Source organism: Pontiella agarivorans, from assembly GCF_034531395.1.
In the GTDB taxonomy this organism is placed as follows: Bacteria; Verrucomicrobiota; Kiritimatiellia; order Kiritimatiellales; family Pontiellaceae; genus Pontiella; species Pontiella agarivorans.
The window spans coordinates 114352-171484 of sequence record NZ_JARVCO010000012.1 but is presented as its reverse complement, the minus strand read 5'-3'; the positions used below and the strand labels follow the sequence as shown (position 1 = coordinate 171484).

General features: G+C 52.8%; 58 protein-coding genes, 1 tRNA gene and 1 pseudogene (1 of these 60 cut by a window edge). 38 read left to right on the top strand and 22 right to left on the bottom strand.

Translation table 11 applies throughout. The features are described from left to right. From trpD to P9H32_RS13765, 8 genes are all read left to right on the top strand, one after another. On the top strand, positions 1–352 hold the 3' portion of the coding sequence (trpD, locus tag P9H32_RS13800; RefSeq protein WP_348534498.1) for an anthranilate phosphoribosyltransferase. The gene continues 659 nt to the left of window position 1, outside the view; 352 of the gene's 1011 nt are visible here — the last part of the coding sequence; the start codon falls outside the window, past its left edge; the stop codon is at positions 350–352. A gap of 44 nt (positions 353–396) precedes the next feature. Continuing rightward, positions 397–4881: a WD40/YVTN/BNR-like repeat-containing protein gene (locus P9H32_RS13795; RefSeq protein ID WP_322609489.1), complete on the top strand. Its 4485-nt coding sequence runs from the start codon at positions 397–399 to the stop codon at positions 4879–4881. 15 nt (positions 4882–4896) lie between these two features. Further along, entirely contained in the window at positions 4897–5343 is a 447-nt protein-coding gene (locus tag P9H32_RS13790) for a DUF3592 domain-containing protein (RefSeq protein ID WP_322609488.1), read from the top strand. Beyond that, positions 5336–6043 (top strand): hypothetical protein, encoded by a 708-nt coding sequence (locus tag P9H32_RS13785; protein ID WP_322609487.1) that lies wholly within the window; start codon positions 5336–5338, stop codon positions 6041–6043. The genes P9H32_RS13790 and P9H32_RS13785 overlap by 8 nt, the downstream gene beginning before the upstream one ends. 1 nt (position 6044) lies before the next feature. Further along, entirely contained in the window at positions 6045–7442 is a 1398-nt protein-coding gene (locus tag P9H32_RS13780) for an MltF family protein (RefSeq protein WP_322609486.1), read from the top strand. A 324-nt stretch (positions 7443–7766) separates the two neighbouring features. Next, positions 7767–8222 (top strand): MarR family winged helix-turn-helix transcriptional regulator, encoded by a 456-nt coding sequence (locus tag P9H32_RS13775; protein ID WP_322609485.1) that lies wholly within the window; start codon positions 7767–7769, stop codon positions 8220–8222. A gap of 3 nt (positions 8223–8225) precedes the next feature. Further along, complete coding sequence (locus P9H32_RS13770) at positions 8226–10898, top strand: Lcl domain-containing protein (RefSeq protein WP_322609484.1); 2673 nt, start codon at positions 8226–8228, stop codon at positions 10896–10898. Positions 10899–10961: 63 nt separating this feature from the next. Next, positions 10962–12332, top strand: coding sequence for a sulfatase (locus tag P9H32_RS13765; protein ID WP_322609483.1), 1371 nt, complete (start codon positions 10962–10964; stop codon positions 12330–12332). Positions 12333–12459: 127 nt separating this feature from the next. Here the strand turns inward: P9H32_RS13765 and obgE are convergent, their stop codons facing one another. The 3 genes from obgE to rplU all read right to left on the bottom strand — a co-directional run bounded on the left by obgE (position 12460) and on the right by rplU (position 14288). Beyond that, on the bottom strand, positions 12460–13521 hold the full coding sequence (obgE, locus tag P9H32_RS13760; protein WP_322609482.1) for a GTPase ObgE: 1062 nt from the start codon (positions 13519–13521) through the stop codon (positions 12460–12462). A gap of 179 nt (positions 13522–13700) precedes the next feature. Further along, complete coding sequence (rpmA, locus tag P9H32_RS13755) at positions 13701–13955, bottom strand: 50S ribosomal protein L27 (RefSeq protein WP_130595640.1); 255 nt, start codon at positions 13953–13955, stop codon at positions 13701–13703. A gap of 18 nt (positions 13956–13973) precedes the next feature. Beyond that, positions 13974–14288 carry a 50S ribosomal protein L21 gene (rplU, locus tag P9H32_RS13750; protein WP_322609481.1) on the bottom strand — a complete coding sequence of 105 codons (315 nt, stop codon included), beginning with the start codon at positions 14286–14288 and terminating at the stop codon, positions 13974–13976. 302 nt (positions 14289–14590) lie between these two features. Here rplU and P9H32_RS13745 point away from each other — a divergent pair, with 302 nt between their 5' ends. The 3 genes from P9H32_RS13745 to P9H32_RS13735 all read left to right on the top strand — a co-directional run bounded on the left by P9H32_RS13745 (position 14591) and on the right by P9H32_RS13735 (position 16020). Next, positions 14591–15355, top strand: coding sequence for a thioredoxin-like domain-containing protein (locus P9H32_RS13745; protein WP_322609480.1), 765 nt, complete (start codon positions 14591–14593; stop codon positions 15353–15355). Positions 15356–15443: 88 nt separating this feature from the next. Beyond that, complete coding sequence (locus P9H32_RS13740; protein WP_322609479.1) at positions 15444–15878, top strand: hypothetical protein; 435 nt, start codon at positions 15444–15446, stop codon at positions 15876–15878. 66 nt (positions 15879–15944) lie between these two features. Beyond that, positions 15945–16020 (top strand) — tRNA-Ala (locus tag P9H32_RS13735). A gap of 161 nt (positions 16021–16181) precedes the next feature. Here the strand turns inward: P9H32_RS13735 and P9H32_RS13730 are convergent. Both P9H32_RS13730 and P9H32_RS13725 read right to left on the bottom strand, forming a co-directional pair. Further along, positions 16182–17051 carry a 3-keto-disaccharide hydrolase gene (locus P9H32_RS13730; protein ID WP_322609478.1) on the bottom strand — a complete coding sequence of 290 codons (870 nt, stop codon included), beginning with the start codon at positions 17049–17051 and terminating at the stop codon, positions 16182–16184. A gap of 432 nt (positions 17052–17483) precedes the next feature. Next, positions 17484–17687 (bottom strand): cold-shock protein, encoded by a 204-nt coding sequence (locus tag P9H32_RS13725; protein WP_322609477.1) that lies wholly within the window; start codon positions 17685–17687, stop codon positions 17484–17486. A 715-nt stretch (positions 17688–18402) separates the two neighbouring features. Here P9H32_RS13725 and P9H32_RS13720 point away from each other — a divergent pair. The 7 genes and pseudogenes from P9H32_RS13720 to P9H32_RS13695 all read left to right on the top strand — a co-directional run bounded on the left by P9H32_RS13720 (position 18403) and on the right by P9H32_RS13695 (position 22199). Next, positions 18403–18543, top strand: a complete 141-nt coding sequence (locus P9H32_RS13720; protein WP_322609476.1) for a hypothetical protein — start codon at positions 18403–18405, stop codon at positions 18541–18543. A gap of 207 nt (positions 18544–18750) precedes the next feature. Next, on the top strand, positions 18751–19356 hold the full coding sequence (locus tag P9H32_RS13715) for a C10 family peptidase (protein ID WP_322609475.1): 606 nt from the start codon (positions 18751–18753) through the stop codon (positions 19354–19356). 11 nt (positions 19357–19367) lie between these two features. Further along, positions 19368–19946 (top strand): hypothetical protein, encoded by a 579-nt coding sequence (locus P9H32_RS13710; RefSeq protein ID WP_322609474.1) that lies wholly within the window; start codon positions 19368–19370, stop codon positions 19944–19946. Between the two features lie 42 nt (positions 19947–19988). Continuing rightward, the gene (locus P9H32_RS13705; protein WP_322609473.1) at positions 19989–20612 is read left to right on the top strand and encodes a hypothetical protein; all 624 of its coding nucleotides are present in this window, start codon (positions 19989–19991) and stop codon (positions 20610–20612) included. 301 nt (positions 20613–20913) lie between these two features. Next, positions 20914–21334 (top strand): annotated as a pseudogene (locus P9H32_RS18180) (transposase); the annotation flags it as partial. 26 nt (positions 21335–21360) lie between these two features. Beyond that, a complete protein-coding gene (locus P9H32_RS13700) occupies positions 21361–21759 on the top strand; it encodes a transposase (protein WP_322609472.1) in 399 nt (132 codons plus the stop codon). Positions 21760–21992: 233 nt separating this feature from the next. Beyond that, positions 21993–22199: a hypothetical protein gene (locus P9H32_RS13695; RefSeq protein ID WP_322609471.1), complete on the top strand. Its 207-nt coding sequence runs from the start codon at positions 21993–21995 to the stop codon at positions 22197–22199. Positions 22200–22323: 124 nt separating this feature from the next. On the opposite strand, the gene P9H32_RS13690 is transcribed toward P9H32_RS13695, so the two are convergent. From P9H32_RS13690 to P9H32_RS13670, 5 genes are all read right to left on the bottom strand, one after another. After that, positions 22324–22551 (bottom strand): hypothetical protein, encoded by a 228-nt coding sequence (locus tag P9H32_RS13690; protein ID WP_322609470.1) that lies wholly within the window; start codon positions 22549–22551, stop codon positions 22324–22326. 393 nt (positions 22552–22944) lie between these two features. Continuing rightward, on the bottom strand, positions 22945–23286 hold the full coding sequence (locus P9H32_RS13685) for an STAS domain-containing protein (protein WP_322609469.1): 342 nt from the start codon (positions 23284–23286) through the stop codon (positions 22945–22947). 191 nt (positions 23287–23477) lie between these two features. Then, on the bottom strand, positions 23478–23618 hold the full coding sequence (locus tag P9H32_RS13680) for a hypothetical protein (RefSeq protein WP_322609468.1): 141 nt from the start codon (positions 23616–23618) through the stop codon (positions 23478–23480). 94 nt (positions 23619–23712) lie between these two features. After that, a complete protein-coding gene (locus tag P9H32_RS13675; RefSeq protein WP_322609467.1) occupies positions 23713–24135 on the bottom strand; it encodes an FKBP-type peptidyl-prolyl cis-trans isomerase in 423 nt (140 codons plus the stop codon). Between the two features lie 189 nt (positions 24136–24324). Continuing rightward, positions 24325–25461: an aminoacetone oxidase family FAD-binding enzyme gene (locus P9H32_RS13670; RefSeq protein WP_322609466.1), complete on the bottom strand. Its 1137-nt coding sequence runs from the start codon at positions 25459–25461 to the stop codon at positions 24325–24327. 50 nt (positions 25462–25511) lie between these two features. Between P9H32_RS13670 and P9H32_RS13665 the strand changes: the two genes are divergently transcribed. The 4 genes from P9H32_RS13665 to lepB all read left to right on the top strand — a co-directional run bounded on the left by P9H32_RS13665 (position 25512) and on the right by lepB (position 28594). After that, positions 25512–26084: a DUF4136 domain-containing protein gene (locus P9H32_RS13665; protein ID WP_322609465.1), complete on the top strand. Its 573-nt coding sequence runs from the start codon at positions 25512–25514 to the stop codon at positions 26082–26084. A 294-nt stretch (positions 26085–26378) separates the two neighbouring features. Continuing rightward, entirely contained in the window at positions 26379–26753 is a 375-nt protein-coding gene (locus P9H32_RS13660) for a hypothetical protein (RefSeq protein WP_322609464.1), read from the top strand. Between the two features lie 3 nt (positions 26754–26756). Continuing rightward, positions 26757–27536 (top strand): M90 family metallopeptidase, encoded by a 780-nt coding sequence (locus P9H32_RS13655; protein ID WP_322609463.1) that lies wholly within the window; start codon positions 26757–26759, stop codon positions 27534–27536. Beyond that, the gene (gene lepB / locus P9H32_RS13650) at positions 27527–28594 is read left to right on the top strand and encodes a signal peptidase I (RefSeq protein WP_322609462.1); all 1068 of its coding nucleotides are present in this window, start codon (positions 27527–27529) and stop codon (positions 28592–28594) included. Before P9H32_RS13655 ends, lepB begins: the two co-directional genes overlap by 10 nt. 13 nt (positions 28595–28607) lie before the next feature. Here the strand turns inward: lepB and P9H32_RS13645 are convergent, their stop codons facing one another. Beyond that, positions 28608–30107 (bottom strand): SDR family oxidoreductase, encoded by a 1500-nt coding sequence (locus P9H32_RS13645; RefSeq protein ID WP_322609461.1) that lies wholly within the window; start codon positions 30105–30107, stop codon positions 28608–28610. Between the two features lie 150 nt (positions 30108–30257). On the opposite strand from P9H32_RS13645, the gene P9H32_RS13640 reads away from it, so the two are divergent. Both P9H32_RS13640 and P9H32_RS13635 read left to right on the top strand, forming a co-directional pair. Beyond that, on the top strand, positions 30258–30734 hold the full coding sequence (locus P9H32_RS13640; protein WP_322609460.1) for a ferritin family protein: 477 nt from the start codon (positions 30258–30260) through the stop codon (positions 30732–30734). Between the two features lie 15 nt (positions 30735–30749). Further along, positions 30750–31691 carry a DMT family transporter gene (locus P9H32_RS13635; protein WP_322609459.1) on the top strand — a complete coding sequence of 314 codons (942 nt, stop codon included), beginning with the start codon at positions 30750–30752 and terminating at the stop codon, positions 31689–31691. Here P9H32_RS13635 and tsaB read toward each other — a convergent pair. From tsaB to P9H32_RS13620, 3 genes are read right to left on the bottom strand one after another with little or no spacing between them, the layout of a single operon-like run. After that, the gene (tsaB, locus tag P9H32_RS13630) at positions 31666–32298 is read right to left on the bottom strand and encodes a tRNA (adenosine(37)-N6)-threonylcarbamoyltransferase complex dimerization subunit type 1 TsaB (RefSeq protein WP_322609458.1); all 633 of its coding nucleotides are present in this window, start codon (positions 32296–32298) and stop codon (positions 31666–31668) included. The genes P9H32_RS13635 and tsaB overlap by 26 nt on opposite strands. Further along, the gene (gene tsaE / locus P9H32_RS13625) at positions 32295–32726 is read right to left on the bottom strand and encodes a tRNA (adenosine(37)-N6)-threonylcarbamoyltransferase complex ATPase subunit type 1 TsaE (RefSeq protein WP_322609457.1); all 432 of its coding nucleotides are present in this window, start codon (positions 32724–32726) and stop codon (positions 32295–32297) included. The genes tsaB and tsaE overlap by 4 nt, the downstream gene beginning before the upstream one ends. After that, positions 32714–33253, bottom strand: a complete 540-nt coding sequence (locus P9H32_RS13620) for a D-glycero-alpha-D-manno-heptose-1,7-bisphosphate 7-phosphatase (RefSeq protein ID WP_322609456.1) — start codon at positions 33251–33253, stop codon at positions 32714–32716. The genes tsaE and P9H32_RS13620 overlap by 13 nt, the downstream gene beginning before the upstream one ends. A 299-nt stretch (positions 33254–33552) precedes the next feature. Between P9H32_RS13620 and P9H32_RS13615 the strand changes: the two genes are divergently transcribed. The 8 genes from P9H32_RS13615 to P9H32_RS13580 all read left to right on the top strand — a co-directional run bounded on the left by P9H32_RS13615 (position 33553) and on the right by P9H32_RS13580 (position 41944). Next, complete coding sequence (locus tag P9H32_RS13615; protein ID WP_322609455.1) at positions 33553–34653, top strand: homocitrate synthase/isopropylmalate synthase family protein; 1101 nt, start codon at positions 33553–33555, stop codon at positions 34651–34653. A 110-nt stretch (positions 34654–34763) separates the two neighbouring features. Continuing rightward, positions 34764–36359: a sigma 54-interacting transcriptional regulator gene (locus P9H32_RS13610; RefSeq protein WP_322609454.1), complete on the top strand. Its 1596-nt coding sequence runs from the start codon at positions 34764–34766 to the stop codon at positions 36357–36359. Further along, complete coding sequence (locus P9H32_RS13605; protein ID WP_322609453.1) at positions 36356–36796, top strand: GNAT family N-acetyltransferase; 441 nt, start codon at positions 36356–36358, stop codon at positions 36794–36796. The genes P9H32_RS13610 and P9H32_RS13605 overlap by 4 nt, the downstream gene beginning before the upstream one ends. Before the next feature lie 192 nt (positions 36797–36988). Beyond that, positions 36989–37357: a DUF4186 family protein gene (locus P9H32_RS13600; protein WP_322609452.1), complete on the top strand. Its 369-nt coding sequence runs from the start codon at positions 36989–36991 to the stop codon at positions 37355–37357. Positions 37358–37446: 89 nt separating this feature from the next. Continuing rightward, the gene (gene pcnB, locus P9H32_RS13595; RefSeq protein WP_322609451.1) at positions 37447–38730 is read left to right on the top strand and encodes a polynucleotide adenylyltransferase PcnB; all 1284 of its coding nucleotides are present in this window, start codon (positions 37447–37449) and stop codon (positions 38728–38730) included. A 104-nt stretch (positions 38731–38834) separates the two neighbouring features. Then, a complete protein-coding gene (locus P9H32_RS13590) occupies positions 38835–40367 on the top strand; it encodes a sigma 54-interacting transcriptional regulator (RefSeq protein ID WP_322609450.1) in 1533 nt (510 codons plus the stop codon). Between the two features lie 84 nt (positions 40368–40451). Continuing rightward, positions 40452–41318 (top strand): peptide chain release factor N(5)-glutamine methyltransferase, encoded by an 867-nt coding sequence (prmC, locus tag P9H32_RS13585; RefSeq protein ID WP_322609449.1) that lies wholly within the window; start codon positions 40452–40454, stop codon positions 41316–41318. 203 nt (positions 41319–41521) lie between these two features. Further along, positions 41522–41944: a SprT-like domain-containing protein gene (locus P9H32_RS13580; RefSeq protein WP_322609448.1), complete on the top strand. Its 423-nt coding sequence runs from the start codon at positions 41522–41524 to the stop codon at positions 41942–41944. A gap of 2 nt (positions 41945–41946) precedes the next feature. Here P9H32_RS13580 and P9H32_RS13575 read toward each other — a convergent pair whose 3' ends face one another. The 4 genes from P9H32_RS13575 to P9H32_RS13560 form a co-directional block, all read right to left on the bottom strand. Then, a complete protein-coding gene (locus tag P9H32_RS13575; RefSeq protein ID WP_322609447.1) occupies positions 41947–43731 on the bottom strand; it encodes a HEAT repeat domain-containing protein in 1785 nt (594 codons plus the stop codon). 15 nt (positions 43732–43746) lie between these two features. Next, positions 43747–45027, bottom strand: a complete 1281-nt coding sequence (locus P9H32_RS13570; RefSeq protein ID WP_322609446.1) for a Gfo/Idh/MocA family protein — start codon at positions 45025–45027, stop codon at positions 43747–43749. 90 nt (positions 45028–45117) lie between these two features. Beyond that, a complete protein-coding gene (locus P9H32_RS13565; RefSeq protein ID WP_322609445.1) occupies positions 45118–46227 on the bottom strand; it encodes a glycerate kinase in 1110 nt (369 codons plus the stop codon). After that, positions 46224–47168 carry a LacI family DNA-binding transcriptional regulator gene (locus tag P9H32_RS13560; protein ID WP_322609444.1) on the bottom strand — a complete coding sequence of 315 codons (945 nt, stop codon included), beginning with the start codon at positions 47166–47168 and terminating at the stop codon, positions 46224–46226. Before P9H32_RS13560 ends, P9H32_RS13565 begins: the two co-directional genes overlap by 4 nt. Positions 47169–47455: 287 nt before the next feature. On the opposite strand from P9H32_RS13560, the gene P9H32_RS13555 reads away from it, so the two are divergent. From P9H32_RS13555 to P9H32_RS13530, 6 genes are all read left to right on the top strand, one after another. Then, on the top strand, positions 47456–48301 hold the full coding sequence (locus P9H32_RS13555; protein ID WP_322609443.1) for an ABC transporter substrate-binding protein: 846 nt from the start codon (positions 47456–47458) through the stop codon (positions 48299–48301). Then, the gene (locus tag P9H32_RS13550) at positions 48294–49079 is read left to right on the top strand and encodes an ABC transporter ATP-binding protein (RefSeq protein ID WP_322609442.1); all 786 of its coding nucleotides are present in this window, start codon (positions 48294–48296) and stop codon (positions 49077–49079) included. The genes P9H32_RS13555 and P9H32_RS13550 overlap by 8 nt, the downstream gene beginning before the upstream one ends. Continuing rightward, positions 49076–50059, top strand: coding sequence for a FecCD family ABC transporter permease (locus P9H32_RS13545; RefSeq protein ID WP_322609441.1), 984 nt, complete (start codon positions 49076–49078; stop codon positions 50057–50059). The genes P9H32_RS13550 and P9H32_RS13545 overlap by 4 nt, the downstream gene beginning before the upstream one ends. Further along, the gene (locus P9H32_RS13540; RefSeq protein ID WP_322609440.1) at positions 50056–51534 is read left to right on the top strand and encodes a cobyric acid synthase; all 1479 of its coding nucleotides are present in this window, start codon (positions 50056–50058) and stop codon (positions 51532–51534) included. Before P9H32_RS13545 ends, P9H32_RS13540 begins: the two co-directional genes overlap by 4 nt. Positions 51535–51551: 17 nt before the next feature. Continuing rightward, on the top strand, positions 51552–52343 hold the full coding sequence (larE, locus tag P9H32_RS13535; RefSeq protein WP_322609439.1) for an ATP-dependent sacrificial sulfur transferase LarE: 792 nt from the start codon (positions 51552–51554) through the stop codon (positions 52341–52343). 105 nt (positions 52344–52448) lie between these two features. Then, positions 52449–52790, top strand: a complete 342-nt coding sequence (locus tag P9H32_RS13530; protein ID WP_322609438.1) for a zinc ribbon domain-containing protein YjdM — start codon at positions 52449–52451, stop codon at positions 52788–52790. A gap of 7 nt (positions 52791–52797) precedes the next feature. On the opposite strand, the gene P9H32_RS13525 is transcribed toward P9H32_RS13530, so the two are convergent. Genes P9H32_RS13525 through P9H32_RS13510 form a run of 4 tightly spaced genes read right to left on the bottom strand, consistent with a single transcriptional unit; the run spans position 52798 to position 57073 of the window. Next, positions 52798–53406 (bottom strand): hypothetical protein, encoded by a 609-nt coding sequence (locus tag P9H32_RS13525; protein ID WP_322609437.1) that lies wholly within the window; start codon positions 53404–53406, stop codon positions 52798–52800. Between the two features lie 6 nt (positions 53407–53412). Then, a complete protein-coding gene (gene pgsA, locus P9H32_RS13520) occupies positions 53413–53979 on the bottom strand; it encodes a CDP-diacylglycerol--glycerol-3-phosphate 3-phosphatidyltransferase (RefSeq protein WP_322609436.1) in 567 nt (188 codons plus the stop codon). A 51-nt stretch (positions 53980–54030) separates the two neighbouring features. Then, positions 54031–54666: a helix-turn-helix domain-containing protein gene (locus tag P9H32_RS13515; RefSeq protein WP_322609435.1), complete on the bottom strand. Its 636-nt coding sequence runs from the start codon at positions 54664–54666 to the stop codon at positions 54031–54033. Next, positions 54647–57073, bottom strand: coding sequence for a DNA translocase FtsK (locus tag P9H32_RS13510; protein ID WP_322609434.1), 2427 nt, complete (start codon positions 57071–57073; stop codon positions 54647–54649). The genes P9H32_RS13515 and P9H32_RS13510 overlap by 20 nt, the downstream gene beginning before the upstream one ends. Between the last annotated feature and the right edge of the window lie 60 nt (positions 57074–57133).

Below are 57133 nucleotides of genomic sequence, written 5' to 3'. Positions count from 1 at the left end.
CAACGACGGCCTCGACGAATTCACCACCACAACCACCACCATGGTCACCGAAATCCGCCGCGGTAAAGTGGAATCCTACGAAGTCCAGCCCACCGGCCTCGGCCTCGCCACTGCAAAACCGGAGGATCTGATCGGCGGTGAACCCGCGGAGAATGCGGAAATCACCCGCGCCCTGCTCAACGGCGAAAAAGGGCCGAAGCGCGATATCGTCCTGCTCAACGCCGCCTTCGCCATCATGGCCGGCGGAAAAGCCGACAGCCCGAAAGACGCCCTCGCCCTGGCGGCAGAATCGATCGATTCCGGTGCGGCACTGAAAAAACTCGAAGCGCTCGCCGAAATGTCGAAAATGTAGAAAGCCGAAAAACCTATTTTACCTATGCACTTGGAGACCCATTGATGAGCAAAACCATCATTGCATGCATATTATTCAACCTTTTTAATCTAGTCTCCGTTGTCAGGGCGAATGAGACGCAAGTTTTCATACAGGATTATGACGGCAAACTATTCTACGGATCCTTGGATAATGATTTTTATGTGGGTGAGCATCCAGACAGCATGGAACTTAATCACCATTTTGATGAACCTGTAGGGAAAATTGTATCCGGCACTAGTGCCGTGGTGATATCGACTGGAAAATCAGATCGGCCTCAAACCGTCTGGCAGTTCAGCAAACAAACCGAGACGGTTGAAGCGAGTGATCTAGAAGAACAAAAAAACGTGGCGCACCTGAGCTTCTTAAATGACCGTTTTTTCGCTCAAGTTGATCCAACAACCTGGTATTCATCTGCTGGTGGCCTCCATTGGAACCAATTTAAAACCGATACTGAAGGAATCTATACACAGGGCATAGCTTACCGTAATGGAACCTATGTTATCCTCAGTCAGGAGTATCCGACTGGACAGGCAGAACCGGAAAAACCCTTTGCTGTATACTCTACCGATGGAAAAACCTGGACTACCGTCCGAAATATCATCGACACCAAATCTCATCCAATTCAATGGCTGGGAAAACCCGTTGTTATTCCCGAAGGTTTTATCGCTCTAACAGACCGGGGATATCTATTGTCAGAAAATGGCGTGGACTGGACGTTCCAGCCCGGCGATTCAATCGCTGTTCGTCACGATGCTGAATTTGCAGGATACCACGGAGGAGCGTTCTACACCTTTGATGGCGGTAGCCTTTTTAAAAAAACAGCTCTGAACGGAGATTTTGAGCAAGTCCAGACGCAGCAAAAAATATTGAGCCCGTGGGATATCCGATTGTTTATGATACCCGGGCATTCAGACCCGCTTCTGATATATAAGAATCCGGAGAAGCAATTCGTTGTCGAAGGGGCTGGCATCCAGTCACTCCAAATTGCCGGCAAGAAGGATTCCCCTCTACCTTCTGCGTCGCTGGCAGAGAACAATGCAGTCTTCATCCAAGACTATGATGGATCACTGTTTTATGGCTCGTTGGAAAAGGGTTTTTATACCGGTAACCATTATCGATCACCTGTACTAAAGCATACCTTTGACAGAAACATTGTTCGCATTGTTTCCGGTCCCGATCATGTTGTGATTACAACCGGCCACCAATCCGGCTACGGTAATGAGATCTGGGTTTTAGACAAATCATCAGACACGATTGAACGGGGTGATTCCAGTTACACACCTAATATTAGCGATCTCACATGCCTTAACGGAACATTCTTTTTTATGACTGGCACACATCAATGGTTCGCCTCTAAAACCGGCCTACAGTGGAAAACACTTACCTTTCCCATCGAGCCAAGTCAAATGATGGGGATGGCCTATAACAACGGAACCTATGTTATTCTATGCAAAACCCACGTAGTAAGCAGCGACAAATCTCGCACACATCTGCCTCCTCGGATTTTCGCCATGTATTCCACCAATGGCGAAACCTGGCAGGTTTCCCGTGAAATGGGTTGCCCTGAAGAAACTGCCTATAAATGGGTGCATAAGCCCTTTGCAACAAGAAACGGCTTCATCGCCAAGGTAGATAAGGGATATATTCTCTCCGAGGACGGCATTAGCTGGACTTTCCATGCAGACCATACAGAAGGAACCCTTAAAGCCAGTCTTAATGGGCTGTGCTATCTCTACCGAGAAAATTCGATCTACTCTCAACCCGATGCGATGACGGGTAAATGGGAGAAACATGAGTACCTAGATCCGATGGAAGCGCCTCATTTTATGCGATTCCTTCCGGTAGATGGGAAAACATTCCCGATCATCACCTATCGCACTAAAAACGGATCCGTCATCACGTCAGCACCGGTCGGATGGGACCAGAAGCCTGTGCCTGAGCCCGTTGAGAAAGAAAAGGTTGCATCAAAACCGGAAACACATTCAAAAAACTGGATCACAGCAAGCTATCTCTCCAAAAACAACACCCCCATCTCCCAGTTGCAAACGGCTCTTGTGGCCGCGGAGCTCGACATGCCGATCACAGCACTCCGGATCTGCAATACCGTGTTAAAAAGTGACGAAGTCGAGCTAAAGGAAAAATTCCATGCCCTGGCAGCACGAATTCATGCAAGCCTCGACGAACCGGCATGGGCATATCACCATGAGCAACAGCTTAAAAATTCACCAAAGGGAGTGGAATCAACCTATTGGCTTGGTGCCGTTATGCATTTCTATCAATGTGTAATGACTGAATCAATTACCGATCGACTGGCCAACCCTGCACTATGGCCAGAGGAATTGATTAAGAGTGACCAACGCCTTTCTCGGGGGAAATTAGATGCTGAATTCTGGAAAGCGCGCTTTGATCTGACTCAAAAAATGAACCTTGACCAAGATGCCGCGATGGCAGCTGCCAATGTAATATTATCCTCGTCTGATAAAATGGATCCATGCATTGATTACCTTCACGCCAGACAGGTAAAGGCATCGGATTTAGCACAACAGGCGATGAATGCATTGCAGGAAGAAAAGACGGATGAAGCTCTAATCCTTGCGCTCTCCGCCATGAACTACGACCCCGTTTCGCACTCAATTCTTAAATCCGCCTACAAGATTGCCGCAGCCACGCATAATGATGCGCTTGCAGTCTCGATTCTTTCGCTTCGCTGGCAGGCGGGTGATGAAACTATCGATCTTGCCTCCTGCCTACCGAAGATTGCAAAGCAGGGCGACTTTTCCCTTTTGTTATCCATCTGTGCATCTAAAAGCAGCGACAGCACAGATTGGGTCTGTCCCTATTACCTCACATTAGCTGCATTTGCATGGGATTTGCCCTACCTTGAATCGCAGGCCTTACGCGCACTGGCAGATAACCGGTTTGAGGGACAAATCTTTAGCATCCCTCTTCTCCACACCGCGATTTCACCCTTTAAGATGGGTAAGGATAAAAGGTTGAGTCAGAACATCACTAAATGGGACCTGCGTGAATTTGGTTCACTCACGTTTAGACAAATGCAAATGCGAGAAGCCACGCTCCCCCCCCTGGAAAACGCATTGACATGGAATTTAAATCAGTCCTATGTAAAGACTCAGGAGGAAAAAGATTTACAGGAAGCTATTCTCAAGGAACAAAGTACACGCTTCGATGCCAATCTTCCACATGCCGCATATTTGCTGGGCCAACTGGATGCCAGCACCTACGAAACCAAATGTACCGGACCTCACGATAGCGCAACCCGAAACGCTCTTCTTGCACTAATCAAAGATAGGAATAATACCACGCAGGGAGGCTCGTCAGCCGTCGACTTCCAGCCCTTTCTGGAAGACCCCATCCTCAACGTAAACCTCAAAGCCGCAATTCATTGCTGGATCAGCAAGACAAAAGAACTGTATCCATCGACCGTTCGTTCCTCTGATCCAATATTCATACGCTTTCCCTTCTCCTCAAACCCCCAAGTAGAAAAAAGAGCTCGTCAGGGAGCCATCGTATACGCCGAAGTTCCCTATCCTAAGAGACTAATATCAGATGCGAATCTCCACTATTCCACTTTCATTAGTAACCAGACCAACCTCCTGAAAAATTCTTCCATCTGGCCCGAAGCAGATGATCCTGTCTTATGGCTGGGCTGGGATCCCCGCCTCAGGCCCAATAGTGCGACGTCCTCCACAGATATCTATGAAGGGAACTGGAGTGCCTTTTATGCATTTGAATATAATCTCTGGTTGGCACAAAATATCGATATCAGCAGCCCTGAATTATCGGTATATGAGCGAACAATGCGTCAGGAACAATTTCTTGATTCAATACAAGATGATGCAACATCTTTCCGAGTTGATCAGCGCACTCCTGCCCGGCTCAAAACAGCATCACATCGACTCAAGACCATTCAAAGCCTTAAAACAAAGCTCACTGACAGAGAAGGCGATGTGCTGCTTTTTGAATTTCTTCACACAGCCAAAGTCCTCGACAATGATGAAAAAGATCAAGTGCTGAATACCGCAAGTATGCAACAATTGAAAAACGAAACCTTAGCCCGCATTAAGGCTGGAAAAAAACTGGATATGGGCTCGGAATTGGTCTTTCGGCGACATGCGGAAAAACTATTTCCGCCTGAATCCGGCTATTCAGATCTCGCTTTTTCACTGGTAAGCAAAGGTAAGACCGATGCCGAAGTCAGGCAGGCTGTCTCGGATGCCCAAAGTGCGGCATTTAAAGCCGCTCTTGCCCGAAACGCAGAAATCCAACGTAAAAAAGAAGAACAGGAGCAGGCGATAGCAAACATGCAGCGCGTATGGGCCGGGCAAGATGCAAAAATGGACTTCCAACAACCTGAATATGCCAAGGATGCCGGCGATCGGTGGGCTGACGCCATATATCGTGCTGCCCTACGCCAGCAGCAATACAAGCCAGAGATAATAAAAAATTATAATTCAAACGGCACAGTCGACATTATTATCAGGCGCTAACTGAAAATTTATCCCATGAAACGAAATTTTAAATACGCCATCATCTGGTTTTTGATCGGCTTCGCGCTGATTAAATTCATGGGTTGGGATCAATTGGCGGATCAGCGCGAAACGGCCAAGTGGTTCAAGACGGAGGCGACCGTACTTTCGAGCGATGTCTCGCTCGACAGCGCGAAAAACGAATATCATCTGGGACTTCACTTCAGCACCAAGGTCGGCGGGAATATCTATTCCTATACCTGCTTCCGCAATGCCGGGGCGAAAGGCCACATGGATACACTGGCTGAAACCACCTATGCCCCCGGCGCAACCATCGCCGTATTCATCAACCCGAACAATCCATCGCAATATCGTTTTCCACAACGCGCCATCGGACCTTGGATCGTGGGTTTTATTCCCGGCGTTTTTCTTATCCTGATTGGTCTGAGCGTGCTTCGTGCAAAGGAGAGCGAACATGATTAACGCACCCTACACGCACCGGCTAAATTTATTCAAGAAAAGCCGAACCTGGCGCACCGGACAAGACGACTCAGGAATGATTCGTTATGAAGATATGCAGCGCGTGCACCGAAATATGTTCCAACCCGCACGGACAAAAATCGCATCGCCCTCAAAAAATGAACTGGCCGAGGTCATCGGCATCGACGGCGACTTTACCGGACAGATTGTTTCCTGTATCGGCGCATCGGCCTGCCCCATCGGCCTGCTGCAGACCGAATCAGCTGCGACGCAAATTGCCGATGCCCTCAACGAACTGCTCAGCGAATACCCCGATCTCCCGCCGACAGCGTATGAATCAATTATCAGCGGTATCGGCATCTCCGGATGCGCTAGCGCCTGCGGCCTGAATCTGATTGCCGGCATCGGCTTCCACGGACATAAAAAACGGATCGATGGGGAAGCTGTTGAATTTTATCAACTGCATCTGAGCGGACAGATTAATGAAACGCAGCACACTCTGGCCGTCACTAACGCGCAATGGCTCGTAAAAGCAGATGAGGTTGGATCGGTTGTTTCCGCCCTAGTGCGACCTTATCTGGAGCAGATCCGGAAAACGGATGATGATAAAACCCTGAAGGATTTTATGGCCTCGAAACGCCCCCTTCTCCAGAACGAGATCGATTCCGATCTCTCGAACATCATAGAATACATTAAGGACTAACATGTTCAAAAGCCTACTGATAGCGGGCCTCGTCACACTCCTGACCTGGAATGGATTTGCAGAACAGGATGCCCTGCCGCGGAACCTGGAGCAGCTGAATCAATCCGGTCTGCAGCTCGATCTGGATCGAATCATGGACCGGGGCTTCATCCGCGTGCTGACGCGCAATAATCCGGCATGCTATTTCATGCATCGCGGGCAACTGATGGGGTTTGAATATGAAATGGTTCAACGCTTTGCCCAGCAGCACGGCCTCGAAGTGGTCGTCATTGTTCCGGATAACTGGGCGGATATGGGCAGCTGGCTCAAGGAAGGACGGGCCGATGTAATCGCCGCCACGGTTACCATGACGCCCCAACGCATTAAAAACTCAAACGATCTGGCATTCTGCAGACGCTATGGCGAGTTCCGGGAACAGATTATCACGCGGGCCGATGATCACTCCATCCGATCCCTGGAAGACCTGAAAGACCGCACCATCCATGTGCGCAAATCCAGCTCGTATTATGAGTCTCTTGTTGAGCTGAAAAAAATTAAGAAGCTGCAGTTCAAGTTCAGTATTGTTCCGGAAAATATGGAAACCGTTGAGATCCTCGACCGGGTGGCCAAAGGCGAATTTGATCTCACCTGTGCCGATCGGACACTTCTGAATCAGAGCGTCCGACTGGGAGACCAACTGAAACCCGTAATCAAACTGCCGCGCGTGCGCGGCTATGGTTGGGTGGTCCGCAGCAATCAGCCCCGCCTCCGAGCAGCCATCAACCGGTTCTTCGAAGCAGAGACCGAAAGCGCTTCTCTCTCCACAATTTACGACCGCTACTTCAACCTCGCCCACAACACAGAGCTTGAAGATACATTCACCGAACAGCGTTCCGGGCAGATTTCCCCCTATGACGCCATTGTGAAAAAACATGCGGCCACCTACATGCTTCCGTGGACCCTGATCTGCTCCCAGATGTATCAGGAAAGCCGGTTTGATAAAGATGCGGTTTCATGGTCCGGAGCACAGGGCCTGATGCAATTGATGCCGGCCACCTCTATAGAACTGGGCGTAGAAAATCCCTTTGACCCGGATGACAATATCCGAGGCGGAATCAACTACCTGAGAAAGCAGTATCGTCGAATTCCCGGCGACCTTAGCACAGTCGACCGGATGTGCTTTGCCCTCGCCTCATATAATGGCGGCTATGGACATCTTATCGATGCGCGCAAGCTGGCAGAGGAAACAGGGAAAAATCCCGATGTCTGGATGAATAACGTCGAAAAAGCTTATGCGCTGCTGTCGGAGCCCCAATATGCCCGGCAGGCCGGATATGGCTACTGCCGGAGTGAACACATCATCAGCTACGTGCGGAAAATCATGAGTCGCTACGTCGCCTACAACCAGTCGACCCGGTAGAACACTCGGCTTCACGGGGAATTCCGACAAAACACGCCGCTGTACCCCGTCAATATAGCCACGCGAATCAACGAATAAATTGGATTCGCATACACCTATGCAAAGATCATCCCCGCCCGATCACGGGCCCCAAGCGTTGGAAACAGTGCGTTAATAGCAAACGCACCCCCTACGCTTATTGCCTGCAAATGCATGCTTCATTCGCCCTCCTTCGGGTAATGTTGCCAGCCGTACTCACGGCGGCAAAATCATAACGTTTAACTTTCGGTACAATTTTTCTGTTGTCCACCCCGTTGATCTTACCTGCCTAACATCGGAGTGATCATGCAGAAAACGCTGCTGCACATTTTAAGTCATAATGGACGCCTGCTGGAAAAGATGCTGGAACAGGAACTGGCCGACAACGGGCTTCATCATGGGCAGGGGCGCATCCTCGTAAACGTGAAGCGGGCAGGCGAAATCACCCAGGCCGACCTGGCGCGCCACATGGAGATCAAACCTTCCACGATCACCAACATGCTCAAACCGCTCGAACAGCGGAAACTGATCACACGCAAAGTTGATCCCGGCACCAACCGCGCCCTGCGGATCTCCCTCACTCCCGCCGGAAAAAGCGCCTGCAAAACAGTCGAAGCCGCGTGGGAGCGCATCGAAATACGCCTGCGCGAAAATCTCCCGGAAAGCGGAATGGATGAACTTTTCCAGGCATTGGAAATCATTCGCGGCACACTGGGCGGAAAAGACCCGAAGGAACACCCCCTGTCAAAAGAAAAGGAATAAGCCATGAAAACAACAGCACGTATCGGAACGGCCCTTATCAGTCTCGCGGCCTTGAGCTCCCCGGCCGGGCTCACCTACCCCGTTGTCGACACCGGCCAAACGACCGCCTTCGGAAAAGACAAGGGACAGGACGCCCACTACCTCGCCAATCCACCGTCTTATAAAGACAACGGCGACGGCACCGTCACCGACAACGTAACCGGCCTGATGTGGATCAAAGACCCCGGCGAAAAAATAACCTGGGAGCAGGCCATGCAGAACGCCTCAAAATGCCGAACCGGCGGTTACGATGACTGGCGTCTGCCCTCGATCAAAGAGCTCTACTCCCTGATTCAGTTTACCGGCCTCGACCCCGATCCCATGAGCACAGACACCGGCAGCCTGATTCCGTTTATCGACACCGACGTCTTCGATTTCAAATACGGAGATCCGGCCAAAAACGAACGCATCATCGATTCGCAGTTTGCCACAACCTCCATCTACACCTCCACCACCATGCGCGGCGCTAAAACCATGTTCGGCGTCAACTTTGCTGACGGCCGCATCAAGGGCTACGGTCTGGAGGACCCGCGCGGTCGCGGCGCAAAAACCTTCCACGTGCTCTATGTGCGCGGCAATCCCGAATACGGCAAAAACAAGTTCAAGAACAACGGCGACGGCACCGTCACCGACGAGGCCACCGGCCTGACCTGGATGAAAGCCGACAGCGGAAAAGGTATGGACTGGCCCTCGGCGCTGGAATATGCCGAAGGCATGGAGTTCGCCGGTCACGACGACTGGCGCCTGCCGACCGCCAAAGAACTGCAGAGCCTCGTCGATTATTCCCGCGCTCCGGACTCCACCGGGTCCGCTGCCATTGATCCTGTTTTCCAATGTACGGAAATCACCAATCCCGGCGGAAAAAAAGATTATGCCGCCTATTGGTCCAGCACCACCCATCTCAGCACACGGAGCAATACATCTGCGGCTTACGTCAACTTCGGCCGCGCCCTCGGCTGGATGGAGGATCGCCGCAGCGGTGAAAAACAGCTGCTGGATGTCCACGGCGCCGGCGCCCAGCGCTCCGACCCGAAAACCGGCGACGCTTCCGAATTCCCCTACGGCCGCGGCCCGCAGGGCGACGTGATCAGCATCGACAACATGGTGCGGCTCGTCCGCGGCGGCAACGTGGAGCAGGTCGACCCGCCCGTCGCCCGCGAAACCCGCATGCGCGAAAGCAGCGGCGATCAGTCGCGGCAGCAGCGCCCGAATCGGCAGCAGGGTCAGCAGCAGAACGCGCGGCGCGGACAAAGACAGAACCCGGGCATGAACGTCGGACAACGAACCGCCCGTAGCGGTCAGGGCAGCCGCCCGCGCGATAAAGTTCGTTCGCGCGACACGGAATTCAACGAGAAGTTCCCGATGGGCTCGAAACTGCCGAATTCCCTGAAACTGTATAATACGGACCGCAAACTCGTCGCAGCCAACAGCATCTTTAAAGCAAAGTACACCGTGATTGTAGGTGGTTGTCTAACGTGTCCCGAATACCGGAATTCCTATCCGGAGATCGAAGCCGTCGCCGCGGACTACCGCGACAAAGGCGTGCAGTTTTACTTTCTCTATCAATCGCTCACGCATCCGGAAAACTGGGGTTTCGTACAGCCGACGTCCATTCAGGAACGCTTTGCTCAGGTGGACCACGCGAAAGAACTGCTGCAGACCTCCATCCCGTGGCTGACCGATACGATGGACAACGAGATGAAACTGCATTTCGCGCTCACGCCGAATTCACAGTTTGTCTTCGACCGCGACGGAAAAATTGTTCATCGCTCCTCCTGGGGCCGCGGTTCCAGCTTGCGGGAATCGCTTGAAAAACTCGTCGGACCTTCCGACAAAATCACCGATATCGCCGAGCTGAACCTTCCAACGTTCGGCCCCCGCAAAACATCGGCCGCAAACAGTCTGCTTGAACCCCAGCGCCTCGACGGCGTGGCCGTTCCGCTGCGGGTCGCGGCAGGGGGCGACGAAGCGGACCTCGAATACATGCATTCCCGCAATTTCGGCAAATCCAATCGCTACGTCAAACTGCGCCCGGAAGCGGATCAGCAGCTGATTCGGACCGGGACCGGCCAGCTCTATCTCGGCTTCAGGCAGGATCCGGTACTTGGAGCCGCCTGGAACAATCTCGCCACACCGCCGAAGTACCGCATCACCGCCCGGGGCGCAAAGGTGACGCCGGCCATGGCTGCGGCACCGGAACTCAGCGTTGAACATGATACTGAACCGCGTGAGTTTCTCGTGGACGTAAAAAACTGGAAAACCGGCACGCCGATCAAAGTCGAGATTCAATATTTTGCCTGCAACGAAGAAAAAGGCTGGTGCGAAGCGGTTCAACAGGAATTCACCGTATGGCTCGAAAAAGATGAAACCGGCGGCATGGTCGCCGGGCGCACACACTTCCCCGGCAATAACGGGCAGGCCGGACGCAACGCCCAGGGGCAGCAGCGCTCAGGGCAGGACCAAAGACGCGGACAAAATCAGGGCGGCTCCATCTTGGAGCGCTTCGATACCGACAACGACGGTAAAATTTCCGAAGATGAGTTCCGTGGTCCGATTGAGCGCTTTATCCTTCTCGACGAGGACAATGACGGATATATCACCGAAGACGAAGTCCGCACCGCTCGCCGAAACCGATAGGTGCGATTCCCGAACGCGTCTAGATCAGCCCTCAAGGATGACCCGGCCCGTATGGAGAACAACATGAAAAATCTACTGCTCACAACGTCTATTTCCCTTGCGGCCATCTGTTTTTCCGATCAGCCCAACATCGTATTCATCTATGCCGACGACATGGGCTGGACCGGCTCATCCGTCGAAATGATCGAGGGCGATGCCGCAACCAGAAGCGACTTTTACCAGACACCCAACCTCGAAAAACTCGCGGCGCACGGCATGGTCTTTTCGCAGGCCTATTCGCCGGGCCCGATGTGCACCCCCAGCCGCGCGGCGGTGCTGACCGGAAAAACGCCGGCCGAACTTCATATCACGACGCCGGGCGGCGGACGCATCGACACCTCGCATCAAATGCTCACCCCGCGGACGACGACCCGTCTGCCGGAGGATCTTCCGACGCTTGGAACCGTGCTGAAAGAACAGGGCTATGCCACCGCCCTGCTCGGAAAATGGCATATCGGGCGGCGCGATGATGCCGGGATGTACGGCTTCGATGTCCATGACGGTCCCACCGAAAATGCCAGCAACGGCACCGACGACGACCCTAAGGAAATCTTCAGCCTGACGCAGCGCGGCATCGAGTTCATGGAACAGAATGTAAAGGCCGGTAAACCGTTCTATCTCCAGCTTTCGCATTATGCCGTCCACATCCCGATCCAAAGCCGGCCTGAAAGCATCAGAAAATTCGAAAAGGCGGAATCCGGTGAAGTGCATACCCACGCTTCTTATGCCGGCATGACCTGGGATCTCGATGACAGCCTCGCGGAAATTTTCCGGGCCGTGGAAAAACTGAACATCACCGATAACACCTATATCGTCTTTATGTCCGACAACGGTGCGCCCGGCAATCCCCGCAGACCGAACAACGCCCCGCTGAACGGCGGAAAGGGTTCGGTTTACGAAGGCGGCATCCGCATCCCGTTCATCGTCGCCGGCCCCGGCTTCAAAACCGGCTACTGCGCGGAACCCGTCAGCGGCACCGACCTTTTTGCCACTTTTGCCGCGTGGGCCGGAGCAGAGGTCGAGTCCGGTGAAAGCGAGGATCTGACCCCGCTGCTGACCGGAAACGACGCGGCATTCAGCCGCCGCACTGATCTGCTTTTCCACTACCCGCACTATGGCCAGGGCCCCGCCCAGAAACCACAGACGGCAATCATTTCCGGCGATTGGAAACTGCTGAAAGATTGGGAGTCCGGCGCCTGCGAACTCTTCAACCTGAAAACGGATATCGGCGAACAAACCGACCTTTCAGCACGCGAACCCAAACGCTTTGCGGCCATGTATGAAACCTTGAAACTGCGCCTGGCTGAAACCGAAGCACAACTCCCCGAACAAAACCCGGATTACAATCCGAAGGAAAAAAAGGAATGGCGGAGAACGTCTAATCGAAGGAATTAATCGTCCACCATCCCAATCTCTGGATCTCCGCTGATGATCAAAGACGGAGGAGGACCAAACGCACTGATCGCGAAGAATCCGGAACAAACGTGAATCGATCTGCCGTTAAACGGCACCGATGAGATCGTTATTCGGAATCTTCGGCGGATCGTTCCTGCTCAATTTCGGCGGTTTCCGCAAGCACCCGCGGCGTTTCAAAGAAATGTTTGTAAAGATAATCTTTGATCGGCTCAAGCCCCTCTCCGAGCTCGGCGGAAATTTCAAAAATGTTCTCCCCAGTGCGGGCCTTGAACTCGCGCAGGTTTTCTTCCGCGCCAGGCGTATCCATTTTATTGGCGACAACCAGATACGGCGTGCAGGAGAGCTCTTCCATATGCAGATGAAGCTCATCCTTGAGATGAAGAAAATCGTCGGTCGGATTCCGGTCATCCGTTCCGGCCATATCCAGCACAAAAATAATAAAACGCGATCGCTCAATATGCCGCAGAAACTGATGCCCCAGACCGACGCCCTCATGCGCGCCATCGATCAGCCCGGGAATATCGGCAAATTTAAGACGGCTGAAGTTTGGATACTCCAACGTGCCGACAATTGGATTAATCGTCGTAAACGGATACGGGGCAATTTTGGGATGCGCATGGGTCAGCCGACTGAGCAACGTTGATTTTCCGGCATTGGGATAACCGACCAAGCCGACATCGGCCATGAGTTTAAGCTCCAGCCAGAAGACCTTTTCTTCACCTTTGGTGCCTTCGGTATACTGCCGCGGGGTCTGGTTGGTGGAGCTTTTGAAGCGGATATTGCCGAGCCCGCCGTGGCCGCCTTTGCAAATCACCAGCTCTTCACCGTCTTTGGTCAGCTCTCCCACAAATTCACCGGTTTCCGCTTCCGTGACCACCGTGCCCGGCGCCACCTTGACAATGCAGTCTTCCGAATTGGCTCCATGCTTCTGCTGTCCGGACCCGCCTCCAGCATGCTTCGCCTTCACATGCGGCTGATAGTAGATCGGCAGCAGCGAATCCTCATTCACATCACACCGCAGAATCACTGAACCGCCGTGCCCGCCGTCGCCGCCGTCGGGCCCCCCTTTCGGAATTCCCTTTTCACGGCGGAATGAAATACTGCCGCTGCCGCCGTTGCCGGCCCGGGCATAGAGTTTAACGCGATCTTTAAATACAACGTGTTTCATGGAACGAGTGTAATTTTTAAGTCAATGTGTGTTAAGTGCTAAGTTCAGGTTTCAAAACGCATCACAGCACTTTTTTAGCTTAAAGCCTAACACCTAAAACTTTCTTCTTCTGTCTACGGTTATTAACTGCACAAAAAAAGGCGGGCTGAACCCGCCTTTAAACAGTCGCGCTTAAAAACTTAAGCCGTGACTTCTTCGCGAATATGAATTTTACGCTGGCGCTTGTTGAATTCAACAACACCGTCTTTCAGTGCGAAGAGTGTATAGTCCTTACCGCAACCGACGTTTACACCGGGATGAAAACGGGTACCGAGCTGACGTACCAGAATGGTACCTGCTGTGACCTTTTCTCCACCGAAACGTTTAACACCGCGACGCTGTGCATTAGAGTCGCGACCGTTGCTGGATGAACCCTGTCCTTTTTTATGAGCCATGACGAACCTCCCGCAAAATTATGCGTTGATTGCTTCCACTTTAATTTTGGTCAGTTCCTGACGGTGACCGATTTTACGACGATATCCTTTACGGCGTTTCTTCTTAAAAGAATAAATCTTATCGCCGCGCAGATTTTCAACAACCGATGCTTTCACTTTCGCACCGTCAACAACCGGAGTGCCGATCGAGAGCTCGGAACCGTTGGATACGGCCAAGGCGTCAAACTCAAGGCTGTCACCTTCTTCGGTCGTAAGCAGTTCAACATCAAGAATATCTCCCTGCTGAACGCGGTACTGCTTACCGCCGGTTTCAATTACTGCATATGCTTCCATAAATAACCTCAATACCCCAAAAGGGCGTTCTTTCCAAAAAATCAAGGGGCGGAAACTACGGAATCACCCCGCAACTGTCAACCCCAAACAAACCTGAATTTAATGCGTTTTTTCAGGCTAACTCGTTCTCCGCCACCCGCTCACCGGAATCGGGCCCGCCGCACTCCTCCCAGACTCCGATTAAACGACGGCTAACCTATTGTCCGATGCCTGCCCGGTCAAGTGCCACCGGCATGATTTCCGGACCAAACTGGTACAACACATGCTTTACTTTTGATCAAAAATAAAAAGGGTTGTACTCTATGAAAAAGGCATTTCCCCTCTTCGGATGCGCAGTCTTGCTGCTTGCCGGCTGCAGCGTAAAAGTCGCATCGTCGTTAAATAAAACCCTCAACGGAGCCGTCATTGATCACCACGGCGATGCGGTCGACAGCGATTACGTACTCAATACGGACTTTCTGCTGCTCTATTTTTCCGGCCACTGGTGCGGCCCCTGCCGCAGCTTCACGCCCGAACTGGTGAAATATTATAATGAAAAACAGGGAGGCCAGCTCTATCAGGTTCTGTTCGTCAGCTCCGACCATTCCGATACGGAAATGAAGCATTACATGCAATCCACCGAAATGCCCTGGCCAGCCGTAGTTTATCATTCCGAAGCCCGCAAAATAATCAAGCGACAGTATGCAGGCTCCGGGATCCCTCAGCTCGTTCTGCTCGACAACAACGGCCGCATTCTCGCCGACAGCTTTAAAGGCAATAAATATCTCGGCCCGCAGCACGTTCTCAACGAACTGGAGAAGCGGCTCGAAAAACGCCTAAAAAAACGTGAAGTCGATCCCGTTGGCATTTCTGAAATAACCGGCAAAGACCTCCCCACCCCAAGCAAACTGGCAAAGAAATTTCGGGTCGACGGCTTTGGTAAAACAAAAAATGAAAACATGGCATTCATCAATGGCGACATTGTTATGGCCGGTCAGAAGCTCGACGATGGCGTCATGGTGGAAAACATAACCGACAGCTTCGTAGAAATTTCATACGAAAAGAACAGGTATAAGCTTTTCCCTTAATGAAAATATGGGTATTTCTTTCTGCATGTCAGATCGAATCCTTCTCATAATTATGATTATGTGCCTGCTCATAGGCGGGTTCAAGCTCATGTCCGGATCACCGGACGAAGCCGAAGAGTCCGCCTCAGCCAACACTGAAGAAACAACAAACCGCCCGTCCAAAACCAACAAAACGGCCGCCCGCGAATCCTCGAAGCCATCCTACACAGCACCGCCGCCCATTGCAGCCCTGCCCCCCGCAACCGTACCGGCTCCAGCCACCGGCACTCCGGGCCCAACAGCCGCCTCCGTAAAAAAAACTGCAACGGATACGCCGCCGAAAACCAGCTCCAAAGAACTTCGCAAGCGCTATCATGTTGAAGGCATCGCGCAAGGCAGTTCCGGTGCAATGGTGATGATTAATCAAACCCCGCTTAAAGAAGGGGATACTCTCGACGGACTAAAAATTGATAAAATCGGACAGAACCACATCGATGTCACCTTTCAAGGGCAATCCTATCACCTGCGCACCGAAGTGTTCTGACGCGAAAAATTTACATAATCCGGATTGACTCAACCGCACGACACACGTATAAAGCTCGTCTTTTCCGGGGGATTAGCTCAGCTGGGAGAGCGTTTGAATGGCATTCAAAAGGTCGTCGGTTCGATCCCGATATCCTCCACCAACGTACAGGACTTACCTTATCGGTAAGTCCTTTTTTTTCAGTTTTTAAAGAAGCCTACCCCCAACCGCCCATCCCCTGCCAGTCTGCAAAAATCCTTACCGGACCAAAAAAAAGTCCCTGCCGAAATAGCGGGGACTCAGAAAGTGCTTCAATCCGGCAGACTAACCCTCAATAGGCCGGATCCAGATATTGCGAAAGCGGACGGGATTACCAAGATCCTGCAACTTCAAAGGCAATGCATCAGCATGAGCCCCATAAGGCCAGGCGGCATGAGGACCACGCCAACCCGTTCCGCCGGACAAAAAAACATGATCCTGCACCAGCACTCCATTGTGCAATACGGTAAACGTGGCCTTACGCTTTACGCTTCCATCCTTATTAAACAACGGACGGTGGAAAATAATATCATAGGTCTGCCACTCACCGGGCGGCAGACAGGCATTCACCAGCGGTTTTTTACGCCCGTACAACGCGGCAGCCTGCCCGTCGGGATAGGTTTTATTATTATAACAGTCCAGCACCTGCACTTCATAGGTCCCCATCAGGAAAACGCCGCTGTTTCCACGTTTCTGCCCATCGCCCTTAACCGATACCGGCGCGGCCCACTCCACGTGCAACTGACAGGATCCGAAATGTTCCCGGGTCTGGATATACCCAGCCTTCTTCACGGATTCCAACGCACCGTCCACCAACTTCCAGCGGGTCGGATTGCCTTTTCCATCGGTCCAGTTTTTCAGCGAAGCCTCCGTGCCGTCGAATAACACAAGCGCATCGGAAGGCGCCGTACCCGCCACCCGGTCATCGCAGCTGGGAGTTCCCGGCGTTACCACCGGGGGCTGGGGCTGAATTCGCTCATCCGTTTCATGCACCATCACTCCATCGACGGTCATGAAGTAAACATCCTTGCCCTTTTCATTCTTCTCGGTCCAGATTTTGATTTCCGGCTCATGCAACGGCACGGCCGGCTCGGCCGGAACCATGACTGCGGAGGCCGCTGAAACCCATAAGATCATCAATATTGTTTTCATCATCTTTCCTGTATCTCCGTTTTTTTACCAAACGGCATCACACGGCTTAAATCCGCATACACCGAAAGCAACAACAGCATAGTAAACGTGCCCCGCAGCACACACCTGACACCGCCGGGCAAACCCGCCATCGTTCTGCCGAAATACAAAACCGTCATCATCGTCCGGGGAGCGCCGGCCCAGGCATCCAGTTCAGCTCGTCCAACGACTCAAAAAAACTCCTGACCACACACGCCTAAAACACCGCACTCAAGCGAAGCATCCATTTTCAATGGACTGGAAACGCCCTGAGCATACCATTGCCTTACAATTTCAGTTAGCCAACCTACCATCCTGCCGACCACACAGGACTGCCCCGGAATCATCGAGGCAGGAAGGCACAAAAAAAAAGACGCTCAAATGAGCGTCTTCATCAAACTCTAAAATTGTAGAGCCTTAAGCAGGTGTTACGTTAGTAGCGCAAGGACCTTTCTGACCTTGTCCCACTTCATAAGTCACCTTCTGGCCTTCATCAAGAGAGGCATAACCGGAAACCTGGATTTCCGAATGGTGCACGAAGAGGTCTGTTCCCCCGTCATCGGGAGTGATAAATCCGAAACCTTTTTCGGAGCTAAACCATTTTACTGTGCCTGTATTCATATAACTTCCTTTAATTAATGTCCTGCCTGTTTAACCTGTTTAGCAAAAACTTGCGAAAGAATAATTCATAAAAATTCATTTCACCAGCCTGCTCGCAATTCAAAAAGAGAGGAAAAACGATCCAAAACGGAATCATCAAAAGCATTAAGCCTTAACTATTAATCACTTGCAAAAGTATCAAAAAATTACACACCGCTATAACAACTCATGCGTAAGCATCGGCAAAAACAACCCAACTCAAACCGGAAAACTCCATATTTCCCTCACGATGGCCACAAAAAAAAGGACCTCCCGAAGGTACAATTGCTTTTTTATGCCGTTTAGCGGACATCCGAAGAACAAATCGCCGGAGCATCGGCGAACAGGAACCCGACTGCAACCGCAGCCCATGATCGCGGAATGCATGCACCGCATGTGAGGTCACGGCCCTCACCGACACAAAGAAAGGAAATATCATTTTACAGTATGACACAGGCTCCTGAAAGATCCGGAAACGACGCTTTTTAAATATCAGCCGCACGTTCCAGCGCACAGCTGATCATTAACCCTCAAATCACGTTTGCCGATTCTTTCGCTGAAATTGAAGCTCCCCTTTTTTATCCGCAAATAATGAAGCAAGCGTTCTGCCCGGCTCTCCAGTCAAAATAGAAGTATCGATATAAAAACGGCGATTCTTTGATTAATTTATTAAGCTGCCTTTCTTCGGAAAGCAACAATGGGGGTTATTATGATAAAACTGGTGATGATCGCGGGGATGGCGGCTGTTCAGGTATTCGGAGCATCGATGACACTGGAATCAGCAGTCGCCCGGGCGCTGAATTGGATGAAAAACAATCCAGTCATGTCGAAGGCGTAACGATCAGTTTTGTCGGCCGAAGCATTTCCGGGCCATGGCGCGGCATATTCAGTCTATGTGATGCACCTTTCTCCCCATGGCTATTTGGTCTCAAACTCGGACGACCGGCTGTCGCTGATGGTTTCGTTCAGCGCCGATTCCGAGGTTAACCTTTCGGACGATCCACAAAATGCTTTCCGGTCCATGTTGCTCAGGCATTGCGAGCGCATGGAGAAAGAATTACAGCAGCCTGTCCGTTCCTCGGCTGCGGCAGCTATGGCGAAAGGCCCGGAATCTGACACGGAATTACACGGTCCTTTTCTTGAAACGGTCTGGAATCAGTGCAATCCCTATAACCTGCTCTGTCCGGCCGATCCCGACGGCTCTCAATATTATGATTACCGTGCCGCGGTCGGCTGTGTACCAGCCGCCTATGCGCAGGTACTGGCCTTCCACCGCTGGCCGGTCCGCGGTCAGGGGGCGCATGCTTATACCTACGGAGATGGAAGCATTACCGGAGTGCACAGTGTTGTTTTTTCAGATGACTATGCGTGGGATCGTATGCAGGAAGATTATGATCCATGGGACACGAATCCGGACCCGGAAAATGATGCCATTGCCGAGCTGATGTATGAACTCGGCGTTGCGGCCGAAGCAAACTATGAATCGGGCGGAACAAGCTCTTCCACCATGACACTTGGAAATCGCCTTGGTAATTATTATTACGGTTCGATTGATGCACACTATTCGCAGTCGGAACTGATTACTCCGCTGGAAGCGGACCTTCGTGCCGGATTTCCCTGTATTGTCTCCATTCCCGGGCTGCCGTTGTAGCCGATGGTCTGATGGTGGACGACGGAGAATTCACCTATCACATTAATTATGAATGGGGAGGAAGCAACAACGGCTGGTGGGCGGCGGGCGGCATTCCGGGAGGTGCGCTCAGCAGCGGCATCACATCGATTCGTCCTAACCTGATGGCCCTCCCTCAAATCAATACGGTTACAGTCGAGAAAGGGGGAACGGCCGAAGTGCGGTGGATCCTGCCCAAACGCCGCGAAGCCGAAGTGAATGAGCTGGCCCTTCTGCGGCTCGAACAGCAGACAGGAAACTGGCAGACCGACTGCTCGGAAATTACGAAGGATTATTCCGGCCGGGAAATTGCTGCCGGCGGACGGGCGGGCGATTGCTGGTTTGTGAATAAGAAGGGCCCGGCATCCATGACCCTGAACAAGGTCTTTGTGCCGGACGCATCGGCACTCCTGACGTTCTGGCAGTTTGCCCGTCTCTATATTTCCGTTTTCTCAATCGAGGTTACAGCCAATGGATCGGAGAGCTTTGACACACTTTATTCGACTCCTGATTCCAGCACAGATCAAATATATGAAAACAGTTGGTCGAGTCATGCCGTTTCGCAGGTTTAGCGGGCGAATGACCGCGAAGACTGGAACGATGTATCAATTGATTTGGCAGCCTATGCCGAGCAGCCCATTTATATTCGACTCGAATATGATTCCGGCAACAATTCAGGAACGCGCGGGGTATGGATCGATTCGATCCGGCTCACAGGAGCTGGCAATCCGGATTTTGAAGGGCAGCCGGTTCATTATACAGAGCTCACAAACCTTCCAGCAGGAACACATCGACTGGCGGCGGTACTGACGGATACAAACTCGATTGTTCATGCAACAGGACCACAATTCACGCGAATAGTTTCCACCGGAGACGATGGCGATGGCATGCCGGAAGCTTGGGAACAGCAATATGGCTTGAACCCCGACATCAACGATGGGGCGCTGGATCCAGACGAAGATGGGTACAGCAATTTCCAGGAATATATTTGCGAAACAGTCCCAACGAATGCCGTAAGCTGCTGGCTGCTGGAGGCCGGCACTGATTTCCTCCCCGCCTTCCATGGAACCGCCGGACATCTCTACACCATTGAATACTGCGATGGACTGGTCTCCAATTCATGGGTACCGCTTGCGGCAGACCTTCCCGGCTCCAACGGCCTGCCTGAGGTGTCAGACTATGATCTCACCACCAATGCATTCCGCTTTTTCCGGGTAAAGGTGAAGCGCAACGACTAGTGCTCAGCAACGTTAGAGCAACACCTCTTCTGTAATTTCAAATTAGCCCTGCCGGCAAGTAAGTGCGGCCGAAGTTTTTTTCAACCGTCCCTGCAGAGGGGGAGTATCAATATCAACACTTCTTAATTTAGCACAGGAAAGAAGGAACCGAATGAACGACAAGATAAAAATTAATCCTATCAACCACGCAATGGAACTCATAATTGAACACGCCTTCAGCGGTATGAACCAAGCTGTGGCGATTCTCGTCAACGAAGCCATGAAGATCTAACGAGCCAGTGCCCAGAGAGCCCACCCCTATGAACGCACACCGGAAGGACAAGGTCAGGCCAATAGCTATAAACCCAAACGGGTGAAAAGCAGACCCGGACACCTAGACCTACGGATCCCTCAGGCACGAGAAGACGTAGAGCTTTATCCATCTGCCCTGAAAAAGGGAGAACCTTCAGAAAGGGCCATAAAGTATAACATGGCTCAGATTTATATTGAAGGCGTGACCACGCGCAAGGTCTCTTTCGTGCTCGAAAAGATGTACGGACTTAACTTTAGTGAACCGAGCCTCATCTCTCCTTGATGACGAGCCAGAACGATGGCGTTCTCGTCCCATCGGCAGGGTTGAATATTTAATGCTCGATACCCGTTATGAAAAGGTACGCTTGCACGGCTCTGCGATATCCCGTGCCGTTCTCATTGCGACCGGCGTACTGGCCGATGGAAAATGATCTGCATTTGGCCTAAACGCCTCCCCATGGGCGAAACCGAGCTTCATTGGCGTGACTTCCTGTTATCTTTGAAGAAAGGGGGAATGCACGGGGATAAACTGATAACCAGTGATGAGCATAGTGGGTTGTTAAAAGCTCCCCGGAGTGCTCTTCCCGGCGTTCCGGTGCAACGTTACCAAGCTCTCCTCCAACGCAATGCGGTTGTTTATATTCCGAAAGCTGATATACGTGAAGCGGTGGCATCTGACATCCGAAGTATGTTCAACGCCCCGGATCATGAAGAGGCCGAGCGTTTACTCGGAAAAACAGTAGAGAAATACCGAGATAAAACTGCCCAGCTGGCTGTATGGATGGATGGAGAATCTGCCAGTTGGTTTCGAGTTTTTTGCCTTTCCGGCGAAGCATGGTCCGACCAATATAGTTGAACGGCAGAACAGAGAGATTAGGCGGTAAACGCGTGTATCAGAGCTACCTCCAAACAAAGATTCATTGCTTCGTCTCGTCAACACGATCCTGATGAAGGTAAGTGAAGAGTGGGAATCGACCGATAAGACCTACTTAAAAATGGAAGGCTGATTAAGCATCCATCCAAAATTACAGGAAGGATGTTGCTCCTTCTGGCACGGGATCAGCTATTCTCTATTCAGGGGTTCATGAAATGAAGAACAACACCATGACGGAAAACAGGGTTCAGGCGGAGGCTTTTTTGCGAATGCACGGCAATGAGCTTAAACTGATTGAGCTCTATGCCGCTGATTTCCGGCGGATTATCACCGATTTTGAAACGGCGTACGGTCGCATCCCTACAGCGGATGATCTTCTATGGATCGAGAGTGAAGTGCTCGGGCGGGATATTACCGATTAAGCAGATCAAATGAGAATTGTTCTGCGCCGTCGATGCAACAGGACGGCATACCCGTGCGTATCTGCGCCGCCGGCTCTGGACCGGCGCGTAACTCAGATCTCGCTATTGAGCCAAAACCTGCGGCTCAGCAGACCGGATCGCCCCAGTCTTTCAGACGGCGCTCATAACAGGCGCGATGCGCGCTCAGAATGGCACGGACTTCCTCGTCATCCATTTCGTCAACAATCCGGTTGGCCTCTCGTTCCGATTTGCCCCGGAGCTCCCGCAACGGACAGTTGCGCACAGCTGCTTTGTGGGGACACTCCATGATCAGTCCTTTGATCCATATCTTATTGTTCAACTTCTGGTTCATACTTCACCTCCGCTTCCACCCATAGAATACACCGGATTTTAAAACCGGCGACTGGAAAGTGATCTGCGGGGCTTCTTTGAATCTTGTCCGGAAAGCGTGCCTGATCGATGCGCCAGTTGCATGCTTTGAGGATGCCCCCAGAAGGAATTCGGAAAAAATCTAAGCCGCGAAGTCTTCGTGTGAACGGTTTGCCTGGGCAAAATTTTCTGCTTATTTTTGGCTCAGACTCTCGCGGCTTGAATTTATTCGATATTAAATCGTTGGAACAATAAACGGAAAAAAGGCCATGCGAAACGAAGCAGAACTGCATCATTTCACGGAAAACAGAACGGTCTTAAAACATACAGGCCGGGTTGGCCCCGGCCTGTCGGCACTGCATTTGCGACGGTAGGATCAGTAGCTGTTAACCGCAATTTCAAGATTGTCGAAAATTTCGAAGTGACGGTGGGCGCGGATGATTTCAAACACGCGCTTAGGCCCGGTCTGTAGCGAGGAAATTTTGATATCTCCGCCGAAGTCGCGCACCTTGCTGGCGAGCGAAAGCAGGGCTCCGATGCCGGAGCTGTCGATCATATCTACCTCGGACATATCGATGACATAGTTATGCACATTAGATCCGGGTGAGATGAGGGTGGCGAGTTCGCTGCGGAAATCGTCCACGGTTGATGCCGAAAGTTCGTCCGGAATTTTCACCACTCCCACAACCATTCTTCCATTTGATTGTACGTCTACCATTGATTTTCTCCCGTTAACTAAAATTTACATGAATTATAAGCAAGACACGTGCCATATACAATAAACGTCGATTCATTACCGCCCCAGTGCGGCGCGGGAATTTTTCAGCATGAAGCCGGTCCCTCACGGATATGCGGAATATCGGCTGGAATCAAAAAAATGCTCAACCCCGGCGGCAACCGAGATTGAGTCTATTTCCGGGGACCGGAAGCCCGGCGGTTGCGGAACCAGCGGTAGACGATGGTTCCGCCGAGGAAGACCAGAGCAACCACCAGCATGGGAATCACATCACTGGGAGGTGGCTCGCAATAGGGTATGGCGGTCTCTTCCATGGCTTGAAAGCTACGGATGCACACGGACAAACGCTACGGAACGCCGTGTACACCGAAGGCTGCGGTTCGTTCATCTTAACCGTTTGGCGGTTTTTCAGCCTACGGAAACCAGTTCCAGCTCGAAGTTCAGAGCCTGACCGGCAAGCTGATGGTTGGCATCGATGACAATATGCTCGTCTTCAACGGCTGTGACGGTAACCGGGACGGGCTGTCCCTGCGGACCCTGCATCTGAAGCATCATTCCGATTTCCGGGTTGAGATCGTCGGGCAGCTGTGATTTTTCAAAATTCATCACCAGATCTTCACGACGCTCGCCGTAAGCTTCTTCAGCGGGGATATTGATGCTTTTCTTGTCGCCCACTTCCATGTCGGCCACCCCTTTTTCAAAACCGGGAATCACCATACCGGCCCCCATTTCAAATTCCAGCGGATCGCGGCCGGCGGAGGAATCGAACTGCGTTCCGTCATCGAGGGTTCCGGTGTAGTGAATTTTTACTTTCTGTCCGTTTTCAATCATTGAACGGTCCTTTCATATTTTGATTTCAGGATACTGACTTTCGATTCCATGAACTCATGCGTCGTTGGCCCGGTCAAATAACCTGTCGCAGGCCCGAAGATCGGCAATCGGCATTCATCAATCAAAAATCTATGGCCCAGCACCCTACAGGCATTCGATTGAATATCAACCTAATTACGGGACTCGGCATCACCCCGGCGGCAATTTCCTCCGGCGGCGCGTTTTCCCTGCTTTTCCTGCCGGTTTCTTCGGCGGGGCCAGCAGCGGCTGAAATCCTTTTCGGCCGCAGCGTTTCCCGATCTGCTCAACCGCAAGCCGGGCGGTGGAAAAAGCGGCCTGCAGATTATAGCCGCCGGTCGGACCGTCGATATCGAGCACTTCACCGGCGAAATAGAGTCCGGCGCAAACCTTCGATTCCAGGGTCTGGAAATTAATTTCCCGCAGGTCCACCCCGCCGACGGTGATCATGGCCTCTTTGATCGGCCGGGTTCGGAGCGGCCGGATTTCTTCGGTTTTTCCGTCGGGCCGATTGATGACCAGGCTGTAGTTTTTGAGATTTTTCCGGGCGATGATACGCGAAGCATCGGTGAGCGCCGTGCCGCCGACCCCCCACTTTTCAATTTCAAAAATGCCGTGCGTCGTGCCGTGCAGAATGCCGCCGGCAAGGATATCCACGGTAACCTTTTCAATGATCCGCCCCTCCCGGCCGCGGATCATTTCCGGCGGCACTTCGAAACCGGCCAGCCCCGGTCGGCAGGGCGTTATGCTGTGCCCGAGTTTTTCCGCCCAGTTCAGACCGTCGCCGACGGAGCCGGTTTTGGGATAGCTGATGCCACCGGTCGCAATCAGGACATAGTTTGATTCCACAACAAAGTTTGCGGTGGTGACACGAAAGCCCGCCTTCGTTTTTTCCAGGGCCTGGACGGGCGAGGAGCCGGCGAGCGATATGCCGCCGTCCCGGAGGCGGTCGGTGAAAAGGTTCAGTACATCCATCGCCCGTTCCGTGTGGGGATAGACCTTATTGCCGGCTTTGGTTACGGTCTTTAATCCGTTAACAGCAAACCAGCGCTGCAACATCGAGGGCGTGAAGGCCTCTATGGCCGGACGGAGAAAAGGGCCTACGGGATCGCCGAACATCTGCAGCATGCGTTCCGCGGAAATATTGGTGGTGAGGTTGCAGCGCGAATTTCCACACATGAGCAGTTTGCGGCCCGGTTTGGCTTTGCGTTCAAGAACCAGAGCACGAAGTCCGAGCTCGCCGGCTGCGCTGCCGGCCATAAGTCCCGCCGCTCCGCCTCCGATGATGATGAGATCTGTTTTGTTCATAGACACCTATCTTTGCAGAATCTATAGTCCGCTCCAATAAAGGAGACCTCATGAAAAACACCGCCCCTTTCCTGCTCATCCTCTCATCCCTGCTGCTCGCCGGATGCTCCAGCCTGAAAGTCCACTCCCATCAGACGGCCGCTTTCGATTTCGGCCCGGTACAAACCTACGAGTGGGTGCAGGCACCGCCGAAAATCCTCACCGAAGAGGACACCTACATGAACAAAAATCTGCAAATCGCCCTGAACAATCAGCTGGTTGAACGAGGCTGGACCCAAGTGCTTTCATCCGCTCAGGCCGATCTTCAGATCGTCTATTATGTCAAATTACGAGAACAACTGGAGTTTTCCGGCTCTCCCACGCAGGAGGAATCACGCCTTGTCGGCGGATTCACTTACAACACCGAAAAAAGCAACTGGAGATATAATGAGCAGCAATCCGACCTCAACGTCTACAACATCGAAGTCGGCACCCTCTCTCTGCTGATCTATAACCAAAAAACTGGAGACCCCGTCTGGACCGGCACCCTCGAAACCCGGCTCGATCGCTCCACCCCCGTGGAAAAACAGAAGAAAATACTGCAGAAAATCGCTCGGCGAATCACAGCAGAAATACCCAATTAAGCCCGGCGGGGCTCTACAGAGAGAAGCCCACACACCTTCGAAGGTGTGATTATTTCAATCTAAATTACGCCTTTTTTGTTATTTATATTTCACACCTTCGAAGGTATGAATGACATCATGGAATTACAGCCCACATTATGGCGAACCTGTCGTATTCTGGCCTCGTCCCCCAGATTACAACTGTTAAGAGCCCTTCAAGAAAGCGGAACAGCTTCCGTATCCGTATTATCTGAGCGGGCCCATTTACCCTCCGCCAAAGGAAGTCTCCATCTTCGGGCCCTGAATTCACGCGGATTGATCACGGCCACCCCAAAGGGACGTTTTGTCTATTACACACCTATCGCCAATCCATCCGTCACCGGGGCGGCGGAAATACTGAATGCTCTGAATATGGCCATCTCAGCCTGCATGACCGATGATGAAATAATCCACTATATCACCGCCTTCACACATCAACGGCGCATAACGATTGTTGGCAAATTGAATACCCTGAGTTGCGACCCCGAAACACTCGCTGTCCGCACCGGCATATCGCTACCCGCACTGTTACGACATATTGAAAAGCTGCAGGCGCGCGACATGGTTTCCCCGGACAAAAGCCGGCTTGAACTCCGGATTCCAAACAACCTTTTCGGGCATGCCCTGCTCGATACGGCCCTGAAAAACTAGCCCATGATTTTTTCTACTCTCCTCCTTCTACTGCTGATCGCCGCGACCACGCTCTATCTCCGCCACCGCTCAAAACAGGCGAAACTGCACGATCTACTCACCACCCCGCCACCGGACCACTGGCGCTCGACTCTGCAGAAAACGCTGCCCATGGTAATGCGGCTGAGCGATGCTCACTGGCAGGAGCTTGCCGGAAAAATGCAGGTTTTTCTGGCCACCAAACGGTTCGAAGGATGTGGAGGTCTGGAGGTTACCGACGAAATGAAAATGGTCATTTCCGCTCAAGCCTGCATGCTGTTACTGGGCCGGGAAGTCAAAGTTTATCCCAGACTCAAAACCGTCCTGCTCTATCCTCACACCTATACCGACGGCGAAACCGCGCGGCTCGGGGAATCGTGGCAAACCGGGGTGGTGGTACTTTCGTGGAACAGCGTGACGGGCGGTGCCCGGAATTTTCAGGATGGCCACAATGTTACCTTCCACGAATTTGCGCATCAGCTCGATCAGGAATCGGGAGCAGCCGACGGAGCGCCTATTTTAGGAGATAATGCCTACCAGACCTGGGCGCGCGTCTTCAGCATGGAATTTGAAGACCTCGTGGAGAAAACAGACCAGGGACTCAGAGATGTCATGGATGAATACGGGGCGACCAATCCGGCGGAATTTTTTGCGGTTGCCACAGAAACCTTCTTTGAAAAACCGCGCCAAATGAAACACGTACACCCGGAGCTTTTTGATAAGCTGCGCAACTATTACAAAGTGGACCCGACGGAATGGATATAGACCCACCCAAACACTACCCTAAATTCGTGGGCATTCTGCTCGCACTCTTTGTACCGGGCATGACCCATGTACTGACCGGCCGGCGAACCGCGGGCCTTGTTCTTTTTATAACCGTGACACTTCTTCCTGTCGCCGGAACATGGATAGCTGTCCTACCGAATCCGATCTTTATATACAGCGGCCTCCTCCTGCTGGCTGCAGCTACGCCCGCTCTTTCAATCTATATTCTGATCACGTCCTGGCGGCGTATTGACCATATGCCCGGCAGAAAGTGGGCCGCTGTCATCGGCAGCATACTGCTGCTGAGCATGCTCAACGGCATTCTGGAACGCTATCTCCCCGTTCATCCGCATAAAATATCAGCCGGCTCCATGGAACCGACGCTGATGGGGATCCACACCCACAACAATTTGGAAAAAATGAGCTTTTTTGACCGGCTTATCTCCGGTCGCTACAGCGAGAATATTACAGCGTTCGACTCCGGACCGGTTTCGAACATCGAGCCGCTGGGCGACGGACTGGCATTTCATGTGGGCAAGTCAGCCCACTGGCTGCCGAATTATGCGGCAACAAACGGGCTTAAATCCTCATACAAAAACGGCGAATCCATCTGGAAAGGTACGGTTATACTGGGCGATCACATTCTAACGGACCACTATACCTATCTGTTCCGTCAACCGGAGCGAGGCGACATTGTGACATTCAGCACCTCAGGCATCGATCACCCGGATGTTCAGCCGGCCCGTATATACGTTAGCCGCATCGTCGGTCTTCCCGGCGAAACCATCAGCATCCGCGATGGAAAAATCATGGTAAATGGAAGTCCGGCAAACACGCCCGCAATTTTCCAAACCCTGGAATACACGAACGCCGGCCAACTGGATGCCCCGGAAAATACCATCACGCTCGGGACCGATGAATACTTCATGTTGGGCGACAATACGGCACCCAATACGAGTTTTGACAGCCGGTTCTACGGAGCCGTTCCCCGAAACAACATACTCGGAAAAGTTAAAACCATCTACTGGCCGTTCAACCGCATCGGCGTGGTAAACTGAAGATACCGGCCGATCATTCCGCACTTCGTTTTTCGATCTGTTTGATCAGATCATCAAAAATAAAGTGATGAAACGGCAGAAAAATATACCAGTAAGTGCGGCCCCACAGACCTTTGGTTTTATAGTAGGCATTCACAGACAGCCGGTTTTTATCACCGGAGATCGGATCAACCCGGAACTCGAGCCAGGCATAGCCGGGCACCTTCATCTCCGCCCGGAGAAGAAGCTGGCGGCTGTAATGGATTTTTTCGACACGCCAGAAATCGACCACGTCATTCACACGGAGCCCCGATGCACTGCGTCGGCCGCGGGTGGTCCCCACTCCGCGCAGCAGACGATCGATCCCGCCGCGAATCCGCCAAAGGAAGGTGCTATGAAACCAGCCGTTGTTGCCGCCAATGTGCGTGATGGAGCGAAAGAGCGACTGTGCACTTTTGCTGGACACAAGAGAATAGGAACTGGTGTATGTCGGCGATCCGTTGATTTCGCTGAGTTTAATGGCCAGTTCATAGTCCGGCGGATAGCTGTCGGACCAGCGGGTGGAGACCGTATCCTGCTCCTCCCGAGAGAGCGCCAACACAAAGGCCTCTTTACAGGTGATGCGCCGGAACGGAATCAGATCCCACATATCATGTTCCTCGCACACCACATCGTGCGTCACACTTTCCATCAGACACCAGGTGATGGCGGCCGGAATCGGCGTGAGCAGCGAAGTAATATAGGAATAGAATCCAATGCTGGAAATGGGCGAAGGAATAAAACGTCGTTTTTTACCGAGCACCTCGGCATGTGTCTTCAGGATCTGTTCATAGGTCAACACATCCGGTCCGCCGATATCATACACCCGGCCGGCCGACTGCGGCAGCTCCAAAACCCCGATAAGAATCTTCAGCACATCGCGAAGCCCGATCGGTTGGCACTTGGTTTTTGCCCAGGCCGGAACCAGAAAAAGCGGAACCTTGCGAACGAGATGGTTGATCATTTCATACGACGCGCTGCCTGAACCAATGATGACGGCGGCACGCAGCACGGTTACCGGCACGCTCCCCTTAAAAAACTCTCCGGCTACCTGTGAACGACTGGACAGATGAGAGGACAGGTTTTTCTGAGTGTCGCCCAAACCGCCGAGATAGATAATTCGTTTGACCCCCTGCGCTTCCGCGGCAACACGGAAATTGTGTGCTGCATGCGTGTCGGCATCCTGAAACCTGCGGGGACCCACCAGCATGGAGTGAATCAGGTAGTAGGCCACATCAACGTCTTTAAGAGCCGCTGATAATTCCTCTTCAACAAGCGCGTCAGCGACAACCACCTCGGCCTCCGGCCAGCGTTCTGAGTGCTCGGGCGATTCCGCTCGCACCATCACCCGTACCGTGTAGCCGCGCGCAATCAACTCGGGTACGAGGCGTCCGCCGATGTAACCGGTCGCTCCCGCCACCAGCACTGTCCCCAAATTTTCGTCAAAAGGGGTGGGCAAATCCATGCACACCAGTTCGTCCTGTGTTATCACCATCTTATACCGCCATGTTATCTATATATTAGGCGGACAAGCTCCGAATTCAAACCCGCAAATCCGTATATTTATGAGCATTTTAATAGGGTTTGAAATGTTAAAAAGTAACTAGACACTGACAACCCCATTTTGTCAGCTTCACGGCACCCTATGAATAACGAAGAGCTAAACGAACTGATTGAGGAAAGTATTGCACTCGAACTGAATGCCGCAGCGCTTTATAAAATTTTTTCTCAGGCCGTACCGGCTGATGCGGACTTCTGGTGGCAACTTCACCTCGAAGAGAGAAGCCATGCCACTCTCATTCGCGCGGCGCGTGACTCGTTCTTCAAAAACGGACAGTTTCCCAGGGACCTTGTAGCCGAATCCATTGAGGAACTAAAAGCATCCAACCAGAAACTGCGGGAAAACATCACCCATTTCATCTCAACCCCGCCTACCCGAGAAAGCGCGGCCTTGGCGGCTCTGGCTCTTGAAATAGAGATCGGCGAGCAGCATTATACCCGGTTTATGCAAAAAGAGGCTGAGAATTCCATTGAAACGGTTTTCCAAAAGCTGAATCGTGATGACGTCGAACACGAAAGACGTATCCGCGAGCGCTTCGAAAACATCTTCAGTGAAGCCTGACCGGGCCGAAAATCTATGCTCCGCTCCAGAACCATTCAGTATAACCTGATGGCGATCTTTGCCTGTCTGCTCTGGTCCTCCGCCTTTGTTGCAGGCAAACAGGCGCTTGAACATCAGCCACCGCTTCCCCTTGCCGGAAGCCGCTTCCTGCTGGCCGGACTGCTGCAGATTCCATTTTGCGGCAGTGTGACCGCCCCTTTCCTGCTGTTACGCAGGGAGTTTGTAACGGTACTGCTCGTGAGTCTCTTCCATACCGTTTATCTATATTCCACGTTTTTCATCGGTCTGGCCTGGGTGCGCGGAGCCGAAGGCGCAATGATGATCGGTGTAGGGCCGCTGGCATCGGCCCTTGTTGCACACATGATGATGCGGGATGACCGCATTCAGCAACGCACACTTTTCAGCATCATTCTCGGCATGACCGGAGTTGCCTTTGTTGCCCTCTCTTCGAATCCCTGGAACCCTGAAGGACTGAAAGAATTCTGCGGTCTCCTGCTTCTGCTCAGCGGCGCTTTTGTTTCCGCCGTCGGCAATGTACTTGTGGCCAAACGTAAAGGCGGCCTGCATCCCATTGCACTCAACAGTGCCCAGATGCTGCTTGGCGGAATCATTCTATTGCTGATTGCCCTGCCGTTCAACGGCCTGCCCGAAACCGATCTTCCTGCCGGCTACTACGGCAACCTGCTCTGGCTCGCCATGATTTCGGCCACCGCATTCGCCATCTGGTTTTTCCTGCTCAGCCGCATCAAAGTTTCACGGCTCAACCTCTGGAAGTTCCTCATCCCGCTCTGCGGATCAGTCATTGCCTGGCTCTTCATCCCCGGCGAGCATCCGACCCTGCCGAGCCTGATCGGCATGCTGCTCATCGTAATCGGCATCATTATCGGTCAGAGCGGAAAATATGAGCCGGTCACCTCGCCGAAACGCGAATCTATTCCGGGAAACGCGGCTCGATAAATACCGGCGGATGCATGTAAAGCGGCTCGTATGCCTCCGATTCGATACCCTTCATAAAACGGTCATACACCAACCCGCCCAGCGTTCCAGCGGTTGGAAAATGCGGTTCTTCCAATCCCTGAAAACCGACCAGCAGCTCCGCCAGCCGATCCTGGTCCGGACTGACCACCACCGCGTCTTCCGGCACAAAAGCGGTCAGTTCATCACGTTCCATTAAACGGAATTCACTCGCGATTTCCGATCCATTAAAAATTCCGGCCCAGACTTTATTCCGGCGGGCATCGCCGACAACCACCGTCTTTTTCGCACCGCACTGCGCCGCAAGTGCCGCACCGCTGTTCAATGCATAAATCTTTTTTTTCAGCGGAGCCGCCAGCGCATTCACCACCGTAAACCCAATGCGCATTCCGGAAAATGCGCCCGGACCACGCCCCACCGCAAAAAGGTCGACAGAATCCCAATCCGTCTCCAGCTCGGCCATGGCATCAAAAAGCTGCTGCCTGTTTTTGAAATTTTCTTCCCAGCTTTTTTCAGCAATCACATCGTCCTTTTCCAGAACAGCAATGCTTCCGAACTTTGAACTCAGTTCAATCGAAAAAATTTTCATGCGTTTTCACCCTCGCGATAAATACGGAATGTACGTGTGCCCGTTTTCTGATCGGCCCGGATCTCAATATGCAGCAGATTATCCGGCAAAATACCCTCCGCCCGTTCCGCCCATTCAATAGCCGTGATTCCGCTGGCATCAAAGTACTCCTCCAAACCGATACCCAGAGCCTCTTCCGGGCCCGACAACCGGTACAGGTCGATATGATGCAGCGGCAAACGGCCTTCATACTCGCCAATCAGCGTGTAGGTCGGACTCGTGATCGGTTCATCAATCCCCAATGCCGCGGCAAATCCCTGGATAAAACAGGTCTTGCCCGCACCCAGATCGCCATGCAGCGCCATCACCGCCCCCGCTTCCAGCTCATCCGCCAGCCCGGCCGCCAGCGCCCAGGTCTCTTCAGGGCTGTTCGTCTCTACCGTTCGCACGCTATCAGCTCCTTCTCCAGCAAGGCCGCCACATCATCCATCGTCTCCACATGAAAATCGGCCTTTGTTTCTACATCCATCGGGCACACCCTGACCGTTCTGCATCCGGCCGCCTGCCCGGCTTCAACATCCTTTTCACTGTCGCCGATCATCCACGACCCCGACAACTGCAGATCATGTTTTTCCGCCGCCTTCAAAATCATGCCCGGTTTCGGCTTCCGGCACTCGCACCCGGCATCCGCAAAATGCGTACACTGAAAAACATCGAGTACATCCACCCCTTCAGCTCGGAGTTCCGCCCGCATATTATCATGCATGGCATTGAGCTCGGCCTCAGAATAAAGTCCTTTCGCCACGCCCTGCTGATTCGTGACAATCACCGCAGGAAAACCTTTGGCCGTCACCGTTTTCAGTGAAGCCAAAAAACCCGGTTGAAGGTGAAAATCCTCCCAGCATTCAACATAGCCCGGGCCCGGCGATTCATTCACAATACCGTCCCGGTCAAAAAATATACATGGTCTGCTCATAAGACGGCGCAATCTACAATCCCCTTCCGATCATTGGAAGCCCGATCCAGCCCTTTTTCCCGCTGTTTTCCCAAAACCGTAAGTCGCGATTACATTTCGGAAAAAAATGTCGAAATAAGCGCATCCTCCTTTCAAGACAAAGGTTACACATCAAGAGCAGGACGCGGATCCCGCACAGAGACATTTTTTTCCGAACACCGCCGCACCGAACAGCAAATCCGATTTTATATTGGTTATTGGATACCAAGCAGTTACCCCACTTCAAACTTCGCTGGCATAGCTGATGCAATAGGCCGGCTATGAAAAAAAAACACCTCATTGACACGACGCTGCGCGACGGAGAGCAGATGCCCGGAGCCGTTTTCACCCGTCAGGAAAAGCTCGAAATTGCCCAGGCACTGGCCGACACCGGCGCGGGCGAAATCGAAGCCGGAATTCCCGTCATGGGCCCGACAGAACAGGAAGACATACGCGCCATCATCGACCTCCATCTCCCCTGCCGGATTACCGGCTGGTGCCGCGCGGCGGTCGCCGATCTCGAGGCGGCAGCCGCAGCGGGACTTGATGCGGTCCACCTCTCCTTTCCCATTTCGCAGCACCACTTCCAGGCATTGGAAAAATCGGCAGACTGGGTTTTCCAAACTCTGGAAAAAATTCTGCCGCTCGCCCTTGCCCGCTTTTCCTACGTATCCGTCGGTGCCCAGGATTCCGCGCGGGCCGACCGCGCCACACTACTGGCCTTTGCACACCGCGTGCAGGAACTCGGGGCCGACCGACTCCGGATTGCCGACACCGTAGGCATGCTGAATCCCTTCCAGACGAAGGCTCTTTTCGCGGAGTTGCATCGTACAGTTCCCGGACTGGAACTGGCCTTCCACGCCCACAATGATCTGGGAATGGCCACCGCCAATACGCTCGCGGCCTTCGAAGGCGGAGCCGACTGCGCCGACGTGACTGTGACCGGCATGGGCGAGCGCGCCGGAAATGCGGCATTCGAGCAGGTGGCCATGGCTGTTCCTGATCTGGGCATCCAAACCCCAATGCTTTCCGCACTCTGTAACCGAGTGCTCCGGGCTTCGGAACAGCAGCCGCCGGCCTGCTTTCCAATCATTGGAAAAAATGTCTTCCGGCATGAATCGGGCATTCATGTCCACGCTGTATTGAATCACCGCGAAGCCTACGAACCTTTCTCCGCTGCGGATGTCGGCCGCGACGATACCACACACGTGGTATTGGGAATCCATTCCGGTGAAACGTCGGTGAGGTATGCACTGGGCAAACTGGGAATTGACCCGCGTAATGAACCCATCGGGTGGTTGCTGAAACGCGTCCGAAACGAAGCTCAGCAAACCAAGAAGCCGGTCCCTATCGGACGGTTGCGTGCTTTGTTCTACGAATAGAGACACCTTACGGTTTGGTATAGTTAATGCATCATATAGCTCATCACTGTAGCTGAGGAACATTTTTAAAACATAAATGTATTAATAAATTCGGAAATGACACATAACAAATGCCAAAATGTAAGTTTGATAACCCAGTCGTCTGTGACGAACGTCATATCAAGGAACTCGAAACGCTCGCTGAAATTGCCCGCACCCTCTCTTCGAAATCTCAGCAGGAAGAGGTTCTCCTCGAAGTAATCGACGTTCTTGAAAAAAGCCGCAGTGTACAGCATGGCACTATTATGCTGTTGACTGCGGACGGACGGGAACTGCGCGTTGAGGCGGTGAAAGATCAGAACGTGCAGCGAGCCGAAGATGCGGCGTACCGCCGCGGAGAAGGTATTACCGGGCTGGTGCTCGATACGGGCGAACCAAAGATGGTGCCGCTGGTTTCGGAGGAACCGCGTTTCAAAGGACGGCTGCATAACCGCACGGATCGGCCGTTGAGTTTCATCTGTGTGCCGATCAAGGTTGAACAGGCTACGGTGGGCACACTTTCGGTCGACTGCGATGCCCTCACCGAACATGCCCTTTACGAACTGATGCGCTTCCTTTCTATTGTGGCCACGATGGTGGCGAATGATGTCATGGCCCGCCGAACCGCCCGCATGGAACGCGAGGTTCTGGAATCTGAAAACCTGCGACTGCGCTCCGCAATGCGCGAAAAATTCCAGCCGCAGAATATGATCGGCAATTCCGGTGAGATGCACGAGGTGTACACCCGGATCCATCAGGTTGCAGCAACTGACACCACCGTGCTAATCCGCGGCGAATCCGGAACCGGCAAAGAACTGGTAGCCTCCGCCATTCATTACAGCAGCCCGCGATCGGATAAGCCGTTTGTGAAAATCAACTGCGCGGCATTAAATGAAAACCTTCTCGAGTCAGAATTGTTCGGGCATGAAAAAGGAGCCTTTACCGGAGCCTTGCAGATGCGTATCGGACGAGTGCAGGAAGCCGAAGGCGGCACCCTGTTCCTCGACGAAATCGGCGACTTCTCCCCCACCATCCAGGTCAAACTGCTGCGCGTTCTGCAAGAACGAACATATGAACGAGTCGGCAGTAATGAACAGCGGAAAGCCAATGTGCGCATCATCGCCGCCACCAATGCCGACCTTGAAGAAAAGATCAACACCAACTCCTTTCGCCAGGATCTCTTCTACCGCATTAATGTCTTCCCGATCTATCTTCCTGCATTACGCGCACGCAAAGACGACATCCTGATGCTGACCAATTTTTTCATGCAGAAATATTCCGCCCAGATGGACGTCGAAATCCGGCGTATCAGCACCCCCGCCATCAATATGCTGATGGCCTACCACTGGCCGGGTAACGTCCGCGAATTGGAAAATACCATTGAGTATGCCGTCCTCATGGGCAAAGAGGACGGAGTGATTCATGGTCACGATCTTCCACCGACCCTGCAGACGCCGGTCGCGATTGCCGCCACCGGCAGCAATCATCATACCCTGAAAGCGCGTGTGGCCATGCTGGAACGCGATCTTATTGTCGACTCGCTGAAGCGACACAAGGGAACCATCAGCGCGGCAGCCAGGGAATTGGGCATTACTGAACGCATGGTCCGCTATAAAATCCAGAAACTGGATATCGATTACGAAACGCTATTTAAAAAACGCAGAAGAAAAAGGACTCCCCGGCAATGAAAATACGTACGGCAACTGAGGACGACATCCCCGTTATGGCAGAACTGCTCCACGAGCTCTTTGCAATTGAAGTGGATTTTTCGCCCGACTTTGCCGTGCAGACTAAAGGCCTCCTCCTGTTGCTGGAACGCAGTGACGCGGAGATTTTTCTCGCCGAATTCGACGGACATGTGGTCGGCATGTGCTCGATTCAAACTCATATTTCCACCGCAAAAGGATGTGAGGTGGGCGTGGTGGAAGACGTGGTCGTTGATCTGAACTACCGCGGGCGCGGCATCGGTGCAGCACTTCTGCGCCGGCTGGAGGAATGGTCGGTCAAACGCGGTTTGGCCCGCCTTCAACTGCTCGCAGACCGCGACAACAACCCCGCACTTGGTTTTTACCGCCGCCAGGGCTGGCATTCAACCAACCTTATCAGCTGGATGAAACATCTTTAATGCAGCGCCCAAACCCGACCGGTTAACCGCTCCGCCTTTGCCCATAGCAGGCCCCATTCTACCCGGAAAATTGACGACTCTCAAAACCCGTAGTATTTTTTACGAGATTTTAGGCCTCAGCAGACTTGCGCTCGCACCACAGCTTTTTTATGCTGTGCGGGTTAGGTGAAGAGAAAAGTGAGGAATAATAACGTGGCTACAATATCTGATAAGGACTGGAACGCACTCAAAAAAAAATTAACTGAAGATGGGCGCATCGAAAAATTTATGCTGGGAGAACCGGAACAGGAATACGTTACTTCCAGAGGAATGGACATTCTCCGACTGCATGCAACGGACTTCGTGAATAAACGCCTGGCCCCTGCCAACCCGAAAAACGACGGACGTCAGACCCCCACCAAAGGTCACCCGGTATTTATTGCCCAGCACGCCTGCGGCTGTAACGACCGCGATGCCGTTGAAGAATTTTTCGGTTATGAAAAAGGCCGGGAACTCACCGCAGACGAAGTGGACATTATTGTGGATGTCATTTTGAAGTGGATTGAGGAGCATCTTGATTAGAACCCCACCCCTTCAACAGCCCGAAAAATCCACACTCCGTGGATTTTTTCTTTTTTAGAACGGTGACATTGCATATCCTTACGCGTTTTATGGAACCAATTATTCTCAAAAGAGCTGACCATAAGGTCAGCCGGAAAAACATCAGCTCTGCAGCAATTAAAGTGCTCTACCACCTGAAAGACGAAGGCTATACGGCCTACCTTGCGGGCGGCGGTGTACGCGATTTGCTTTTGGACCGAAATCCCAAAGATTTTGATGTGGCAACAGATGCCACCCCCGAACAGATCCGTAAAATGTTCCGCAACTGCCGACTGGTCGGCCGCCGTTTTCGTCTTGCACACATTCTCTTCCGCGGAGAGATTATCGAAACCTCCACCTTCCGTGCACCGGTTCCCGAAGACCCCAATGAAACGCTTCACGGCGAAAACACACTGCGCATTGAAGAAAGCGGCATGGTCCTGCGCGATAACATCTGGGGAACACCCGAAGAAGATGCCATGCGCCGCGACTTCACCATCAACGCCCTCTTCTACAACATAGCCGATTTTTCGGTGATCGATTATGCCGGTGGACTGAAAGACCTTGAGAACCGGATTATCCGGGTCATCGGCGAGCCCGACAAACGATTCGCGGAAGATCCGGTCCGAATGATCCGGGCTGCACGCTTCGCCGGATCACTCGGATTCGACATAGAAGAAGAAGCTTTAAAATCAATCTGCAGGAATAATGACCTGCTGAAACATGCTGCACCGTCCCGCATGTATGAAGAGGTACAGAAACTCTTTTTCTGCAGTCATGCCAAAGCGGTATTCCAGTGGCTGGAAAAAACGAATCTGCTGCACCCGATGTTTCATGATTTTTCGCATTGGCTCGATGAAGACAAAGTCCGCCATGACTGGGTTTACCAGACGCTCGAACAAATGGACCGGTGGCGGCGGGCCGGACTCCGGGTTCACCCGGCCCTGCTTTTTGCATTGATTTTCGGAGAATATCACGAATTTCTGATCGATCAGCTGGTGGAACGCGGTATGAGCTCGCACGAGGCCGCACGGAATGCCGTCCAGAGCCATCTTAAAGACATGTGCACAAACGTGCGTGTTCCCAAAACGGCCATTTACCAAATCTGCGATATCATGAGCAATCAGGCGCGCTTCCACCGGACCAAAGGCCGAAAACCCCAGCGTTTCATTCAGTCGAAGGGATTTCTTGATGCCTTCCTCTATTTTAAATTTTCGTCCAAAGCGCACGGCCGTGATGAAGAACTGCTCGAATACTGGACCGAATTGCGAAAAAGTACGCCACAGATAAGTCCGGCCAGAAAAGGCAAAGGCTCGCGGAAACCGCAAACAAAATCCGAAATACCAATCGAGTAAGGCAAATAATCTAAAAACACACTTGTGTACGCTTCATCTATTCAGATACATTTTTGTATTCCGGTTTGACTGAATATAACAGCCGCCCGAATAAGGATGCAAAAATGAATCAGAGCGAAAAAGAACTAAAGGTTCTATACAAAATATCACAGACCATTTCTTCCCGCCAGCACAACGTTTCCGAACTGCTGAACGAAGTGCTCGGTATTATGGAAACCGATATGGGCGTGTTGCGCGGAACCCTTACCCTGCGCAAGTCCGGAACCGATATCCTGAACATCGAGGCTTCCAGCGGTTTATCCGAAAGTGAAATGCGCCGCGGCCAGTACAAACTCGGCGAAGGAATCACCGGCAGGGTCGCGCAGACCGGACAGGCCGAAACCGTCCCCGATATCAGAAGTTCAGAAGAGTTCCTGAACCGCACCAAAGCTCGCGAAGACAAACAAACAGCGTTTTTATGCGTCCCGATCATTCACCACAAAGAAGTCATCGGAACCATGAGCATCGACGTGCCGGCAGCGGCCGAAGAGGAACTGAAAGGCTACTCCCTCTTTCTGGAGCATGTTGCGCAGATTCTGGCCTCGGCCGTCTCAACCATCCGCGAAGAAATTGAAGAGCGCAATGCGCTGGCATCGGAAAATGAAATGTTGCGCCGCCAGCTTGGTGACCGCTACAGTATCGATAACATGGTCGGTAACTGCAACTCCATGCGGATGATCTACGAACAGATTGTTCAGGTGGCGGACAGTGCCGCAACCGTTCTCGTGCGCGGCGAATCCGGTACCGGAAAAGAGCTCATTGCACGCGCCATTCATTTCAACAGTCCGCGCAAAAACAACGCCTTTGTGAGCGTCAACTGTGCCGCGCTGCCCGAAAATCTGATCGAGTCCGAACTGTTCGGCCATGAAAAAGGGGCATTCACCGGAGCACAGCAGCAACGTAAAGGCCGATTCGAACTCGCCAATGGAGGAACGATTTTCCTCGACGAGATTGGCGATATTTCTCCGTCGGTACAGGTTCGACTGCTCCGCGTGTTGCAAGAGAAAACGTTCGAGCGCGTCGGCGGAAACGAGACCATTACCGTGAACGTCCGGATCGTGGCGGCCACAAGCCGCAATCTTGAAGAAGGAATGACCAAGGATACGTTTCGTGAGGACCTTTACTACCGCCTCAACGTTTTTCCCATTCTGCTCCCGCCGTTACGGGAGCGCAAATCGGATATTATGCTGCTGGCCGACCACTTTCTGCAGAAATACGGCGAGATGTACGGCAAAGATATGAAACGCATTTCAACGTCAGCCATCAATATGATGATGGCCTACCATTGGCCGGGCAACGTACGCGAACTGGAAAACTGCATTGAGCGCGCGGTTCTGACCTCATCCGATGGCGTAATCCATGGCTTCAACATGCCGCCGTCACTGCAGACCAGCGATGAGACGCATACCAACCTGCTGCCGGAAAACGGAGCCAACCTGAAACAGATGATTGAAGCCTACGAACGCGAAATCCTGATCGATGCACTCAAAAAACATCGCGGCAATGCCGCCGCAGTTGCACGCTATCTCCAGGCAACGCAGCGGATTATCAACTACAGGATTAAAAACCTGGGCATCGATCCGAAAAATTATAAATAGAACACGCCCGGATTTGCAGCTCTTCTACACCCCCAAAAGTCTTCGCTAAGCAGCCGAAAACCCGAAACCGGGAACAGAAAATATATGGACATTGATCAACTTGTTGAATCGCTGGAGTTCCGCTTCAACGCATCAGGAGTCGACAACGCCAAGCGCGTGACCGAAGAGTTACTGGCTTACATTTTCCGATGCAAGCCCCTGGAAATTTATACCGGCGGGGCCGACGGTATTATAACCCCCGTGCAGCAATTTGAAGTGATTCGGCAACTCGAGCCACTGGCAAAACGTATTGAGAACGGCGAACCCCTGCAATATGTACTCGGCTCCGCCGAGTTTTGGGGGCTGGAAATCAAATGTGATTCACGTGCGCTCATCCCCCGCCCGGAGACCGAACTGCTGGTCGAGGAAGTCCTCAGCTGCCGGATCATGACCGACAAACGCCCGGCCACCGTGGCCGATGTGGGAACCGGAACCGGCTGCATTGCCATCACACTTGCCAAACAACGGCCGGATGCGGCCATTAAAGCCGTAGACCTCTCAACCGATGCGCTGGAACTTGCTCAGGAAAATGCGGAGCGCCATGGTGTGCAGCAACAGATCCTGTGGATGCAGAACAATCTCCTCGAACGTTTTGCTCCGGAAAGTACCGATGTAGTGGTTGCCAACCTTCCTTATATTTCTTCCGGGGATTGGAAAATGCTGTCCGGATCGGTTCGGGAACATGAACCGAAAATGGCACTGGATGCCGGTCCTTCAGGTATGGAGCTGATTAGAGATCTCGCCCTGCAGGCCCGCAGCGTACTGGTCCCGGAGGGCATGCTTTTTCTCGAATTCGGGTTTGATCAGGGAGAAGCGGTGTTTCATTGTCTGAATCAGCTCGGATACCGCAATATCCAAATCAAACATGACCTCGCCGGTCATCCCAGAATCGCCATAGCAGTCAACCCCTAATGCTCTCCCCTGCCGACCAACAGCGTGCACGGTTCAAAAGCGGTGATGCCGTTTCCTTTACTTATCGCCGACAAACAGTACAGGCAGTTCTCATTCATCTGAATCCCCGACGGGCGTTGATACAAACCGAAAACGGACGATACAGCGTACCCTATGAACGGCTTGTTCCAGCATCTGGAAAATGCACAGAGCGTATTCGGCGAATGGAACAGGTGCAAACACTGGCAACAACATTACTGCAGCAGCATGGACTCTATACATGGCGCTTTGAATTTGACCGCTCCACCCGCCGTGCCGGCAGCTGCAACTACCAAGAAAAAATCATCACGCTGGCCTTTGATCATGCCGCAAACAGCTCTCCTGCAGAAATACAAGATACTCTTCTGCACGAAATCGCCCACGCACTTGTCGGTCGGAAACATCACCACGATGCGGTCTGGAAAGCAAAAGCTATTGAAATCGGAGGATCCGGCGAACGAACCCACCGGCTGCAGTTTTCGACACCACGATGGTCGGTTACCTGCGAAAACCGCTGCTGGACACATACGGTCCAACAGCGGAATTCAAAACTGATCTGTCGCAAGTGCGGTGCAAAGCTGGCTTACACGCCCTTCACCGCACGCTGATCTTACTTAACTTTATCCAGCGTGGCCTGGAGGGCATCTTTCTCCTCCTGACGGCGGCAGGTTTCAATAGCTTTTTCAATCCCGCCTTTATAGCGAGAAAGCTGCCAGCTGCTGATAGATGCATAAATCCGCGAAACACCGCGCATTAGAATAACATGATCCTTCAAGGAGATGGAATCATCGCCCGCAAGGGCAAGCATCGTATCAATCCCATTGCGCTCCTTCCAACCGCCCAGAGCTTTGATTGCGGTTTTCTGCAGCGCTTCATCAGACGAACGGCAGGCCTCCACCAGCGGCGGCAGGGCCGCTTTACTTCCACTCTGCGCCAGAGCCTTAAGAATATTTGCCTGACTGCGCGAACTTGCTCCGTTCATTTTGGCAACCAGCATATCCACCAACCCGCGCTGATCCGGAGAGGTTCGCATAATCTTCACAATACCATTGAGCAAATCGCGCGAAACCGGAGCCTTTTCTTTTTCAATCATCAGATCAACCATCGGAGCAACCGTTGCATCATTTCCAATGCCGGCAATGGCTTTCGCTGCTGTGGATGCCACTCCGCGATCCTCCTCGGCGGCATATTTAAAGAACGTTGGAATCAAATCCACACGACCGCGATTCGCCAACGCCTCAATAGCGGTCTCGCGGTTTTTAGAATCCCCGGAAGCCGCCAGCCTTTCAAGCTGAGCATCCACGCCCTTCAGATTCAGCCTACCCAAAGAACGGCGTGCATCTTTGCTGCCAAGAGCGACCAGCGCAGGAACCGAATCAGCTGTACCAATCGATGCCAGTGCATTGGCCGCCACCGCCTGAACAAACCAGTCTCCCGATCCCAGTAAAGGCTCAACATTTCCGGCATACTTCCTGTTACCACTCGCCTGAAGAGCAACAACCGCTTTCAGCTGATTATGAGGCGGAAGATTCGGCAACGCTTCCGCCACGACATCCATTACGATCGGATTCAGACCCTGTTTTGCAGCCTCAATAACCCCCGCCTGCTGCGCCGTATCGCCTGAGGCCATCGCTTTCACCGCTCTGGAAACCTCGCCCGACAGAATCAATCCCGCCGTGGCAGCTGCACGAAGCTGATCCGGTTCACCCTCAGCCAGAAAAGTCGTATAAACCGTTTTCCGCAACGTAGAGAGAAGAGCCGCATCCACCTGAGTTTTCCGAAACCCTTTTTCCTGGGCCCGCCGTTCCAACAGCGCGTTAACACCGGCATCTTCATTCAGCATGCCCAGTACCTTAACGGCCGCAATAAAAACAACCTCATCCTTACTACCCAGCGCACCGGAAATCAGCTTCGATGCTCCGGCCTGTTTCCGCTCACCGAGCGCATAAATCAGTCCGGCCGTGGTCTCCGGGGAACGTGCCTTACGGCTTCTAAGCGCAGCCACCAGCGCCTGAGCAGCTTCGTTTGACGGGTTTACAGCAAGTGCACGACGCGCGTCATCACGAATGTTCGGATCCTTGTGGTTCATCAGTTTCACCAGCGTGGAGACCGATTCCGCACCGCCGATGCGCTCCAGATTATTCAGCACCGGCTGAATGACTTCAACCACTGGATAATCGCCTTCGAGAATAGTACACATCTCTTTGCAGATCGCCTCGCGGGATCCTTGCGGAGCATCCGGTGCACTGGCCTTCGAACAGGCCGCCAACACATCCAGCCGCGCCTGCGTCTGAACCTGAAGATCATCGGATGTAAGATTCGGGATAAGCTCCTTGACCGCCGCCTGCGAAACCGCGGCCATGAGCATCAATGTCAATAGTGATTTTTTAAACATGGTCAGCCTTTCGCTTTAGAGGGTATAGGGTGCACGACGCGGACGATCCAGCCACTTTGAGGCTTCGGCATCGCCGACAATCTCTTCCGTTTCCGGATTCCATTTAATCGTACGGTTCAAACGTTCCGAAATGGCACTCAGGTGGCAAATCGTAGCCGTCCGGTGTCCGACTTCCACATTGGCAATGGTGCTCTGCCGCGTTTTAATGGCATTCAGGAAATTATCACGATGCCCCTCATACGCCCCCAAATGGGTATCCCGCGGTTTCAGTGGAAGATTTTTAATATCCCCCGGATCCGACTTCAGGTCTCCACTGCGCCCAACACCAATGGCCCCTTTGTCTCCATAAAATTCAATCATCGAGCCGAATTTCTGGTTCGGAAAATCACGGTAGACGATCGGGCCGTTTTTATATTTATAGCCCTGACAACCAGAATCATCGTATCCTTGCGGGAAGAAAAACTCCGGTCCAGAATGGTCCATTCCGAGCGCCCACTGAATAATATCATAATGATGCGCCCCCCAATCTCCGTTTTTGCGGGCGCCGTACTCCCAATAAGAACGCCAGCCACCGCTGTAATTTCCCTCTACGCGTTTTCTGTTATAGGGATACCACGGTGTCGGACCCAACCAGCGATCATAATCAAATCCCTCAGGAATCGGCTCTTCCGGCAGCACAACGCCATCCGGAAAACGGTTCAGCCGTGCATAGACCGTATGAACTTTACCGATATATCCATTACGAACCAGCTCGACCGCTTTTCCGAACGAATACTCCGAACGCTGCTGGCTGCCCACCTGCAACACAGCACCGTAACGCTTCACCGCATCGGCCAGAATGCGTCCTTCTCTGATAGTCAGACTCATCGGCTTTTCCACATACACATCTTTGCCCGAACGCACAGCATCGAGCGAAATCGGAACATGCCAGTGATCCGGAGTCGTCACATAAACCGCATCAATATCATCGCGCGCCATGAGCTTCTCATGCTCGTTATAGCACTCGCAGTCTTTGTTTCCGTATTTATCATTCACCCGGTCCCGTGCTGTTTCACGCTTCTTGCGGTCAACATCGCACACAGCCAGAACCTGACAATCCTTGCGATCCAGAATGCCCCTGAAATGCCCCTGAACAATGAGGCCGAAACCAACAAAGCCGAACGCCAGCCGGTTACTCGGAGCAGTGAAACCTGAAAAACCCATGGCACTCGACGGAATTACCGTCGGGGCAGCTACAGCCGCTGCACCCATGGCAGAAGTACGCAAAAAGTTTTTGCGCGATATGGTCGTCTTCATACTCATCATCATACCCTTTCTTGAAAAACTCGATTTTTCGAGAGTTTCAGTTCTACGCAAAAAGCACTCAGAAATCTTGTATTTAAGACTCTAAGAATTGGATAAAATCCGCATCACATTCCGAATCAGAAACCGCAAATCAGCCGGAGCATACTTGATACAGTCCGCCATCGATGAATGCCCCGCCGAAATACTGAACGCATAATCAAATACATCTAAAAACGGATCCAACACCCCGAAAAGTGCCCCCGAAACCAGCAGACTTTTCACCCCCCGCTCACGCGCCTGCCCCGCAAGAACCGGGCACAACTTTCCAGATAACGACTGCCCATCCGTCCGTCCCTCGCCCGTAATCAGCAGATCCGCCCCTTCCAAAGCCCGCGGCAAACCCACTGTTTCCGCAATCAAATGCGCCCCCGACACAATCTCCGCACCGCAGAATGCCCGCAGCCCGTAGCCCAGCCCGCCCGCAGCACCATCTCCCGGCGCCTCCGGAGTACCCACAACCTTACGCAGATTGGAAAGTCCTGCATCAAGCGGCATCACCATCTCCGGTGTCGCCCCTTTCTGAGGCCCGAAAACCGCCGCCGCACCATTCGCTCCGGTCAACGGATTTGTTACATCACACGCCACTCGAATTCTTGTATGTTCCAACTCCGGGATCACTTCACGCATATCCACACTTCCAATCATTGGAAGAATCTTTCCGCCACGTTCCCGAATCTCCATCCCCTCCGGCGTCCGAAACCGAACCCCCAAAGCCTGAGCCATGCCGGTACCGCCATCCACCGTTGCACTGCCGCCAATTCCCATCACAATCGAAGTCCGACCCGCAGCAATCAGATGCCGCAACAATTCGCCAGTACCATAGGTCGTCGCCTCCATCGGGTTCAGCCGCTCAGCCCCCACCAGCTCGATCCCCGAAGCCGACGCCATTTCCATAACTGCTGTTCCATCCGGTAAAATTCCATATTCTGCCGAAACGGTTCCCCCCAGCGGCCCCGTCACCTCCAACGATTGAACACATCCGCCGGCAGCTTCAACCACGGCATCAACCGTACCCTCGCCTCCATCGGCCATCGGCAACATCACCACTTCAGCCTCCGGCATTTCGGCCCAAACAGCTTCCCGGATAATTTCACAGACTGTGGCACTGCGCATATTCCCCTTAAACGAATCCGGTGCGATTACAATTTTCATGATGAACTCCGTATAACCAACTGACCTTTAATAAATTTCCGCACCGGCTCGCTTTTCTGCACCACCGCATCAAATGCCTGCCGAACCATCTCATTGATGGGCTGATGATACGTCGTAATCGGAGGAATATACTGCGCCGCCGCCGGAATATCGTCAAATCCGGTCACCGGCATCTTCCTGCCCGAATCGTGCAGCGCCCGTAACGCGCCCATCGCCACCGGATCATTAGCACAAATCAATGCCGTCATCTCATCTCCCAACGACTTCACCGACTGCTCGCCCGCCTCAAATCCATCCACCGCCCAAATATGACGGCCCAGCTCAAAGCCCAGCTCCTGCGCGGTTTTTTCCAGCGCCTGATACCGTAACGAATGGCCATAGAGGTTGGCCCCGATAAAAATTCCGCGCTTCCAGCCCCTGGAAATGAGATGCCCCATCAGTTGCTTCGCCGCGTCTTCTTCATCCACCGAAATACAAGTGCCCGGATCATCCGCCGAACGGTGTCCGATCCGAACCACCGACATTTCACTAAAACCGTTCAGCCATTCCGACTCATCCGACGAACCCAGAACAATCAAGCCGTCAATCGCATGCTTATGCAGTGGTGCAAGGTCCGATGCCGCCGGATGCCGGCCTTTAAACCCCGCAATCACCAAAGAATAATCCTGCTCGTGAGCACAATCCTGCAGTTTTTCAATCATCGGCCCAAAAAAAGGATCCCGAAAATCATAAACCACCACACCAATCGTACGCGAAGCCTTCCCCTTCAGAGTCAGTGCCGCCGCACTCGGCACATAGCCCATTTCCTCCGCCGCCCGTATCACCTTTTTAATGGTTGTTTCTGCAATCCCAACCTCGCGCGCCTTGCCCGAAAGCACCCGCGACACCAATGCAATGGAAACCCCAACCCGCTCCGCAATCTGTTTCTGACTAACCGCCATTTATATCCCTCAAATAGTCGCGATCTTGGTTTTCGTGAAAAATAAAGCAAGGATATTGCCTCAACCCCGCATCTGATCCTGCATATTTTTCAATCTATTATTTCACACATTGCAATGTATGAAATACCGAACACTCCATTTTAAATACAGATATTTTAATTTCATACATTGCAATGTATGAAATTCAGGCTCATTATTTCTGCTCCGGATTTGATGGTTCTGCCAAGAGGTAATGGCAAGGCGCTTTTCAAGGCTTGGAAAACCATCTATGTTTTCCCCTTTGACCCATGATGAAACGAATCCATTTTCTGATCTGTATCCTCGGCCTTATTGCTGGATGCAGCCGGCAGCCCCCGGCCGGGCTGAACGGCGTGCCCGAACGCATCATCTCGCTTGCACCGGATATCACCGAGACCGTCTATCTACTGGGACTTGGCGACCGGCTGGTCGGCGCAACCTCATACTGCCTTTGGCCGGAGGAGGCCGCAACAATCCCGCGTGTCGGCGGATTTGGGCAGTTTAATTTCGAGGCAATTGTCACGCTTAAGCCGGACCTGGTTTTACTGCATCATAACTATGCGTCCGAAAAAGGCCGCCTCAACGATCTCGGCATACCCTACCTCGAAACCTACACAGAACATATTGATGATATCATCAACTCGGTCCGTGCCGTCGGAGTAGCCTGCGGAGTACCCAAACGGGCAGAAACCCTGACCACTCAGATGACGGACCAAATCTCCCGGATCCGCAAAGTTGATTATACCCCGAGGGTCCTCATCACTTTCGGCGGTGACGCCACGCAAATAGACCAGATTTATGCCTTCGGCTCAGACTGCCTGCACAACGAACTGCTGGAACTCGCCGGCGGAACCAATGTCGTTGAAAACAACTTGGCCTTTTCCACGCTATCCAGAGAAGCCGTCATCCGGCTAAACCCGGAAATCATCATCCAAATGGCCCCAGGAACCCAGCCCCCGGAAAATCCCGTAAAAACCTGGAGCGACTACGACGGCATTTCCGCCGTAAAACACAACCGAATTTATGTCCTGACCGGAGATTATACCTGTATCCCCGGCCCCCGCTTTACCCGGATTCTCGCCGACTTCGAAAAAATATTGGGTACTTATGAATAACATTATCCAGGTCAGAAACCTCTCGGTAAGGCTTTCAGGAACCCCCATTTTAGAAGATATCTCCTTCGAGGCCGCCGCTGGCGAATATGTATCGATTATCGGCCCCAACGGCGCAGGAAAAACCACCCTGATTAAATGCCTGTCCGGAATTTACAGCAACTGGACTGGCTCCATCTCCATCGAAGGAAACGATTCAAAAAATCTCAGTCACCGCGATATTGCCCGGTTGCAGAGTTATGTTCCTCAAGCTGAAGGGCGCATGAATCCACTCACCGTCGAAGAGCTCGTAGCTACCGGCCGCTACCCGCACCTTTCCGCATTCACCACCATGACGAAGGGCGATTTTTCCGCTATCGACGATGCACTGGAACGCACCGGCATTCAGCCTTTCCGCAAACGCCGTCTGAATTCACTCAGCGGGGGAGAACGGCAGATGGCGTTCATTGCTGCCGCACTGGCACAGGACACAAAAATCCTTCTGCTCGATGAACCGTCGACCTTCCTTGACTACAAACACCAGGCCGAGGTTTCCAGCATTCTGAAGTCCGCCTGCCGGGACCATGGCCGGACCATCATCGCCGTGCACCACGATATCAACATGGCCGCAGCCTGCAGCAACAAAGTGATCGCGCTCAAAGCAGGCTCCATTATCTTTTCGGGAACCGCACAGGAAGCAACCGATACAACAACGCTGAAAAAAATCTACGATACGAATTTCATCAGCGCTTTCACCTCCGCACACCCCCTGCCTCTGATAATCACCGGAGGCGACACATGAGACCGATAATCAAACTTCTGTTGCTGGCAGGCATCACATTAGCAGTCCTTATATTAGCGCCGCTGTTTGGCATGGAATTCATTCCACTCAATGCCAGCGGGCAGGAACACGAAATCCTGACCGGCATCCGCATTCCGCGAGTATTCTGCGCATTCAGTGCCGGAGCCATGCTCGCCCTCAGCGGCATGGCCTTTCAAGCCCTTTTCCGCAACCCGCTGGCCACCCCGTTCACCCTTGGCGTCTCCAGCGGGGCCGCACTGGGTGCCGCCATTTTCATCCGGCTGGGTCTCGCCTTTTCCCTGCTTGGCATATCCGCTGTATCCTGGGCGGCCTTCTTTGGTGCCCTGCTATCCATTCTGCTCGTTTACGGGCTGACCCGCCTCAAAGGAGGATTCTCCACACCAACGCTGTTACTTTCCGGCATCGCCATCAGTTTTTTCTTTTCCAGTCTGATCCTTTTCATCCAATACCTCAGCGGGCTCAGCCACTCCTTCCGCATTGTCCATTGGATGATGGGCAGCCTTTCAACCGCCGGCCACACCCAGCTCTTCAACCTGCTGCCCTTCCTTCTAAGCGGCGGCGCAATTCTGGCACTGATCACCCGGGAAATGAATTTATTCATGGTCGGCGAAGATATGGCCATCAGCCGCGGCGTACATACCGGCCGGGTCAAAAAACTGATTTTTCTGGCTGCATCACTCATGGTCGGCGGCGTAGTCGCCGTCTGCGGCCCGATTGGATTTATCGGGATGATGTCACCGCACATCTGCCGTTTAATCTTCGGTGCCGATCATCGCATCCTCACACCGGCCACGTTCCTGTTCGGCGGTCTGTTTCTAGTCCTGTGCGACACCGCCACCCGCATACTGTCCGGTCTGACCTCCGGTGCAGAGCTGCCCGTTGGCGTGCTTACCGCCCTGCTCGGCGGGCCCTTCTTCATCATCCTCCTGCTCAACCGCAAAGGCGGACTGGATCTATGAGCGCCATCGCCTTTTTCGGCACCGGCTCCGACGTAGGCAAAAGCATCGTCGTCACCGCGATCGGGCGCATCCTTAAAAAACGAGGCCATTCTGTTGCGCCCTACAAAGCGCAGAACATGTCGAACAACGCCTACGTCACCCTCGAAGGCGGAGAAATGGGACGCGCCCAGGCGGTACAGGCCGAAGCCTGTGAAATTGAACCACACACCGATATGAATCCCGTCCTGCTGAAACCCAATACCGACACCGGCGCACAGGTCATACTGCAAGGCAAATCCATCGGCAGCGCACTGGCGGCCGACTACTTTAAAGACACGTCAAAAATCCGTGTACCCGCCTTCCAATCCTTGGAAAAACTGAAAAACACATATGAACTGGTGATCATCGAAGGGGCCGGTTCGTGCGCCGAAGTGAATCTTCGATCCCGTGATTTTGTGAACTTTGAAACCGCCCATGCTGCCGACGCACCGGTTATTCTGGTGGCCGACATCGACCGCGGCGGCGTTTTTGCGCAGATCATCGGCTCACTTGCCGTAATGCCGCCCCAAGACCGCAAACGGGTCGCCGGTTTCATCATCAATAAATTCCGCGGCGATGCCTCGTTATTCGACGACGGCATCCGCTATCTGGAAGAACAGACCGGGCTCCCCGTACTCGGTCTGATTCCCTATTTCCGGCATATTGAAATCGACTCCGAGGACGGCCTCCCGCTTGAAACCGTTATTGACCCGCCAAACGGCCCCGTTCCCGGAAAAATAAATATAGCCTGCATCCGATTACCCCACATCTCCAACTTCACCGATTTCAACCCGCTCATTCGCAACGACGCCGTTCGTTTTCACTACCTTTCCAAACCCCGGAACTTGGACGGCTATGACGCATTGATTCTCCCCGGAACGAAAAATGTTCGTTTCGACCTGCAGTGGCTTCGAGACGAAAGCTGGGAAACACCTATCCGCAATTTTAAAGGAACCGTACTGGGCATTTGCGGCGGGTTTCAGATGCTCGGTTGCAGCATCGCCGACCCTCATGGAGTCGAAGGATCTCCCGGCACGTCCCCCGGCTTCGACCTGCTCGATATTGAAACTGTACTGGCAAAAGAAAAACAGCTCTCCCGTTCCCGAGGAAAACTCCCCAACGGCACTCCGATTGAAGGATATGAAATCCACATGGGCCGCACCACCCGGCACACGGCCCAACCGTTCCTCCGGATCAACCGCCGAAATGGGAAAAACGAAACGGATACGGACGGCGCAGTTTCCAACAATGGAAGAATCATGGGCTCTTATTTCCACGGCCTGTTTGATTCTCCCGACTTCCGTAACGGGTTCCTGCAAAAACTCGACCCGGACTATCCCGCCGAAGACACGCAGATTTCCGCGACATTCAAGCAACAGCAATACGACCGGCTGGCAGAACATTTTGAAAAAAATCTCGATATGGAACGGCTGATTGATATCGCCTTTTCACGCTGATCTGATACTGTTCAGCCATGAATTTGATCGATGAAAAAGAGCAGGTATTGCTCGAAGAACTGAAATCCTACGGCTCCATAGCCATCGCTTATTCCGGCGGCGTAGACTCCACCTACCTCGCCGATGTCGCGCACGAGGCTTTAGGCCATAATGCCATGATGGTCATCGCCGATTCGCCGTCTATCCCCCGTGAAGAACTGCAGGAAGCCGTTCAAATGGCCACCGACCGCGGCTGGAACCTCCGCATCATCAAAACCGAAGAACATCTGAAAGACGACTATCTCGAAAACAAAGGCGACCGTTGCTTCCACTGCAAGAACGAACTCTTCACCAAAATGGAAATGATCCTTTCCGAATTCGGTGACATTATCCTGGCACATGGCGCGATTGAAGATGATAAAGGCGACGTCCGTCCCGGCACCCAGGCCGCCGCCAACCACTGCGTCATTGCCCCGCTGCAGAATGCGGGACTTTATAAAAAGGAAGTTCGCCTCCTCAGCGAACGGCGTGGACTTCCAACCGCAGGCAAAGCCTCCTTCGCCTGTCTCGGCTCCCGGTTTCCCACAGGAACCCGCATTGAACTCGAAGCCATGACTCAGGTTGAAAAGGCCGAAGCTATTTTGCGCGCACGCGGTTATTCACAGTATCGTATTCGCCATCACGACGATCTCTGCCGCATCGAAATTGATTCAGCCGATTTTGATAAAATGATGAACGAGCGCATCGAAATCGTGAATGCCATAAAAAAAACCGGTTACCGATTTGTCACCCTCGACCTCAGCGGCTACACCATGGGATCGAGTGCCTGAATGCAGACAGAGCATCCCGCCAAATCAAAATAGAATCGTTATTTTGTGCTGACAGAAGCCATCTTTAACCCACACACAATAAACTTAGAACACAGAAAGAAAATCATGAGCAATATACCCAACTGCCCCGAATGCGGATCAGAATATGCCTACGAAGTCCAGGATCTCTTCAACTGTCCCGACTGCGGGCATGAGTGGAGCGGAACGACCTCAGCGGAAGACGTCAGTGACGAACCGGTCGTAAAAGATGCTGTCGGTAACATATTGCAGGACGGCGATTCAATCACGGTGGCGAAAGATCTGAAAGTCAAAGGCGCTTCACAACCGCTCAAAGTCGGCACCAAAGTCAAAAGTATCCGTCTCGTCGAAGGCGATCACAATATTGACTGCAAAATCCCCGGTTTCGGCCCCATGAAACTGAAATCCGAATTTGTTAAAAAGGCCTGACCGGCCTTTACAATGCGCACCAGCGGCCAGAGTAACGCCAACGTTTCCAGAGTTTGGGACGGCGCGAAGGACGGGCCTTCCGGTTCTTGAGCGGGATAACCTCTTCGTCATCCGGCATATGGCCGCTGAGCAGCGCAACGACCTGCTCCTGTACCGATTCAAGTTCATCGAGTTTCAGTTCAGGATCAAGCACCATGAAACTTTCGTTGGTTTTCTTGTGCTCATAAATTCGAAGCCGCTGCCCGTCCTCGCTTTTACGCACATCGCGCTCAACGAGGATTTTTTTACGCTCAAGCATAACGGTCAGAATAAAAATTGCGGCGTAGTCCTCTTCTTTTTCTTTGGCCATGAGGCGGCGCAGCAACGATTCCGCATTTTCTTTTTTCACCGCTTCCTCTTCGGGTGGCGGCGGCACAATGAAGGTGGTTTTCCAGGAACTCAGACCGGGATCTTTTTTATCCCAGCATTTTTTGCATAGATCCTGCCGGACATACTGCCCGTCTTCAAAAATCAGCTTGGAATAGAGACGTTCTTTATCTTCAAATTCATGTTCGCAGACCGCACAGCTCTTCGCACATTTCTGCACGCGCCAGTTTTCAACATTGTTACGTCCCATGGCCAATCAACCTTCTTCTTCCTTCTCCCAGATGGTATGCCGCTGCTGCCAGAAATACACCACACCTGACCACGCCGTTATCAGAGCCGCACCCATACCCAGCCATTCGGCATAGGCAGTTCCCGGCATTGGAAGAAATTCCGATTCCCAGATCAGGCCGAAGAAATAAAGGCTGATCGCCACCATCTGGACGGTGGTTTTGATTTTCCCCCACGGCCCGGCCGGCATTACAATCCCTTTTTCAATCATCAACAGACGCAGGCCGGTCACCATAAATTCACGGGCAATGATCAGCACCACCATCCATGCGGCAATACAGTCGAGCTCCACAAACCCGATAAAGGCGGCACAAACCAGCACCTTGTCGGCCAGAGGATCCATCAGCTTGCCAAATGAAGTGACGCCGAAAAAGTTGCGGGCCAGATAGCCGTCGAGCGCATCTGTAACACTTGCCAGAATAAAGATGACCAGCGCAGCAATACGGGCATAGGGAAAATCCAGCGTCATGCAGACCATCATTACGGCGGTCATCCAGAAACGGCTTACGGTCAGATGATTCGGGAGGCTTTTCATAATTATCCTGATTTTCAGTTTTCCGGAACAGGGCGAATTCAATTCATTCCGCTACTTGGTATCGGTTTCAACCACTCCGGGCTGCGCAAGAAAAGCGTCCGGAACACCATCCGTAATCAACGGGTGCTCCACCGAAGCCGCACCACCGGCGGCACGAGGCTCCGTCGCCTCTTCATCGGAACACTGCGAGACAGAAAGCACAATAATTCCAATCAGAATCAAACCTCCCAACACGGCACCGATCAGCTTAAGCGGAATACCACTCCCGGAAAGATTCGTAATCGCGTCATTCACCTCGCCGAATACGGCACGGGCTCCGCCACCGGACCGTGGGGCGGCCACCGCTTCCGGCGCATTCCCCGCGTCGCCAGGAACACGGTCAGCTTTGGCCAGATTATGACGGGCTTCCTCGGTCAGCTTCAACTTCGTCTTCGGGGCATGCTGAGCAATATATTCATCCACCAAAGGCGCAGCATCCATTCCCAGATACTGGGCATACATGCGGATAAAACTTTTGGCATAAACCGGGGCTGACAAAGCACCGAAATCATCGTGCTCCATCGCCTCGATAAATTTTGACAGGATCTTGGTGGCCTGTCCGGCCTCGGAAACTGTGACGCCCTTGGCCTGGCGGGCGGCCTCGAGCCGCTGCCCGATTGTTCCTATATTAAGACTCGCTTGTTCCATCGTCTTCTATTGCTCCTGTGTTCCTGGGAATTTCCCCGTCTAAATCAATCAGAATTTCGCGCGGACCGGCACCATCCGGCGGCCCGATAATTCCGCGTTCTTCAAGCTGATCCATCACACGCGCGGCGCGGGTGTAACCGATGCGCAGCCGGCGCTGTAATGAAGAGGTCGAAGCCCGCTTTGTCTGACGGATCACCTCCAGCGCCTGCTCAATTATTTCGTCATCGCCGCCATCATCCATTTCAGGAAGGTCTGTGCTCGGCTTTTCAATTTTTTCGTGAATTTCCGTAATGAATTCCGGCTGGCTCTGTTCCTTCCAGAAATTGGTTACATTATCAATTTCTGAATCACCGGTAAATGCGCCCTGCGATCGGATCAGCTTATCGGATCCGGGCGGAAGCACGAGCATATCGCCTTTACCCAGCAGCGAATCCGCCCCCATGCGGTCGAGAATCGTACGGCTGTCCACTTTCTGCGAAACCTTAAAGGCAATACGCACCGGGAAGTTGGCCTTGATTGTACCGGTGATAACCTTCACGTCCGGACGCTGCGTCGCCAAAATCATATGAATCCCCGCCGCACGCGACTTCGCGGCCAACCGGGCAATACCGGCTTCAATTTCGGCCTGCGCCACCGCCATCAGATCGGCAAGCTCGTCAATCACAATTACGATATACGGCAGTTTGTCGGGCAGGTCCGCTTTCTTTTTATCCGGATCAGTCACGACCTCTTCTCCGAAGAGCTCCTCCTGTTTAGCCACCGCACGCGCATTGAATCCCGGTAAATCGCGCACCCCGGCCTGGCGGAACCACTTGAAACGGCGCTCCATTTCATCGATTGCCCATTTGAGGCCGAGCGCCACCTTTTTGGCGTTGGTAATGACGGGAACCACCAGATGAGGCAAATTGTTATACTGATGAAATTCAACCGTTTTCGGATCGACCAGAATCATGCGCAGATCATCCGGAGAATGCTTCATGAGCAAGCCGGTCAGAATGGAATTCATACAGACTGATTTACCGGCACCGGTCGCACCGGCAATCAGCAGATGCGGCATTTTAGCGAGATCATACACCATGGTTTCGCCGCTGACGTCCTTACCCAGTACCAACGGAAGCGCACTCTTTCCATTTTGGAATTCCGCGCTTTCAATCATATCGCGGAAGAATACCGCCGCCCGGGTTGTATTCGGAACCTCAACGCCGCAGACCCCTTTCCCCGGAATTGGAGCCTGAATACGGATACTTTCCGCATGCATTTTCAGGGCAATATTATCGGCCAGATTTTTGATGCGTTCAACACGCACACCCGGCGCCGGCAGAATTTCATAGCAGGTAACCACGGGGCCCTGCTGCACGCCGGTCACTTTAGCCTCCACGCCGAACTCCTCGAGGGTGCTCTGCAACACCTGCGCGGTGTCGGCAACCTCGGAAGCCGACATCCCCTTGGCCTGCGGAACGGCAGGATCCAGCAAATCCAGCGGGGGCAGCTTGTAATCGTGTCCATCGGTTTCGAGCCTGCTGGAAAAAGCAGCGTCTTCAGCGGCGGCTTCCTGCTTGGCTTTCGATTTAGGTTTCGCCTTCTCAACTTTCGGCGGTACGGTTTTTCCGGACTCTGCTTTTGCGGTACTTTTCTGTTGTTCTTCGACGATAGCCCGAATGTCTATATCCGGTTCCGCGGCCGCCTCTTCAGCGACGGGGACCGCCCGGGATTCCGCCCGGGGTTTACGCGGTTTCCGGACCCGTTTCGGTTTCGGCTCCGGCTTTGGCGCTGCTTGAGCCTTCACCCCTTTTTTGCGTTTTTTCTCAAAAACCTCTTCCTCGCTTGGCTTCTCCAGTTTCAGCGCCCGGACCTTCTCCCAGGCCAGTTTGCATAATTCGACAATCTGCAGATCAAACATGCGAACAACCGCAATAAACCCGAGCACAAAGAACACAATCCCGGCTCCGACATGGCCGATCCAGAAGCCCAGCGAACGCTGTGCGAGCACTTCCCCCATCAGACCGCCCGGTGTTCCGACATTCCGGGCCTCAACCCAGTCCATCCAGAACTGCTCATTCATATCGGCCAGCCCTGCCAGGCAGAACAGTGCCAGAGTAAACCAAAGCAGTTTCGGATAAATTTTGCGGGCCGACCATAACAGCGAAGAGATGCCTACCCAAATGATACCGAACGGAAGAAACAGGCCCGCCACCCCGAAATACATGAATGCAAAAAATGCGGTTTTTGCACCGAAAATACCGATCAGGTTATTACTCCAGTTCGGATTATTCGTAAATTTTGAAATCTGATCCGGTTTATAGGTCAGAATCCCCAAAAGAATCATCAGGCCGATCAATGCGATCAGCACTCCGAAAATTTCACGCCAGACGGAACGCGCCGGCTCTTCTGTCTTTGTTTTTGCCATTGCCGGAATATAGAGAAGCGCCCTGCCCAAATCAAAACTAAGAAATGCCTATTTGAAATT

Excerpts from the sequence above, each read along its gene's own strand:
- P9H32_RS13640 (WP_322609460.1), top strand. The coding sequence starts at position 30,258 with ATGAATAACGAAGAGCTAAACGAACTGATTGAGGAAAGTATTGCACTC.
- prmC (WP_322609449.1), top strand. The coding sequence starts at position 40,452 with ATGGACATTGATCAACTTGTTGAATCGCTGGAGTTCCGCTTCAACGCA.
- P9H32_RS13635 (WP_322609459.1), top strand. The coding sequence starts at position 30,750 with ATGCTCCGCTCCAGAACCATTCAGTATAACCTGATGGCGATCTTTGCC.
- P9H32_RS13710 (WP_322609474.1), top strand. The coding sequence starts at position 19,368 with ATGGTGGACGACGGAGAATTCACCTATCACATTAATTATGAATGGGGA.
- pgsA (WP_322609436.1), bottom strand. The coding sequence starts at position 53,979 with ATGAAAAGCCTCCCGAATCATCTGACCGTAAGCCGTTTCTGGATGACC.
- larE (WP_322609439.1), top strand. The coding sequence starts at position 51,552 with ATGAATTTGATCGATGAAAAAGAGCAGGTATTGCTCGAAGAACTGAAA.
- P9H32_RS13655 (WP_322609463.1), top strand. The coding sequence starts at position 26,757 with ATGATTTTTTCTACTCTCCTCCTTCTACTGCTGATCGCCGCGACCACG.
- lepB (WP_322609462.1), top strand. The coding sequence starts at position 27,527 with ATGGATATAGACCCACCCAAACACTACCCTAAATTCGTGGGCATTCTG.
- P9H32_RS13525 (WP_322609437.1), bottom strand. The coding sequence starts at position 53,406 with ATGGGACGTAACAATGTTGAAAACTGGCGCGTGCAGAAATGTGCGAAG.
- P9H32_RS13690 (WP_322609470.1), bottom strand. The coding sequence starts at position 22,551 with ATGAACCAGAAGTTGAACAATAAGATATGGATCAAAGGACTGATCATG.
- P9H32_RS13580 (WP_322609448.1), top strand. The coding sequence starts at position 41,522 with ATGGAACAGGTGCAAACACTGGCAACAACATTACTGCAGCAGCATGGA.
- P9H32_RS13645 (WP_322609461.1), bottom strand. The coding sequence starts at position 30,107 with ATGGTGATAACACAGGACGAACTGGTGTGCATGGATTTGCCCACCCCT.
- pcnB (WP_322609451.1), top strand. The coding sequence starts at position 37,447 with ATGGAACCAATTATTCTCAAAAGAGCTGACCATAAGGTCAGCCGGAAA.
- P9H32_RS13565 (WP_322609445.1), bottom strand. The coding sequence starts at position 46,227 with ATGAAAATTGTAATCGCACCGGATTCGTTTAAGGGGAATATGCGCAGT.
- P9H32_RS13790 (WP_322609488.1), top strand. The coding sequence starts at position 4,897 with ATGAAACGAAATTTTAAATACGCCATCATCTGGTTTTTGATCGGCTTC.
- P9H32_RS13575 (WP_322609447.1), bottom strand. The coding sequence starts at position 43,731 with ATGTTTAAAAAATCACTATTGACATTGATGCTCATGGCCGCGGTTTCG.
- P9H32_RS13680 (WP_322609468.1), bottom strand. The coding sequence starts at position 23,618 with ATGGAAGAGACCGCCATACCCTATTGCGAGCCACCTCCCAGTGATGTG.
- P9H32_RS13510 (WP_322609434.1), bottom strand. The coding sequence starts at position 57,073 with ATGGCAAAAACAAAGACAGAAGAGCCGGCGCGTTCCGTCTGGCGTGAA.
- P9H32_RS13780 (WP_322609486.1), top strand. The coding sequence starts at position 6,045 with ATGTTCAAAAGCCTACTGATAGCGGGCCTCGTCACACTCCTGACCTGG.
- rpmA (WP_130595640.1), bottom strand. The coding sequence starts at position 13,955 with ATGGCTCATAAAAAAGGACAGGGTTCATCCAGCAACGGTCGCGACTCT.
- P9H32_RS13675 (WP_322609467.1), bottom strand. The coding sequence starts at position 24,135 with ATGATTGAAAACGGACAGAAAGTAAAAATTCACTACACCGGAACCCTC.
- P9H32_RS13685 (WP_322609469.1), bottom strand. The coding sequence starts at position 23,286 with ATGGTAGACGTACAATCAAATGGAAGAATGGTTGTGGGAGTGGTGAAA.
- P9H32_RS13555 (WP_322609443.1), top strand. The coding sequence starts at position 47,456 with ATGATGAAACGAATCCATTTTCTGATCTGTATCCTCGGCCTTATTGCT.
- P9H32_RS13785 (WP_322609487.1), top strand. The coding sequence starts at position 5,336 with ATGATTAACGCACCCTACACGCACCGGCTAAATTTATTCAAGAAAAGC.
- P9H32_RS13515 (WP_322609435.1), bottom strand. The coding sequence starts at position 54,666 with ATGGAACAAGCGAGTCTTAATATAGGAACAATCGGGCAGCGGCTCGAG.
- P9H32_RS13775 (WP_322609485.1), top strand. The coding sequence starts at position 7,767 with ATGCAGAAAACGCTGCTGCACATTTTAAGTCATAATGGACGCCTGCTG.
- rplU (WP_322609481.1), bottom strand. The coding sequence starts at position 14,288 with ATGGAAGCATATGCAGTAATTGAAACCGGCGGTAAGCAGTACCGCGTT.
- P9H32_RS13765 (WP_322609483.1), top strand. The coding sequence starts at position 10,962 with ATGAAAAATCTACTGCTCACAACGTCTATTTCCCTTGCGGCCATCTGT.
- P9H32_RS13570 (WP_322609446.1), bottom strand. The coding sequence starts at position 45,027 with ATGAAGACGACCATATCGCGCAAAAACTTTTTGCGTACTTCTGCCATG.
- P9H32_RS13670 (WP_322609466.1), bottom strand. The coding sequence starts at position 25,461 with ATGAACAAAACAGATCTCATCATCATCGGAGGCGGAGCGGCGGGACTT.
- P9H32_RS13620 (WP_322609456.1), bottom strand. The coding sequence starts at position 33,253 with ATGAGCAGACCATGTATATTTTTTGACCGGGACGGTATTGTGAATGAA.
- obgE (WP_322609482.1), bottom strand. The coding sequence starts at position 13,521 with ATGAAACACGTTGTATTTAAAGATCGCGTTAAACTCTATGCCCGGGCC.
- P9H32_RS13700 (WP_322609472.1), top strand. The coding sequence starts at position 21,361 with ATGGGCGAAACCGAGCTTCATTGGCGTGACTTCCTGTTATCTTTGAAG.
- P9H32_RS13665 (WP_322609465.1), top strand. The coding sequence starts at position 25,512 with ATGAAAAACACCGCCCCTTTCCTGCTCATCCTCTCATCCCTGCTGCTC.
- P9H32_RS13770 (WP_322609484.1), top strand. The coding sequence starts at position 8,226 with ATGAAAACAACAGCACGTATCGGAACGGCCCTTATCAGTCTCGCGGCC.
- P9H32_RS13550 (WP_322609442.1), top strand. The coding sequence starts at position 48,294 with ATGAATAACATTATCCAGGTCAGAAACCTCTCGGTAAGGCTTTCAGGA.
- P9H32_RS13605 (WP_322609453.1), top strand. The coding sequence starts at position 36,356 with ATGAAAATACGTACGGCAACTGAGGACGACATCCCCGTTATGGCAGAA.
- P9H32_RS13545 (WP_322609441.1), top strand. The coding sequence starts at position 49,076 with ATGAGACCGATAATCAAACTTCTGTTGCTGGCAGGCATCACATTAGCA.
- P9H32_RS13540 (WP_322609440.1), top strand. The coding sequence starts at position 50,056 with ATGAGCGCCATCGCCTTTTTCGGCACCGGCTCCGACGTAGGCAAAAGC.
- P9H32_RS13695 (WP_322609471.1), top strand. The coding sequence starts at position 21,993 with ATGAAGAACAACACCATGACGGAAAACAGGGTTCAGGCGGAGGCTTTT.
- P9H32_RS13745 (WP_322609480.1), top strand. The coding sequence starts at position 14,591 with ATGAAAAAGGCATTTCCCCTCTTCGGATGCGCAGTCTTGCTGCTTGCC.
- P9H32_RS13560 (WP_322609444.1), bottom strand. The coding sequence starts at position 47,168 with ATGGCGGTTAGTCAGAAACAGATTGCGGAGCGGGTTGGGGTTTCCATT.
- tsaB (WP_322609458.1), bottom strand. The coding sequence starts at position 32,298 with ATGAAAATTTTTTCGATTGAACTGAGTTCAAAGTTCGGAAGCATTGCT.
- P9H32_RS13610 (WP_322609454.1), top strand. The coding sequence starts at position 34,764 with ATGCCAAAATGTAAGTTTGATAACCCAGTCGTCTGTGACGAACGTCAT.
- P9H32_RS13530 (WP_322609438.1), top strand. The coding sequence starts at position 52,449 with ATGAGCAATATACCCAACTGCCCCGAATGCGGATCAGAATATGCCTAC.
- P9H32_RS13730 (WP_322609478.1), bottom strand. The coding sequence starts at position 17,051 with ATGATGAAAACAATATTGATGATCTTATGGGTTTCAGCGGCCTCCGCA.
- P9H32_RS13615 (WP_322609455.1), top strand. The coding sequence starts at position 33,553 with ATGAAAAAAAAACACCTCATTGACACGACGCTGCGCGACGGAGAGCAG.
- P9H32_RS13740 (WP_322609479.1), top strand. The coding sequence starts at position 15,444 with ATGTCCGGATCACCGGACGAAGCCGAAGAGTCCGCCTCAGCCAACACT.
- P9H32_RS13720 (WP_322609476.1), top strand. The coding sequence starts at position 18,403 with ATGGGGGTTATTATGATAAAACTGGTGATGATCGCGGGGATGGCGGCT.
- P9H32_RS13590 (WP_322609450.1), top strand. The coding sequence starts at position 38,835 with ATGAATCAGAGCGAAAAAGAACTAAAGGTTCTATACAAAATATCACAG.
- P9H32_RS13715 (WP_322609475.1), top strand. The coding sequence starts at position 18,751 with ATGGAGAAAGAATTACAGCAGCCTGTCCGTTCCTCGGCTGCGGCAGCT.
- P9H32_RS13725 (WP_322609477.1), bottom strand. The coding sequence starts at position 17,687 with ATGAATACAGGCACAGTAAAATGGTTTAGCTCCGAAAAAGGTTTCGGA.
- P9H32_RS13795 (WP_322609489.1), top strand. The coding sequence starts at position 397 with ATGAGCAAAACCATCATTGCATGCATATTATTCAACCTTTTTAATCTA.